Source organism: Rhizobium ruizarguesonis (assembly GCF_017357285.1).
Taxonomy (GTDB): Bacteria; Pseudomonadota; Alphaproteobacteria; order Rhizobiales; family Rhizobiaceae; genus Rhizobium; species Rhizobium ruizarguesonis.
Map to the genome: position 1 here is coordinate 225399 of NZ_CP071680.1, position 57671 is coordinate 283069.

Annotated in this window: 51 protein-coding genes and 5 pseudogenes (1 of these 56 only partly in view); 32 read left to right on the top strand and 24 right to left on the bottom strand. The window is 60.3% G+C overall.

Annotated features, from left to right (window positions below):
- Positions 1-111 precede the first annotated feature (111 nt).
- A complete protein-coding gene (locus J3P73_RS29100; protein ID WP_018482970.1) occupies positions 112-990 on the top strand; it encodes an MBL fold metallo-hydrolase in 879 nt (292 codons plus the stop codon).
- Between the two features lie 50 nt (positions 991-1040).
- Here the strand turns inward: J3P73_RS29100 and J3P73_RS29105 are convergent.
- Positions 1041-1399: pseudogene (locus J3P73_RS29105) on the bottom strand (winged helix-turn-helix transcriptional regulator).
- 154 nt (positions 1400-1553) lie between these two features.
- Here J3P73_RS29105 and J3P73_RS29110 point away from each other — a divergent pair.
- From J3P73_RS29110 to J3P73_RS37780, 4 genes and pseudogenes are all read left to right on the top strand, one after another.
- Positions 1554-2660, top strand: coding sequence for an alkene reductase (locus J3P73_RS29110; RefSeq protein ID WP_130687890.1), 1107 nt, complete (start codon positions 1554-1556; stop codon positions 2658-2660).
- 370 nt (positions 2661-3030) lie between these two features.
- Positions 3031-3278 (top strand): annotated as a pseudogene (locus tag J3P73_RS29115) (UTRA domain-containing protein); the annotation flags it as partial.
- A 943-nt stretch (positions 3279-4221) separates the two neighbouring features.
- On the top strand, positions 4222-4890 hold the full coding sequence (locus tag J3P73_RS29120; RefSeq protein WP_130687886.1) for an NAD(P)-dependent oxidoreductase: 669 nt from the start codon (positions 4222-4224) through the stop codon (positions 4888-4890).
- A gap of 344 nt (positions 4891-5234) precedes the next feature.
- A pseudogene (locus tag J3P73_RS37780) lies at positions 5235-5333 on the top strand (Crp/Fnr family transcriptional regulator); the annotation flags it as partial.
- Between the two features lie 851 nt (positions 5334-6184).
- On the opposite strand, the gene J3P73_RS29125 reads toward J3P73_RS37780, so the two are convergent.
- Together J3P73_RS29125 and J3P73_RS29130 are read right to left on the bottom strand one after the other, a co-directional pair.
- Positions 6185-6511, bottom strand: coding sequence for a hypothetical protein (locus J3P73_RS29125; protein WP_018069850.1), 327 nt, complete (start codon positions 6509-6511; stop codon positions 6185-6187).
- A 254-nt stretch (positions 6512-6765) separates the two neighbouring features.
- A complete protein-coding gene (locus J3P73_RS29130; RefSeq protein WP_018069852.1) occupies positions 6766-7080 on the bottom strand; it encodes a hypothetical protein in 315 nt (104 codons plus the stop codon).
- Positions 7081-7551: 471 nt separating this feature from the next.
- Here J3P73_RS29130 and J3P73_RS38445 point away from each other — a divergent pair.
- A pseudogene (locus J3P73_RS38445) lies at positions 7552-7676 on the top strand (ATP dependent DNA ligase); the annotation flags it as partial.
- A 165-nt stretch (positions 7677-7841) separates the two neighbouring features.
- On the opposite strand, the gene hutC reads toward J3P73_RS38445, so the two are convergent.
- Positions 7842-8597 (bottom strand): histidine utilization transcriptional repressor HutC, encoded by a 756-nt coding sequence (hutC, locus tag J3P73_RS29135; protein ID WP_018069853.1) that lies wholly within the window; start codon positions 8595-8597, stop codon positions 7842-7844.
- A gap of 193 nt (positions 8598-8790) precedes the next feature.
- On the opposite strand from hutC, the gene J3P73_RS29140 reads away from it, so the two are divergent.
- The 5 genes from J3P73_RS29140 to J3P73_RS29160 all read left to right on the top strand — a co-directional run bounded on the left by J3P73_RS29140 (position 8791) and on the right by J3P73_RS29160 (position 13468).
- Complete coding sequence (locus J3P73_RS29140) at positions 8791-9630, top strand: transporter substrate-binding domain-containing protein (RefSeq protein WP_018069854.1); 840 nt, start codon at positions 8791-8793, stop codon at positions 9628-9630.
- Between the two features lie 103 nt (positions 9631-9733).
- The gene (locus J3P73_RS29145) at positions 9734-10459 is read left to right on the top strand and encodes an ABC transporter permease (RefSeq protein WP_130774335.1); all 726 of its coding nucleotides are present in this window, start codon (positions 9734-9736) and stop codon (positions 10457-10459) included.
- Between the two features lie 10 nt (positions 10460-10469).
- Entirely contained in the window at positions 10470-11174 is a 705-nt protein-coding gene (locus J3P73_RS29150) for an ABC transporter permease (RefSeq protein WP_018069856.1), read from the top strand.
- Positions 11175-11201: 27 nt separating this feature from the next.
- Complete coding sequence (locus tag J3P73_RS29155) at positions 11202-11978, top strand: ABC transporter ATP-binding protein (RefSeq protein WP_018482978.1); 777 nt, start codon at positions 11202-11204, stop codon at positions 11976-11978.
- Complete coding sequence (locus tag J3P73_RS29160; protein WP_130774334.1) at positions 11975-13468, top strand: HAL/PAL/TAL family ammonia-lyase; 1494 nt, start codon at positions 11975-11977, stop codon at positions 13466-13468. Before J3P73_RS29155 ends, J3P73_RS29160 begins: the two co-directional genes overlap by 4 nt.
- A 14-nt stretch (positions 13469-13482) precedes the next feature.
- Here the strand turns inward: J3P73_RS29160 and J3P73_RS29165 are convergent, their stop codons facing one another.
- The 6 genes from J3P73_RS29165 to J3P73_RS29190 form a co-directional block, all read right to left on the bottom strand.
- Entirely contained in the window at positions 13483-14028 is a 546-nt protein-coding gene (locus J3P73_RS29165) for a hypothetical protein (protein ID WP_024319891.1), read from the bottom strand.
- A gap of 222 nt (positions 14029-14250) precedes the next feature.
- Complete coding sequence (locus tag J3P73_RS29170; protein WP_130774362.1) at positions 14251-15066, bottom strand: transporter; 816 nt, start codon at positions 15064-15066, stop codon at positions 14251-14253.
- A 220-nt stretch (positions 15067-15286) separates the two neighbouring features.
- Positions 15287-16075: a DUF481 domain-containing protein gene (locus J3P73_RS29175; protein ID WP_128403737.1), complete on the bottom strand. Its 789-nt coding sequence runs from the start codon at positions 16073-16075 to the stop codon at positions 15287-15289.
- Positions 16076-16163: 88 nt separating this feature from the next.
- A complete protein-coding gene (locus tag J3P73_RS29180; protein WP_130774333.1) occupies positions 16164-18440 on the bottom strand; it encodes a tetratricopeptide repeat protein in 2277 nt (758 codons plus the stop codon).
- Between the two features lie 72 nt (positions 18441-18512).
- Entirely contained in the window at positions 18513-19523 is a 1011-nt protein-coding gene (locus tag J3P73_RS29185; RefSeq protein WP_130737185.1) for an HAD family hydrolase, read from the bottom strand.
- 88 nt (positions 19524-19611) lie between these two features.
- Entirely contained in the window at positions 19612-21282 is a 1671-nt protein-coding gene (locus J3P73_RS29190) for an arylsulfatase (RefSeq protein WP_130773114.1), read from the bottom strand.
- 298 nt (positions 21283-21580) lie between these two features.
- Here J3P73_RS29190 and J3P73_RS29195 point away from each other — a divergent pair, with 298 nt between their 5' ends.
- The 3 genes from J3P73_RS29195 (at position 21581) to J3P73_RS29205 (ending at position 24567) form a co-directional block, all read left to right on the top strand.
- Entirely contained in the window at positions 21581-23467 is a 1887-nt protein-coding gene (locus J3P73_RS29195; protein ID WP_130774332.1) for a sensor histidine kinase, read from the top strand.
- Positions 23464-24096 carry a response regulator transcription factor gene (locus J3P73_RS29200; RefSeq protein WP_027689949.1) on the top strand — a complete coding sequence of 211 codons (633 nt, stop codon included), beginning with the start codon at positions 23464-23466 and terminating at the stop codon, positions 24094-24096. Before J3P73_RS29195 ends, J3P73_RS29200 begins: the two co-directional genes overlap by 4 nt.
- 99 nt (positions 24097-24195) lie before the next feature.
- On the top strand, positions 24196-24567 hold the full coding sequence (locus J3P73_RS29205) for a response regulator transcription factor (RefSeq protein WP_130774331.1): 372 nt from the start codon (positions 24196-24198) through the stop codon (positions 24565-24567).
- A 156-nt stretch (positions 24568-24723) separates the two neighbouring features.
- Here the strand turns inward: J3P73_RS29205 and J3P73_RS29210 are convergent, their stop codons facing one another.
- On the bottom strand, positions 24724-26346 hold the full coding sequence (locus J3P73_RS29210) for a Fic family protein (protein WP_130774330.1): 1623 nt from the start codon (positions 26344-26346) through the stop codon (positions 24724-24726).
- A gap of 82 nt (positions 26347-26428) precedes the next feature.
- On the opposite strand from J3P73_RS29210, the gene J3P73_RS29215 reads away from it, so the two are divergent.
- From J3P73_RS29215 to J3P73_RS29230, 4 genes are all read left to right on the top strand, one after another.
- Complete coding sequence (locus tag J3P73_RS29215) at positions 26429-26665, top strand: hypothetical protein (RefSeq protein WP_164070807.1); 237 nt, start codon at positions 26429-26431, stop codon at positions 26663-26665.
- Between the two features lie 350 nt (positions 26666-27015).
- A complete protein-coding gene (locus tag J3P73_RS29220) occupies positions 27016-27744 on the top strand; it encodes a phosphatase PAP2 family protein (RefSeq protein ID WP_130690524.1) in 729 nt (242 codons plus the stop codon).
- Positions 27745-27799: 55 nt separating this feature from the next.
- Complete coding sequence (locus J3P73_RS29225) at positions 27800-28552, top strand: COG4280 domain-containing protein (RefSeq protein ID WP_130690525.1); 753 nt, start codon at positions 27800-27802, stop codon at positions 28550-28552.
- Entirely contained in the window at positions 28549-28773 is a 225-nt protein-coding gene (locus tag J3P73_RS29230) for a hypothetical protein (protein WP_027689945.1), read from the top strand. The genes J3P73_RS29225 and J3P73_RS29230 overlap by 4 nt, the downstream gene beginning before the upstream one ends.
- Positions 28774-28783: 10 nt before the next feature.
- Here the strand turns inward: J3P73_RS29230 and J3P73_RS29235 are convergent, their stop codons facing one another.
- From J3P73_RS29235 to J3P73_RS29275, 9 genes are all read right to left on the bottom strand, one after another.
- Positions 28784-30304 (bottom strand): cyclic nucleotide-binding domain-containing protein, encoded by a 1521-nt coding sequence (locus J3P73_RS29235; RefSeq protein ID WP_130774329.1) that lies wholly within the window; start codon positions 30302-30304, stop codon positions 28784-28786.
- A gap of 77 nt (positions 30305-30381) precedes the next feature.
- Positions 30382-31518, bottom strand: coding sequence for an ABC transporter permease (locus J3P73_RS29240; RefSeq protein ID WP_130705520.1), 1137 nt, complete (start codon positions 31516-31518; stop codon positions 30382-30384).
- Complete coding sequence (locus tag J3P73_RS29245) at positions 31515-32723, bottom strand: ABC transporter permease (RefSeq protein WP_075225197.1); 1209 nt, start codon at positions 32721-32723, stop codon at positions 31515-31517. The genes J3P73_RS29240 and J3P73_RS29245 overlap by 4 nt, the downstream gene beginning before the upstream one ends.
- Before the next feature lies 1 nt (position 32724).
- Complete coding sequence (locus J3P73_RS29250; protein ID WP_130774328.1) at positions 32725-33705, bottom strand: HlyD family secretion protein; 981 nt, start codon at positions 33703-33705, stop codon at positions 32725-32727.
- Between the two features lie 470 nt (positions 33706-34175).
- Positions 34176-36737: a GcvT family protein gene (locus tag J3P73_RS29255; RefSeq protein WP_130774327.1), complete on the bottom strand. Its 2562-nt coding sequence runs from the start codon at positions 36735-36737 to the stop codon at positions 34176-34178.
- A gap of 102 nt (positions 36738-36839) precedes the next feature.
- Positions 36840-37007: a hypothetical protein gene (locus J3P73_RS37785; protein ID WP_392397920.1), complete on the bottom strand. Its 168-nt coding sequence runs from the start codon at positions 37005-37007 to the stop codon at positions 36840-36842.
- An 87-nt stretch (positions 37008-37094) separates the two neighbouring features.
- A complete protein-coding gene (locus tag J3P73_RS29265; protein ID WP_024319906.1) occupies positions 37095-37334 on the bottom strand; it encodes a hypothetical protein in 240 nt (79 codons plus the stop codon).
- Positions 37335-37344: 10 nt separating this feature from the next.
- Positions 37345-37605, bottom strand: coding sequence for a hypothetical protein (locus J3P73_RS29270; RefSeq protein WP_032982801.1), 261 nt, complete (start codon positions 37603-37605; stop codon positions 37345-37347).
- 3 nt (positions 37606-37608) lie between these two features.
- Positions 37609-37929, bottom strand: coding sequence for a helix-turn-helix domain-containing protein (locus J3P73_RS29275; protein ID WP_130717947.1), 321 nt, complete (start codon positions 37927-37929; stop codon positions 37609-37611).
- A 282-nt stretch (positions 37930-38211) separates the two neighbouring features.
- Here J3P73_RS29275 and J3P73_RS29280 point away from each other — a divergent pair, with 282 nt between their 5' ends.
- The gene (locus J3P73_RS29280) at positions 38212-39273 is read left to right on the top strand and encodes a class I SAM-dependent methyltransferase (RefSeq protein WP_018069878.1); all 1062 of its coding nucleotides are present in this window, start codon (positions 38212-38214) and stop codon (positions 39271-39273) included.
- Positions 39274-39767: 494 nt separating this feature from the next.
- On the opposite strand, the gene J3P73_RS29285 is transcribed toward J3P73_RS29280, so the two are convergent.
- The gene (locus J3P73_RS29285; RefSeq protein WP_130688788.1) at positions 39768-40106 is read right to left on the bottom strand and encodes a DUF2147 domain-containing protein; all 339 of its coding nucleotides are present in this window, start codon (positions 40104-40106) and stop codon (positions 39768-39770) included.
- A gap of 157 nt (positions 40107-40263) precedes the next feature.
- Here J3P73_RS29285 and J3P73_RS29290 point away from each other — a divergent pair.
- A pseudogene (locus J3P73_RS29290) lies at positions 40264-40551 on the top strand (integrase core domain-containing protein); the annotation flags it as partial.
- A 16-nt stretch (positions 40552-40567) separates the two neighbouring features.
- Here J3P73_RS29290 and J3P73_RS29295 read toward each other — a convergent pair.
- Both J3P73_RS29295 and J3P73_RS29300 read right to left on the bottom strand, forming a co-directional pair.
- Positions 40568-41803: an alpha/beta hydrolase gene (locus J3P73_RS29295; protein ID WP_018069882.1), complete on the bottom strand. Its 1236-nt coding sequence runs from the start codon at positions 41801-41803 to the stop codon at positions 40568-40570.
- Positions 41804-42110: 307 nt separating this feature from the next.
- The gene (locus J3P73_RS29300) at positions 42111-43919 is read right to left on the bottom strand and encodes an adenylate cyclase (RefSeq protein ID WP_130774326.1); all 1809 of its coding nucleotides are present in this window, start codon (positions 43917-43919) and stop codon (positions 42111-42113) included.
- A 358-nt stretch (positions 43920-44277) separates the two neighbouring features.
- Between J3P73_RS29300 and J3P73_RS29305 the strand changes: the two genes are divergently transcribed.
- The 6 genes from J3P73_RS29305 (at position 44278) to J3P73_RS29330 (ending at position 48681) form a co-directional block, all read left to right on the top strand.
- A complete protein-coding gene (locus J3P73_RS29305) occupies positions 44278-45711 on the top strand; it encodes a DUF1254 domain-containing protein (protein ID WP_130774325.1) in 1434 nt (477 codons plus the stop codon).
- A gap of 263 nt (positions 45712-45974) precedes the next feature.
- Positions 45975-46244: a hypothetical protein gene (locus J3P73_RS29310; protein ID WP_130717390.1), complete on the top strand. Its 270-nt coding sequence runs from the start codon at positions 45975-45977 to the stop codon at positions 46242-46244.
- A 51-nt stretch (positions 46245-46295) separates the two neighbouring features.
- Positions 46296-46724: a cysteine rich repeat-containing protein gene (locus J3P73_RS29315; RefSeq protein WP_130774324.1), complete on the top strand. Its 429-nt coding sequence runs from the start codon at positions 46296-46298 to the stop codon at positions 46722-46724.
- Between the two features lie 27 nt (positions 46725-46751).
- Complete coding sequence (locus J3P73_RS29320; RefSeq protein WP_130774361.1) at positions 46752-47321, top strand: OmpA family protein; 570 nt, start codon at positions 46752-46754, stop codon at positions 47319-47321.
- A gap of 31 nt (positions 47322-47352) precedes the next feature.
- Positions 47353-48045: a hypothetical protein gene (locus tag J3P73_RS29325; RefSeq protein ID WP_018483011.1), complete on the top strand. Its 693-nt coding sequence runs from the start codon at positions 47353-47355 to the stop codon at positions 48043-48045.
- Positions 48046-48138: 93 nt separating this feature from the next.
- Positions 48139-48681: a two pore domain potassium channel family protein gene (locus tag J3P73_RS29330; protein WP_075225207.1), complete on the top strand. Its 543-nt coding sequence runs from the start codon at positions 48139-48141 to the stop codon at positions 48679-48681.
- 77 nt (positions 48682-48758) lie between these two features.
- Here J3P73_RS29330 and J3P73_RS29335 read toward each other — a convergent pair whose 3' ends face one another.
- Positions 48759-49784 carry an AraC family transcriptional regulator gene (locus J3P73_RS29335; protein ID WP_197726875.1) on the bottom strand — a complete coding sequence of 342 codons (1026 nt, stop codon included), beginning with the start codon at positions 49782-49784 and terminating at the stop codon, positions 48759-48761.
- Between the two features lie 59 nt (positions 49785-49843).
- Between J3P73_RS29335 and melA (J3P73_RS29340) the strand changes: the two genes are divergently transcribed.
- The 6 genes from melA (J3P73_RS29340) to melA (J3P73_RS29365) all read left to right on the top strand — a co-directional run.
- Complete coding sequence (melA, locus tag J3P73_RS29340) at positions 49844-51310, top strand: alpha-glucosidase/alpha-galactosidase (protein ID WP_018483013.1); 1467 nt, start codon at positions 49844-49846, stop codon at positions 51308-51310.
- A 122-nt stretch (positions 51311-51432) separates the two neighbouring features.
- Positions 51433-53520, top strand: a complete 2088-nt coding sequence (locus J3P73_RS29345) for an ABC transporter substrate-binding protein (RefSeq protein WP_130683091.1) — start codon at positions 51433-51435, stop codon at positions 53518-53520.
- Positions 53521-53637: 117 nt separating this feature from the next.
- Positions 53638-54645 carry an ABC transporter permease gene (locus J3P73_RS29350; protein WP_024319918.1) on the top strand — a complete coding sequence of 336 codons (1008 nt, stop codon included), beginning with the start codon at positions 53638-53640 and terminating at the stop codon, positions 54643-54645.
- 1 nt (position 54646) lies between these two features.
- A complete protein-coding gene (locus J3P73_RS29355; RefSeq protein WP_017968293.1) occupies positions 54647-55783 on the top strand; it encodes an ABC transporter permease in 1137 nt (378 codons plus the stop codon).
- A gap of 10 nt (positions 55784-55793) precedes the next feature.
- Positions 55794-57461 (top strand): ABC transporter ATP-binding protein, encoded by a 1668-nt coding sequence (locus J3P73_RS29360; protein WP_130774323.1) that lies wholly within the window; start codon positions 55794-55796, stop codon positions 57459-57461.
- Between the two features lie 22 nt (positions 57462-57483).
- Positions 57484-57671, top strand: partial view of an alpha-glucosidase/alpha-galactosidase gene (gene melA, locus J3P73_RS29365; protein ID WP_130774322.1) — the beginning only. 1183 nt of this gene lie beyond the right edge of the window; 188 of the gene's 1371 nt are visible here — the first part of the coding sequence; the start codon lies at positions 57484-57486; its stop codon lies off the right edge, out of view.

A 57671-nucleotide genomic window follows, 5' to 3' on the forward strand; every position in this document is an offset into this window, starting at 1 on the left:
ATATTGAAGTGCACCTTCCGGACGATTGCTCTCACAACATCTCACGGGAAAACACTCGCCTTTCTTCCTTTCAGGCGGCACATTCCAACCCATTGATCGAAGGAGATCGAGATGTCTTCCGAAAAGCCGATACTTCCGCCCGGCGTGCTAGCAGGCGGGTTTCATAAGTTGACGCATGATCGCTTCGAGATCACCGTTCTCAGCGACGGCTACATCACCCTGACCTCGGATATTCTGATGCCCGACGGCGGTCCGGAAGATATACGAAGCGTTCTCGGTCGGCTCGGCGGCGACGCCGACAGCGCACCGCTGCAGACGAACATCCCGCTCATCCGCCACGGAAGCGATCTCATTCTCGTCGATACCGGGGCAGGGGCGAATTTTCAGCCGAGCGACGGCCGCCTCGCCGAGAACCTGGCGTCCATCGGAGTCGATCCCGCGTCCATCACAAAGGTCGTCTTCACGCACGTCCATCCCGATCATTCCGGCGGGACGACAAAGGCGGACGGATCGCTCCTGTTTCCGAACGCCCACTACTACGTCAACGAAGCCGAGTGGTCGTTCTGGACGGACCCAGACTACGAGGCGAAGATGCCGGAGTCCTTGCACGCCTTCGCGCGCGGCGCCCAGCGCGATCTCTTCGCCGTCAAGGACTGGCTGACGATGGTGAAGCCTGGAGACGAGATCGTGTCGGGCATGAACGTGGTCAGCACACGCGGACATACGCCAGGACACATCTCTCTGGAACTGGCAGGCGACGGAAACCTACTTATTGCCGGAGACGTCATCCCCAACGATATCGTTTCGTTCGAAAATCCGAAGTGGCATTTCGGGTTCGACACGGAGCCGGAGATCGCCCTTACGAACAGGGGCGCGTTGCTCGACAAGGCTGCGAACGAGAATCTTCGAGTGCTCGGATACCATTGGACATATCCGGGGGTAGGGTATGTCGAGCGAAATGGGACAGCTTACCGTTTCCTGCGAGGTTGAGGAGTCGCACTGCTGCGCAGCCCTGGATCCGCACTGGCGAAATGGGCGCGCTATGCCGCCTGCGATGCTCGGTTTCGATTTTGGACGATGATGGCGACCTCGGAAGAGTGACGCGTTCCCCATTCGCACAACGGGGCCAGAACATTGGCCAAGCTATGGCCGAAGTCGGTCAGTTCGTATTCGACGTGAGGCGGGACTGTCTGAAAGTCGATACGACGAAAACGCCGTCATCAACCATTTCCTTGAGATGCTGGATCAACATCTTCTCGCTCACATTGGTCACGAGCCTGCGAAGTTGACTGGTGCGCTTGGCCCCGCTGGCCAGGTGAAAGAGGATCAGCGGCTTCCATTTGCCCCCGAGGATCTCAAGAGCAGCTTCCAGACCGCATCTGTAATTCGTCTCGGTCATTGTGATCTCCAAATTCGGACACTTACGAAATAGTCAGTACTGGTTTGCAGGTATGCTTGGTCTTACTTGAACCGAGCGACAGTGTCGACGGGCATCGTCCTTATCCATTCAGGCGCAAACCCGCGGATAGCGCTGCCAACGTAGGTGAATAGACATGAGCAGTCCAAACCATCCCTTGCTAGCTCCAATCCGGCTGGGCGACATCGATCTACCCAACCGCATCGTCATGGCATCCATGACCCGCGCCAGAACGGACAATCCCGGCTTCGTTCCCAATGAGCTCCAGGCACGATATTACGCACAGCGCGCATCGGCCGGCCTTATCCTCACCGAAGGCACATGGCCGAGCCGCGAAGGCGTTGGCTTCATAAATGTGCCGGGCCTTTACACTCAGGAGCAGGCCGATGGCTGGCGCAGGGTCACCGATGCCGTCCACCAGGCTGGAGGGCGTATCTTCGTCCAACTCGGCCACATCGGATCATCATCGCATCCGGACCTACTCGATGGCGCCTTGCCGCTAGCCCCGTCGTCCGTGAATCCAGGATTGAAAGCGTATACACCGTCCGGGTTTCAAGACACCGTGACGCCCCAGGCGATGGATCTGAGCGATATCGCCCGGACTGTGGAGGACTATGCCAAAGCCTCCCGCCTGGCGCATGCTGCTGGTTTCGATGGAGTCGAGCTACATGGCATCAGCACCTACCTGATCCCCACCTTCCTTTATGACGGCCTCAACCAGAGAACGGATGACTATGGCGGCATGCCCGAAAATCGCGCCCGGTTTCCCCTTGAGATACTCGACGCAATTGTCGACTCCTGGGCTCCAGGACGCGTTGGGATCAAGCTCAGTCCCGCTTTGACTGGCGTCGGCAATTTCATCGCTGGCGCCGAGACGTTGGAGACCTTCGAATATCTGGTCGGTCAATTGTCGAAGCGTCATCTTGCTTATCTGCATCTGATGAACCCCATAAGCGATCTGACTGGGACACAAGTGGAAATTCTCGGCCCCGGCGTCGCCAAGCATTTCAGGCCGCTTTATTCTGGCAGCCTGATTGCCAATGGCGGTTATACCTTTGAGACTGGCAATGCTCTGGTGCGCGATGGCTTCGCCGATGCTGTTGCATTTGGAGCGCCGTTTATCTCGAATCCGGACTTGGTCGAGCGCTTCTCCAATGGTCTCAAACTCAGCCCGAGCAATCCTGACACGTACTACAGCGGCGGAGCCGCAGGCTATGTCGACTATCCGACCGCGGCAGAGTAAGTCGGCGCGAGATAGGCCGTAAACTACTTTTTCTTCATCGGGGAGCGGTGAGTTTTCGAGCCCGCCGCTGCCCGATGGGACTGGCTTAAAGTGTTGGGGTGGGGCGAGGCACCCGGGTCGGTTTCGACAGCTCCGTCGGGACGCTGCAACTCTGGCCTTCGGTCAAGATAACGGGATAGGCCCGATGCGAGGTCTTTCGAATGCCGTACCTGCCATCTGTAGTCTCTCGGCGACGTGACGACTTTCCAGATCGTCGCGACGACGGCCGGCACAAGTCCTTCATCGAAAGCGTGGAGTCCCCACGCCTGTACCATCTAGCATTCGATCCGACGGAGTGCACCGTACCCACTCTGCGGGAGGCAATTATTGCGATTTCCTGACGATGGCGCCGGGTCCCTGGCTGCTCAACCAGGTGCCGTGGAGCACGGCCGAACACCGCATCCATGCCGTCTCGGCCAGTGCCGAGGTGGCCGCCATCCTCGACTTAGCGCGCAATACCGCTTGCCTCGTGGTCGAACGCCGGACCTGGAGCGGCGCCAGCCCGGTAACGCATGTGCGCTTCACTTATCCGGGCATCGCCACGCGCTGGTGGCGCGTTTCACGCCGGCGTCGCAATAACGACCCCAATTCAACCGGCTGGTGCCCGGTGACGAACCTGCTGGATCTGTCAAACTCCGCCCATGGCTGGCGGTCAGGAACTGTTGGGCATGATGGCGGCCGACAGCATCACCGTCCGCCATGTGATCAGCAAGACCCCTAAAAATCAGTGGTCTGCACATGCGAGGAAGCAACGGCCGCCGCCCGCCAAACGCCTGAGCGATCTTGGCAGAAGGTTCGTCGTTTGCGCGTCTCTGGGCCGCCGCCTTGCGCTGTTCGGGATCCAGTTTGGGTTTGCGGGCAAATTTGACGCCTCGACGGCGCGCCATTTCCACCGTGCGGATCGTTTATGCCTACCAAGCCGCCGGCGATGCGCCGGCTTTGTCCTTTGCATTAGCGGATCTTCTCGGTGCCGCTGGGCGTCGTAACCATGGTCGGACCACTTGTGGCCATACCAGCCGCCAGCAGAGACGCGCAGATCGGGAGTCGATCGCCTCATCGTCGGCGTCGTCATCGCTCTCGTCGCCTGGGCGATGGGGGTCGGGAGGAACAGCTTGCCTGCGAGCCGATGCTGCTGGCGGCCGCGGATCGGTCCTCTCTAGCGGCTGATGACTGTTTCGTGTGTGAGACGGACTGTCCAAATTGTTGCTCTATTGGATCAACAATGAACCAGTCATATTCGAGGTCAGGCTAACAAACCCGGAGACATCCCATGACTATTCTCATTGCCGGCGCCACAGGCGATGTAGGCCGCCACCTCTCAACCCCGGGGCCGCTGCTGTCTGCAGTGGAAGAGCAGGCGGAGTAGACGCAGCTCGAGAGCGACGAGGGCTACAAAGCGGCCCTGCTGTCGACGCTGAAGCGAGCCGTGAGCCATTCCGAGGGCGGGCTCCGACTATCCCCAAACAAACCCAACAGGGCGGCCTCCTGAACAGGCGCCCTGCCTGTCAAGAGGACCGTAACAATGACCACGTCTGTTACTGAAACACATCGCGCCGCTGCACCGAAGATTCTGGTCCTCGGTGCGACTGGGCCGACCGGCCGCCACATCGTCAGCCAGGCTGTAAACCGCGGTTATGATGTCACCGTACTGGTGCGCTCGCCGGAAAAAGCCACCGATCTCAAAGGAGCAAAGCTTGTCGTAGGCGATGCCCGTGATGAGAAAGCCTTGCGTCAGGCGATCAAGGGCCGCGATGCCGTGATCACTGCGCTCGGCACTCCCGCAAGTCCGTTTCGTGAGGTCACCCTACTTTCGACCGCCACTCGGGCGCTTGCGAACGCAATGAAGGCGGAGCAGGTCTCGCGCCTGATCGCTATCACCGGGATGGGCGCGGGCAATAGCGCTGGACACGGCGGCTTCCTTTTCGACAAGCTAATTTTCCCACTGCTTCTGCGCAAAGTCTACGCCGACAAGAACCGCCAGGAGGACGTCATCAACCGCAGCGATCTCGATTGGACCATCGTCCGTCCTTCGATCCTCAACAATAAGCCCGGGGGCAACGCGATTCGGACGCTCACAGACCTAAATTCCTTCCATGGTGGTTCGATCTCGCGGGCAGATGTTGCGACGTTCATACTCGATCAGGTCACTAGTGACGCTTGGTTCGGCGGGTCGCCGTTGATTACCTCGTGATGTCGACAGCCACGCAACCGTGTTCCCGCTAACGATTTCCTCAAGGCCGTCCAACGCTTCTTCGCCCGCCGCATGCGGTACACTTCGGCACAAAAGAAGCCCCGCGTTTGCGGGGCTTAGAGTTACTGGAAAGGGGATGACGACACGCAAAAGCTTATCACATCCGCGCTCGAAACCCATTGGGACGAGAAAAGTTCCGAAGAGGGCGAGAAAAAACCCCCATAACAAAGCGGGTCAATAAAAGGGGTATTTTCTACAAGCCCGCATGGGGTGGGCTAGCGACGCAGTGGTGGTTTTCTTTTGAAATGTCAAAACCGCGCAGAAGACCGGCGCCTGTCAGCCTGCTGGCGCGATGGCTGTTGATGTGCCACGACCGACTGCGTGACAATAATTTGCCTCTTACCCATGAGTTCCTTTCGCTCATGCTTGGCGTACGACGTGCGACGGATCGCACAGGAAGGAAGGGATGGCGGACGGCCCCTGGGGCCACCTGTACGATCCTCATGGCCAAACAACGGTTCGTCCAAAAGGTTCCTGTGCGCTTCCGCACCAATGCGAAGCACTAATCTGTACTTGTGCAATGTTCGCTTAATAGCGTTCGCGCAAGTCTAGAGAAGAAAAACCCCGCTGGAGCGGGATCAGGAAGGGGGGTGTTTTTTACGGCTAGTGACTTAGCCGCGTTGCAAATTCACTTTGATGATAAATCAGACATTTGCAATAAAATAGTACTTTTTGAAATGCTATTTCCACAGATATTTGCTTCAAAACTAGGCAATGATCGTACGATTTCACTCTGATGTACAAAGTGACTTCAAGTCGATAATAGTCTTTAGTATTGTTCAATTGGCCGCTCGGCGATATTGCCTAACCCACGCAACCAACTCTCCTGTGCGCCGGGCGGTCAACGCGCTATTCAATTACTGTCCGTCAATTTCTCCGAAAGCTGATGCAGCAAGGTGTCACGGTTCGGTGAGCTCTGGACCGCATCGACAGCCGCAGCGAGGGCAGATTGTCCGCGACAGCTCTGAATGTCGCAATGATGCTGAGAACACCATTCCGTCAGGGCATCAACCACAGCTTCAATATCATGGTCGGAAAGGGAGGTCAGCGCTGGAAACATCTGGGTCGTCCGATCTGTGGCCGAGGCTGTTAGACTAGTCTCGGCGATCCAACCTGAACGTCAGATGAAGGGGCAATATGCTCAATCACACCAGTCGTTGCGCCGCTTCGGGATCGTTACGCGAGAAGCCAGGCGGCACGTAAGGCCGCCTGGTGACGAAAACCGAAACAGGCACTATTCCACCGTAAACGTTCCGGCCCCCTTGGAGTATTTCTTACCTCCAAGCGAATTGATCGTTGCACATTTTTCCTTACCGAACTTCTCGCACATCTTATTATCTTTGATGCTCCATGTCCCCTTGTAGGTGGCCTTGTCCCCGTCGACAGTCGCTTCAATCGTTCCGTCTGGTTTATAAGTTGTGACGCCCGATTGCGTCTTGGACTTCCAGTGAATTGGGTGGCCCACCAACTCGCTTTTCAACTGCTCCGCCGTCATGGTTGCGGCATATGCACCAGATGCGAAGGCTAGCATAATGAGGCCAGAAACCGTGATCGCTTTCATCGTTCACTCCCTTCTCCTTAAGCGAAGATTGTAACCGCGTTAGAGCACGGCGAACATCTATCCAAAGTGCTTATCTCGACATTCAAACCTGCTGGCGTCCGCCCGTTCCACGAGCGCAGGGGTGGCTCCGGGTCACCGCGAGACATAGCCGAACACGATGTTGGCGCCGCGGTGACCGCAAGCTCCGTCACGCGTCCTACAAGGGACTGCGCGAGGTGCATGACAATGCGGCGGTTGATTAGATCGACGAGCGTTCAGCGGGCAAAGAATGCCAGAAGGCGGGGTATGATGCTGAGCTTTACTGGGATGCCGATTGTTTTTTTGCCGAGCTTTGTAAGCCGCCAACCGGTCACGTAACTCCACCCGCCACCGGGACTACGAATGGTGACGAGGCCAAGATCGCAGGCGCGATTTACAATGGTCTTGTCGTAATCTTCCCATTCCCCGTCAGTCATGAGACAGCAGAAATCCTCTTCCTTCGCTGTCATATATAGAAGTTGAATAACTTCTTCGTCAGGTGACGCTATGGCAGCCGCAGAGGACATGCCTGCGCTATTTATTATGTTCATGAATTTCCCCCACCCCAAGTAATTAGCTACAGCCCATGCGAGAAATCTGCGCAAGCACTATTTCTGGACTTTTGTGACAATGGTTACCAAGTGCGCGGTTGTTCAGCAGGTGTTTGAATTTCCGAGATGAGGCGCATCCGCGACGCTGTCTTCGGAACCGGCATCTTGGTGAGCTTAGCATTCACCTGAGGTGTGGCAGGGTGTGGCAACCGCCATTGATTTCCAATGAAAATATTTCAGTGTGACTACTCTTCGCATTCCAGGTCGGCTATTTCATCGGTCAAGGTGACCGCATGGCCGCTTAGAACCTCAGCAACATTGTCGAGCAGCATCGCCAATTAAGGGTCGCTGCCGAAAAGTTGCGCCTGCTTAGCTTTCAACTTCCCGATATAGAAATTGTGGATGTGCAGTGACCCTGTCATCTGCGCTAGGCTTGGCATGCGGATGCTCCATCCCAAGAGCGTCATCTGGCTGCAACCAAAGCTGGTCGTCGAGATCGAGTACAGGCGTGGACGGGCGACCGTAAGTTGCGGTACGCCTCATGCAAGGGGCTGCGGGAAGTGCAGGATAACGCTACAGTCTACCAGCTGGATTAATTTCCCAACCCCTACCGTCCGCAATCGGCTCAAGGTTTGATAATTCCGATCAGATCTACGAAGTCCCGCTTGATGAAGAACAAGGGCAAGGCCGCTGCTTATCATAGCTTCACTCACGGCGATGGCGCAGCCTGCACAGTACCATATACAACATCGCAGGTGTTTTCATTCGTCGAACATCTTGCCGCTGCGCGCTTCCAGCCGGTAACGGTGGCCGGGATAGACGAGACGGGCGGTCGAGACCACCTGTTTTGCCGACCATGTGCGCCGGCGGATCGTCAGGCACGGTTCGGTCTTCATGATGGTCAGCAGCTTGCATTCCCAGGCCTGCGGCATCGCCGCCTCGACAACGTGCTCGGAGCCGCTGAGCGGGGCCGCAGCCGTCAGATAAGCGTTCGGCGTCAGCGTCGAAAAATCCTGGTCGAGATATTCAGGCGCGGCCTCCGGATGGACGAAGCGGTCCTCGATCTGCACCGGAACACCGTTTTCGCTGTGGACGATCAGCGAGTGGAAAACCGCAGCACCGATCGGCAGTTCGAGCGCGTCGGCAACCTCGGGAGAGGCGGTTTCCCGGGCGAGAACGACGACGGAGGCCTCGTGGACATGGCCGCGTTCGGCAATTTCTTCGGCGATGTTGCGGACCTCGAACAGCGCCGAATAGCCCTTGCGCTCGGCAACGAAGGAGCCGACGCCCTGGATGCGGACAAGTTCGCCCTCGTTGGCAAGTTCGCGCAGCGCCCGGTTGGCAGTCATCTTGCTGACGCCCAACTCGACGACCAGCTCGTTTTCCGAGGGTACCCGGTATTTCGGCGGCCATTCGCCGCTCTGGATGCGGTCGAGGATCACCTGCTTGACGCCGGCATAGAGCGGGGTGCTATCATTCTGCGCCAGTTCGCGCTTCATCTCGCCGGGACGCTTCATTGCCTATTCCTTTTGCACGAATGGAATTCGCTACATAATTCGACTTTCCTCTTGCATATCACAAAATATCTCATATGGTACCATATACAACCTCCCAATCGGTCCTAAACAGAAATAGGACAGGAAAGGGCAAGCCGGCGAAGATCGGCCCTGGTGCCGCAAGGTCTGTTCAACTCCAGAGGAGAATTCACACATGAAATTCAGCGCAATCCTGCTTTGTGGCGTGGCGGCTTTTTCCGCCTTCGCCGCGCCTGCCTTTTCCAAAGACTGGACGAAGGCGACCATTACACTCGAAGGCGCCTATGCGCCCTGGAACCTCACCAATGCCGACGGCACGCTCGGCGGCTTCGAACCGGAACTCGCCAAGGTGCTGTGCGAGCGCGCCAAGATCGAATGCACGCTGGTCGCCTCCGATTGGGACGGCATGATCCCGGCGCTCAACGCCGGCAAGTTCGACGTCATCATGGATGCGCTGTCGATCACCGAAGAGCGCAAGCAGGTCATCGACTTCACCATTCCCTATGCCGCCACCCCCGCAGCCTTCGCCACCGCCAAGGACAGCCCGCTGGCAAAGGCCGCCGGCACCGGCGCCACGATCAAGATGACGCCCGGCCAGACCGGCGTGAAGGAAATCGACGCGCTGAAGGCGGCCTTCAAGGGCAAGACGATCGGCATCCAGGCGGCGACCGTCTATGCCAAGTTCGTCTATGACAATTTCGGCGATATTGCCGAGATCCGCGAATACAAGACCGGTGCCGACCGCGACCTCGACCTGCAGAACGGCCGCATCGACCTCGGCTTCGACGACGCCGTCTATTTCGCCAATGCCTTCGCCTCCGCCAACGGCGCGCTCGACTTCACCGGCCCCGAGATCATCGGTCCGATCTGGGGCGAGGGCGAAGGCCTGGGTGTCCGCAAGGCCGATACGGACCTGCGTGACAAGTTCAGCGAGGCGATCAAGTCCGCACTTGCCGACGGCACCGTCAAGAACCTCTCGATGAAGTGGTTCAAGGTCGACGTCAGCCCGCAATAAGCGTTTCGGCCTTTCGGCCGCAAACACCGGTCTTCGGCTTTATCGCCGGAGACCGCATGCTATTGTCAATCCGCAAAACACTGCCGGACGGGGAACGGACGATATGGCAAGCTTGGAACTTCTCGGCTTTGGCTCGACGGGATGGGGCGCGCTGCTCATTGCCGCCGCCTTGATGACGCTGGCTGTCACGGCGACGGCGCTGGCGATCGGCGCGGTGCTGGGCGCGATCGTCGCAGCCGCGAAACTCTCCGGCAACCTTGTCCTAGTCACGCTCGGCAATGTCTACACGACCGTGTTTCGCGGCGTACCCGAACTGCTGATCATCTATCTCATCTATTTCGGCGGCTCGTCGGCCGTCACCTCGATCGGCCAGGCCATGGGTTACGAAGGTTTCCTCGGCTTGCCCTCCTTTGTCGCAGGCGCGCTTGCCGTTGGCATCATCTCCGGCGCCTACCAGGCGGAGGTGTTCCGCGGCTCTTTTCTCGCCATCTCCAAGGGCGAGCTTGAGGCGGCCTCGGCGATCGGCATGCATCGCAGCATGCGCCTTCGCCGGATCATCATGCCGCAGGTGTTTCGCCTCGCCATTCCCGGGCTCGGCAATGTCTGGCAGCTCAGTCTCAAGGATTCGGCGCTGATCTCCGTCACCGGTCTTGCCGAGCTGATGCGCACCAGCCAGGTGGCGGCGGGCTCGACCCGGCAATATTTCCTGTTCTTCATCGCCGGCGGCTGCCTCTATCTGTTCCTGACCAGCCTTTCGGACCGCATCTTCAACGGGGCGGAGCGCCGCGCCAATCGCAGCATGCCGGCATCCGCCATGGGCCAGGCGTAAGGAGGCGACAATGGATTTCACCTTCATCGCCTCGACCATGGTCACCCTGCTCAAGGCCGTACCGACGACGCTCATCCTGTTTTCCCTGTCGATCGTCTCCGGCGGCCTGCTGGCGCTTGTCATCGTCTGGATGCGGACCAGCGGCAACAAGGTGCTTTCGAGCTTCGCCAAAGGCTATATCTTCGTCTTCCGCGGCTCGCCGCTTTTGATCCAGATGTTCCTGGTATTCTACGGGCTCGGCCAGTTCGGCGTCATCCGCTATTCCTTCCTCTGGCCGTTCCTGCGTGAGCCCATGGTCTGCGCCGTGCTGTCGCTGGCGCTCTGCACCGCCGGCTACACGGCGGAGATCTTCCGTGGCGGCATTCGCGCCGTCTCGCCGAAGGAGATCGAAGCGGCGCGCTCGATCGGCATGTCCGGTTTCCTGCTGGTGCGCCGTATCCTGGCGCCGATTGCCTTTCGCCACGCGCTGCCGGCCTATTCCACCGAGATCGTGCTGATGATGAAGTCGACGGCGCTCGCAAGCCTCGTCACCGTTTGGGAGGTCACCGGCGTCGCCCAGCGGCTGATCTCGCAGACCTACCGCACGATGGAAGTCTTTCTCTGTGCGGCGATCATCTATCTCGTCCTCAACTTCATCATCCTGCAGGGCATGGCTCTGCTCGAATATTCGCTGTCCCGACATCGCCGCGCCATTCCGCAGGCGCTGAAGGCATAGTCGATCTTTGACCCGATTGGAGCACCCATGCCAGGCGTAACCCGACTATCGGTCCGCAATATCCGCAAGAGCTTCGGTACACACGAAGTGCTGCGCGGCATTTCCCTCGATGCGGAAGACGGCGATGTGATCTCGCTGCTCGGCGCCTCCGGCTCCGGCAAGTCGACCTTTCTGCGCTGTATCAACCTGCTCGAAACCGCAAGCGACGGCGAGATCTTTGTCGACGGCGAACAGATCCGCATGGTGCACAAGGGCGGCACGAGCAAGCCGGCCAGCCAGAAACAGGTGGACCATATCCGCTCCGAACTCGGCATGGTGTTCCAGTCCTTCAATCTCTGGTCCCATATGACGATCCTGCAGAACGTCATCGAAGGGCCGATCCATGTGCTCAAGCGCCCGCGCGCCGACTGCATCGCCGAGGCCGAAGCGCTGCTCGAAAAGGTCGGCATCGCCGATAAGCGCCATGCCTATCCCGCCCATCTCTCCGGTGGCCAGCAGCAGCGTGCCGCAATCGCCCGTGCGCTGGCGATGAAGCCGAAGGTGATGCTCTTCGACGAACCGACCTCGGCGCTTGATCCGGAGCTTGTCGGCGAAGTGCTGCGCGTCATGCGCGCGCTGGCCGAGGAGGGCATGACCATGCTCGTCGTCACCCATGAGATGAGCTTTGCCCGCAACGTCTCGAACCGCGTCGTCTTCATGCGCGAAGGGCTGATCGAAAGCAGCGGCAAGCCCGACGAAATGTTTACCGGCGGCGCGACACCCGCCTTTCGCCAGTTCATCGGCCATTTCGGAAGCGGTCAATGACAATCACCATCGAGTCCGTGCTGACCTGGCGCGATGTCGCGCGCGTCGGGGCAGGGGAAGCGCTTGTGCTGTCGCCGGCCGCCTCAGCGCGCGTCGAGCAGGCAAGCCGCATCGTTGCGCGCATCGTCGAGACAGGCGTGCGCGCCTATGGCGTCAACACCGGCGTCGGGGCACTGGCCGATACGGTGGTCGATCGTGCCTCGCAGAGCCTGTTGTCACGCAGCATCGTGCTCAGCCATGCCTGCGGCGTCGGGCCATTGCTGGCCGCCCGCGAGGTGCGCGCCATCATCGCCGCACAGATTGCCAATTTCGCCCATGGTCATTCCGGCGTGCGGCGCGAGATCGTCCAGCATCTTGCGGCCATGCTGGAACATGATTGCATTCCCGACGTGCCCTCCAAGGGCTCTGCCGGCTACCTCGTCCACAACGCCCATATTGGGCTTGTTCTGATCGGCGAAGGCAGCGCTCTCCTTTCCGGCCGGCGTATGAGCGGTCGCGAGGCGCTTGCCGCGATCGGCCTCGAACCACTGGTGCTCGGCGCCAAGGAGGGCTTGAGCCTTGTCAACGGCACGGCCTGCGCCACCGGCCTGACCGCTGTGGCGCTTTTGCGCGCCGAGCGGCTGCTCGACTGGGCCGATGCGATCGCAGCACTGACGCTGGAAGCGGCAGGCTGCCAGATCGCCGCCTTCGATGCGGCGGTGCTGGCGCTGCGCCCATCGGCGGGAATAGAGAAAGTCGGAGCGAGCCTGCGCGCCAGGCTTCAGGGCAGCGGTCTTGTCGCCGCCGCCTTCGGCCGGCGCACGCAGGATGCGCTCAGCCTTCGTTCGGTGCCGCACGCGCATGGTGCTGCCCGCGATGTCTTCGACAATTCCGCCCGCATCGCCGATCAGGAGCTTGCCTCGGTGACGGACAATCCGGCTGTCTCGGGCACGCCGGAACATCCGATCGTCTCTTCCGAGGCGCATGCGGTTGCCCCGGCGCTCGGGCAGGCGGCCGATAGCCTGGCGATTGCGCTCGCACAGATCGGCGCGATCAGCGAACGGCGCATGGACCGGCTCGTCAATCCGCTGGTGAGCGGTCTGCCGCCGTTTTTGGCGAGCGATGCCGGCAGCCATTCCGGCTTCATGATTGCTCAGTATACCGCTGCCGCGCTCAGCAACGAGAACCGCCGCCTTGCCGCACCCGCGGCCATGGACGGCGGGCTGACCTCGGGCCTGCAGGAAGATTTCCTCGCACACCCGACGGCTGCCGCCGGCAAGCTGCTCGCCGTCATCGACAACGCCGAATATATCCTGGCGATCGAGCTGATGGCTGTTGCCCAGGCGCATGATTTCCTGGCGGCGACGGCGCCGCGGGCGGCAGGCACGGATCTGGTCTATAGGGCAGTGCGGGAACATGTTTCCCATTATGGCGACGAGCGGCCGCTCAACGGCGATATCGAAGCCGTGTGCAGCCTGATCCGTGATACTGCGCCGCCGCCGATTGCTTGAGTTGGAGACGGCTGTCAGAACGGCTTGCTGGTTTCGGAATTCTGCTTTGGCTTTTCGCCGGCCTCAAGACGTTTGAGGCACTGGAGATAAGTCGGGTAGAGCTGATCCACCCGCGAGAGCGGCAGTGTCCAGTCGCCTTCATCGCCGGCAAAGGTAAGCTGCACGTCAGGCATTCCGGCAAAGGAATTCTTGATGATCTTCTTCAGTCCGCCGCTCCCCTTGCTGGCCGGACCCCAGAGGCGAAGCGTGTTCTTGTCGAAAAATTCGGCAGCGACTACTTTCGTCGTCGTACGGTTGGTCAGTGTCACCTCGGTCTTGGTGTCGGCCGGAATGTCCCATGTGTTCTTTGAAACCAGCCAGAAGGTCTCGGTCGCGCTCTGGCGGAATTCCATGGTCTTGCCGATCTCGCTGTCCCACAGCAGGCGGCAATAGGGATGCGGGCCCTCATTCGCAAAGCCGACCGACCATTGTCTCGCGCCGCCCATCCATTCGGTCTCGCCGAAGGCGGAGGCCGGCTGCAGGACGGCTGCCATCAGAAGCATCACTGTCGGAATTTTCATCGCCGAACCATCTCCAACGCAATCGGCTTCAGCAATAGCAAAAGAAGGTTGAGCTTTTGCTACCACAGCGCTGCGCGTCCTTTCAGACCTGCAAAGGACGCTGTAGCAGTTTGAACTGCTGGAGCAAGTTTCGCGATGGCTGCCAGGCAAGCCCATATTCTACGAAGATTGGGAGATCCGAGCCCCGAAGACGTTTTGGCGGAGCGTGCAGTCGGCTGCAGTTCACTTTGGAAAGAGGAACGTGACCGCGACGCGGAAGCCCAGTCCTTCCGGGCCATTGTCTGGAGCCGCCGCCCAATATCGTATGCCCGCCGTCAGGCTGATTGGCTGCTTGTCGATGGTGATCAGCTTGGCGACTGCGAAGTTGATCGGCACCGACCAGTCGTTCGTTTCCCAGTTATAGGTCGACTCCGTATTCAGCGAGAACGTCCAGGCGTCCTTGGTCGTGTAGGAGAGGAACGGCTGGAGGAACGTCGAACTCACATCCTCCCGGTCGCTTTGACCAGCGAACGACCAGATGTGGTTCCCGAGAAAGCCGTAAGTCCAGGGGCCGTCCTGCTTAAGAACGACCGCTGTCGGACCCGCACCCCACTTGCCGCTTCCGAGGAGATCGTCCGTTGCCGTCGGCAGCAGGAAAACGGGGCCAACGCCCCAGACGATGCCGCTCTCGGTCGGCTTCGACGGCGAGAAGAAGAAGCTTTGCGTGGTGTCGCCCAGACCGAACTGCGTTCCCGACGGTCCGGCAATGTCGTTTTGCCATGTGACGGGCAGGATGGTGCGCGAGATGACGTTCCAGTCCTCGTTTATCTTGAAGGGAATGACCGGCTGAATGTTCAGCGTCGCCTTGTCGCCGTCGTCTGGACCATAGCCGTGATCGTAGTTGAACTGGAACGGCACGCTGATGAGCGAGGCGATCGGATTTGAGAGCTTCTTCGCCAAGTCTTCATTCGACTGGGCGGCTGCCGTCCCTGTCCAGACACCGAGCGGCGCGACAACCAGTACTAGCCAAGTAGCGACTTTCTTCATCAATGCCTCCATGATCCGATTGAACCCAGCCCGCAAGGCAGGCTTCCTCCGAAATGAAACGATATCCCCCCGGATCGATGCTGTTGGATACCGAACTGTGACCCGCTGTCACGGCGGCTCTCTGCTTCCTGGGAGAGGTCGTTGTCCCGGCTCCTCGAGGACACCAGGTGTTCAAAAGGCGAGCATACTGGAAGGATAATCGCTAACAGTACGAAGTTCGCCAGTCCGCCCGTTAGAACCGGATGGCGACCCCGAAGATCGGCCCCTGCTGGACGACGTCAAAGACGAACCCGTCATTATCGTAATTGACGCCGAGTGCACGATATCCGGCGACCGCTGAGATGGTGTCGTTGAACTTGTAGCCGAGGCCCAACGCCACATCCCAGTCGATATCGGCGCCGCCGGCGCCCACTAGGCCCCACCCCGTGACATAGATTTCCGGCGTGAAGAAGTAGTTTCCTCGGACGCCCGCAACGGCATCGACCCATGTCGCGCTGTCTTCGACATCCACTCCGGCCAGAATGCCGCCATTGAAGGAAATCTCGGTTTTGGCCGACCAGACCCTCATGCCACCGACCACGTCGAGGTGGCCATTTTGATCTTCGAGCACGGCGTAACCGACGCCAAGAAGTCCCGCGAAGGTCTTCGATGTCACATCGACGCTATCAGCAAGGATGCCGGCAGGTGTGTCGGCGTCGGCACCGAGCTTGGTGTAGATCACGTCACCAACGATGCTGAAGCGATCGTATCTTGCTTCGCCTGCCGCCATGAAAGCGAAGTCGAGGTTGTTGAGGATATCGCCGAAATCCGCGTCGACATGAACTTCCGGCAGCCCAAACTGCCCAATATCGCCGGATAGGCCGGCAGCCCAGAAATATGGCGCGAAGGTGAATTGCCAGCCGCTCTGGCTCTCGACTGTTTTTGCTTCCGGCGTGAGCGGCGTGATATCGGCGGCGTTGCCGGCCGACGCCGCGCAAATGCCCGCCCCCAACAGAATGGCACGCAAGTATATGGCTTTCATGAGAATCCCCCGACCTCGTTTCGCCTCGGCACTGCTGTCCCGAGTCGGCACTGTGCAGCGAGAAGTAGATTTCGACAAGCTCAAATACCTATTTTTCGTTGATCGCCTGCTTCAACTGCCTGATGAGGCCTGATATCTGCGGGTCCTGAGGCCTCAGTCGCGCCAGATCTTCCGCGTATTTCAGAGCTTCCGGAACGCGTCGAAGCTTGAGACTGTATTGAAGTGCCAGGCCAAGGATGTCGGCGTCTGCGCCTGCTGCCCAACCATCGAGCTTGTCCAGCGCTTCTTCCGTCCGGCCAGCTGAATCGAGAGCGACGGCAAAGGTCGTCTTGTAGCGGGAGTTTTGCGGATCCAGCCGCACCGCTTCTTGGAGTTCCGTGATAGCCTCGGTCAATGCCTGCTTGCGCACCAGGGACAGCGCATGTCCGTATCGCAGATCCGCGCGTTCAGGCGCCATCCCAATCGCTTCGGCATAAGTCTCTTCCGATTCGTCGTTCCGGCCGGTGGCGCGGTAGAATTCCGCGAGATTGATGCGCATTGCCTCCAGTGTCGGGTCGAGAAAAATCGCCCGCCGGAAGGCGGCTTCGGCCTCCGCCGTACGCTGTCGAGCAAACAGGAAGACGCCATAATTGCTTTGTGTTTCCGCGACGTCGGCATTCGTTTCGACATAGGCGCGCAGGTCCGCGACAGCCGTTTCGAAATTGCCTCGCTGATTGCCGAAGAGGTTGGGAGGGATGCTTGCGAGTGCATTGGCGGCAGCAACGCGCACCGCACGCGTTGGATCGCCCAGCAGGTTGCCGATCGCCTCCCGCCTCTGCTCCGGCGGAATATTGCCTGCTGCTTCCGCAGCGCCGAGCCTTGCGAGCGGATCTGCATCGGTTGCGGCCGTTCGAATGTCGGTGGCGACATCCACGCCGCTAATTCCACTCAGTGCGGCGATGGCGCTGCCCCTGACAATTCCCGCCTGGTCCTGGTCACTGACAAGCGTGCGCAGAGCCTCCACTGCGGCCTGATCGCCGTTCGCAGCTCCGGCGAAGGCATGGGCGATCGATGGGCGTTTGCGCCATTGCGTTCCGTACCATCCGTCCATTGTCTCAGTTGCCCAATCATCGGTTCTGCCGACATGGCAGGTCGTGCACGCATTCGGCGTTCCAAGGGTTGCCGACAGGTCAGGCCTGGGGATGACGAAGGAGTGGTCGCGGCGCGGATCGACCTTCATATAGGTGCGTTCCGGCATGTGGCAGTTGGCGCATTGCGCCCCGGTCGAACCGGTCTGATGGCGGGTGTGCGCGGGAGTGTCGAACAGCCCGCTCGGATCCTGGTTGACGAAGCGCTCCGGCTTCGTCTCGGCGTGGCATTGCGTGCACAGCGCGTTGCCCTCGGCCTTCAGGCCGGCATCGTGCGGCCGATGGCAGTCGAGACAGGTCACACCGGCCCTTGCCATCTTGCTTTGCTGAAACGAGCCATATTCGAAGACCTCGTCGAGGATCTGTCCGTCCGGGAAATAAAGATCCTGCCGAAGCAGGTCGGGGGAAAAATAATCGAGAAAGGGCTTTCCCGGTTGATAGCCGTCCAGCAGCTTGGTGCGCCTGGCATGGCAGGCGAAACAGATGCCAGCATCGACTTTCGGCAGACCTGTATCCGGCTTGACGGAGGATGAGGCGTTGCCCGATTGCGCTGAAGCGACGTGCTTGGCGCTCGGACCATGACAGGACTGACAGCCGATGCTGGTGGCGACGTAGGTCGACTTGTATTCGTTCGTCTGCGGTTGAAACTTCGCCTGGGGATCGGTCGAATGACAATCGATGCAGGTGCGGTTCCAGCGGTAGAAAGGACCTGTCCAATGATAGGTGGAGCCCGGTTTGGCCGGCGTCCCGTTGCCGAGCCAGAACCACTGCCGTCTGACCGTATCCCAGGCGATGTCGAGAGCCTGCAGCCGTCCTCCCCCGATGTCGATGAGGTATTGCTGCAGGGGCTCGTAGGCGAAGGTATATTTGACTTCGAACTCGGCCTGGTTGCCGTCCGCCCCCTCGGTGTTGATGAAGAAACGGCCATCGCGGCGGGTGAAGGTCGTGACGACGCCGTCATGGTCGAACGTGGCATTGTCGAAATCGCCGCGCACCGTTTCGTCATTGGCCAATGCCATGGCCTTTGCATGGTGGGACTTCGAAAAAGCCGCAGCCTGATCGGCGTGGCAGGATGCGCACGTCCTTTCGTCCACGAAACCCTCATGGATCGATATCTGCGGGTCGGCGCCGGATGTCGGGATGTCATCAGTGGCAAGGCTGCGCCCGGCAGGCGCGAGCAACAGGAAAAGCAGGACGGCTATTCGTCCCACTGCTGCTGACCGAACAGATGCTGCCACTCAATCGCTCCCTGTAGACGTGTTAGAAAGTCGGGGTCGCCGTGGTTCAAACCTCTGGCGCGAGGCGCAATCCTAATCCTTGAACACTTGCTTCCAGTCGGCCTTCATATCGACGACGGTCCAGCCGGTGATCGCGGCCGCATCGAGCGCCTTGTCGAGGCGGCCGAACTCTGTATCGCGGTCGTAGGCATATTCACGCTCCGCATCGGTGTGATGGATCAGCACGCCGAGCCTGGCAGGTGCGCCTGCCATGGTCGTCCATTGCAGCATTTGGAGATCTCCGTCGGAATTGCCGAAGGCGGCAATCGGCCGCCGGCCGATCTGCTGGTTGATCCCGACGGGCTTGCCGGCCTTGTCGTCGATGAAGTTGACTTCGGGGAGGCGGTAGAGGGTTGGCGTGTCGTCCTGCATCCTGAACTCGGTCTTGATCGAGGAGCCGATAACCTGCTCCGGCGGGACGCCATAGACTTTTTCCGCCCATGGCCGCATGAACTCGATTCCTCCGCCTGAAACGATGAAGGTCTTGAAGCCGTTGGCGCGGAGATAGGCGAGAAGCTCGACCATCGGCTGATAGACGAGTTCTGTGTAAGGCCGCTTGAATTTTGGGTCACGTGCCGACGCCAGCCAATCGGTCACGATCTTCTGGAAATCGTTGCTGGTCATTCCGGCATGCGTAGTCATGATGAGCTCGACGAGGCCCTTTTCTCCCGACGCCGCGAGCGCCGTCATGTCGCCTTCGAGCACGGCCTTGAACGGCTGCGTTTCCTTCCATTCCGGATGCTGCGGAGCAAGCAACTTCACTCGGTCGAGAGCAAATGCGAGCTGCGTATAGATCGGATGTTCGACCCACAGGGTTCCATCATTGTCGAAAACGGCGATGCGTTCCGGTTCCGGAACGAATTCGGGCGATCCTTGCCCAGTTACCTTATCGACGAAAGAAACGATGGCTGCCTTCGAGGCCGTGTCGTTCCATGAGGGCAGCGGATCGCTTTGAGCGTACGCGGAAGCAACAAAGAGAAGAGCCGCAGTAACAGCCAACGTTCCGCCGCGGGCCGACTTGATGAAATCTTGAAACGCGAACATCGGATGGCCTCCAAATTGCTGGTGCGAAAGTCAGATAGACAAGCTTGGAAGACGGCGGCTCTGGCAGATCCAGGCCGCCGTGCGAAAATCAGTTGCCGGTCGGCATAGGAATGCTCACGCCTTCCTTTGCCAAGGATTCTCGGATCCATTGAAAACGGCTGTAATCCGATAGCGTGATGGGACCGTTGTAGGTCAGGCTCTGGGGCTTGCGAGGTGGGTACTCCACGTAGGTGGCCATGATCTTCTTCAACTCTTCGCCCATGACGACGCCCATCCAGGTCCGCTCCGTGAAGTTGTTCATGAAAATGTCGTAGCGTTCCTGCGGGTCCTGCCACAGATCGAATACCTGGGGCACCGTGGCGACATACTTCTCCTCACCCTTCCAGCCGAGGTTGGTGTCGACCGCCAGCCCGCCCGTCGTGGCTCCGTTATCCCCGCGGATATTAAACGCGAACTTGTAGTTGTTGACGCGTATCGCACCGGGGGAGAGCTCGTTTTCGGTAAAGTAGAACCATGACTTGCGTTCCGATTTACCGGTTCCGAGCAGGATCGGCGACATGTCGTAGCTATCGAAGATGATCGGCTTGTCTTCGCGATCCTTGTCGGGAAGCGGAACCGCGCCGACTGCGGCGAATGTCGCCATCAGATCGAGACCACCGACGATGTCGTGATTTTTGGTGCGGGGTTTGATCTTTCCCGGCCAGACCGCAATCGCAGGAACACGGTTGCCGCCCTCTCGCAGGGTGCCTTTGGTTCCGCGGAACGGGGTGTATCCGGCGTCCGGATAGACGTCCTGCCACGCCCCATTATCGGTGGTGTAGAAAACCAGCGTGTTGCGGTCCATTCCGGTTTCCCGCAATTTGTCCATGATTCGGCCAATGCGAGTGTCGAGTTCCACAATCGAGTCCGCATACTTCGACTTCGACAGCGACTTGTGCTCGAACTCCGGGGCCGGCATGTTCGGTTGGTGGACCTTCATGAAGTTCACGTTGATGAAGAAGGGCTCGTTCGGCGCTTTGGCAGCCTCGTCAAGAAAGCCCAGTGCCGCTTTCTCTACGTAGCTGTCGAAGAACGGAATGCCGACAACGCCTTCCTTACCGTCGATCACGGGTGTGTCGACATATTGCCCGTTGACCTTGAATTCTTCGGTCACTGGTCCTCCTGCCTTGCCGGACAAAGCCCCCTTGGTCACCTTCTGGAACATCTCCCGCAGCTTCGGATCCATGTCCGGAAACCAGGTGGGATCGGCATAGGTATAGGCATTCAAGTGGTAAAGGCCGGTGTACCGCATCTCATCATAGCCTTGCGCAGTCGGCATGGCGTAATCCGCTTCGCCGAGATGCCACTTGCCGGTGAAGTAGGTGTGATAGCCACCACGTTTCAGCACGGATGCTAGCGTCCATTCGGCCGCGGGCAAGCCACCGCCCTGGCCCTGAAAGGCAACTGTCGTCATGCCGCTGCGGTTGGGTATTCGCCCCGTCTGCATGGCCGCACGGCCGGGCGTGCAGCTCGGCTGGGCGTAGAAGGAGAAGAAGGTCATGCCGTCTTCAGCCAGTTTGTCGATGTTCGGGGTCGGCATCCCACGACCTTCACCCCCGCCATAGGGGCCGAGATCTCCGTAGCCGGTATCATCCGAAACGATGAACAGGATGTTGGGTTTTCGTTGGGAGTCCTGCGCTTGCAGGGGCGAGGCCGCACACCAGAGAATGGTGGAAGAAGCCAGTGCTCCGATGCAGCGGATAAGGATTCTGCCGTTCATTTCAAATCCCTCCGTTGACGTTCTTGAACGACGGAGCCGCTCGCGGCAAAGGCTGCGATTGCATGCGTCGATTCAACTAGACTGCTTTGAAAATGAAGAACCTGCTGGAGCTGCCTCCGGCAGGGTTGCGAAGCCGGCAGCATCTCTGCCCCGGCCCGCTGAACTTTAGCAAATGCTGCCTTCGCCCGATATTGTACTTTAGGGAATCTCTTCATGCGGTCGCAATCGACAGTAGTGATGCGCAGGTGACGCCGCAGCGGGAAGCTGTTATTGTCGCCCGGCTTTGGGGGGAAAGCAGATGGGCTTGGGCGAATGGTCAGGTCGATTGTGCTGCACTGCCTTTTTGTTGGCGGTTGTCGCCATAAGTGTGTCGAATCGCCATGCCGCAGCCGCCGACACCTCGATTGCCAACCGGGTTCCCCGGGTCCTCGTTCTTTATCCTTATGATGAGAGGATCGCGGCGACGACTGCTGCCGGAGAGGCGCTGCGGAGCCGTTTGCTGGAGGCGACAAACGGCAAGATCGACCTGTTTTCAGAGTTCCTGGATCTCTCGCGGTTTCCGGAAGGTGACCATGTCGTGCGCATGGCACGATATCTCGGCGAGAAATACGCGCCGCGCCGCCCGGACGTGGTCGTGGCCCTCGGCAAGGAATCGGCGAGGTTCGTAACCGCGAACCGCGGCACGATCGCGCCTGGCGCAAAGATCGTCGCCGCCGGTTTCGGCACAGCCACCGCCGAGAAGATCGACTTGCCGGATGACGTGATCGGAGCCTTCACGACATTCGACATTCTGAAGACGGCCGAAATGGCCCGCAGCCTGCAGCCCGATGCCCGTCACCTCTACATTGTCGGCGGTTCGTCCGACTTCGACCGCGGATGGTTGACGACGGCCCGCGCGGCTCTCGAGCAGTTCTCGAAGTCCTACGAGACGACCTATCTGGAAGATCTGACGATCGACGAGTTCGTCGAGCGGGCATCCCGTGTGCCGCCTGACAGCATCATCCTGGCATTGACGGTCTTCAAGGATCGGGAAGGGCGCAACTTCATTCCGCGCGACGCGATCGGGCAGATCGCAGCGACCGCCAGCGCGCCCGTCTACGGACCCTACCAGACCTACATCGATCACGGTGTCGTCGGCGGCAACACCGTCACATTCGAAGCGCTGGGTCGGACCGTCGGCGACCTCGTTATCGATGCGATTGCCGGTAAGCCGGTGTCGGATCTCGAAGCGCCGCAGACCTATGTCGTCGATGCCCGGCAACTCCAGCGCTGGGGGCTCGCCGAAAAGGATCTGCCGCCGGGCACGACCCAGATGCACAAGGAAAGGAGCCTCTGGGAGGAACACTGGGTTGTGCTGTTGGCGGGGGGAGGCCTCGTGCTGGCGCAGGCCAGCATCATCTCGGTGCTCCTGCTGGAGCGGCGGCGCCGTCGCCGCGCCGAGCGCAGCTCGCGTCTGCACCTGCTTGAAGCCGTCCATCTCAACCAGTCAGCGACAGCCGGAGCATTGTCCTCGTCGATTGCCCACGAATTGAACCAGCCCCTCTCGGCCATTCGAAACAATGCCGAGGCAGCGTCGGTACTTCTTCGAAGCGAGAAGCCGGACCACGAACTGATCCAGCAGATTCTTCTCGACATCCAGGAGGACGATCAGCGTGCAGGCGATATCATCAGCCGCATGAGAGGATTGCTCAAGAAGAGAAGCGAGATCGATTGGCAGGAGTTCGACCTGAACGATGTCACGTCGAGCGCAATCCATATCATTCACGGCGAGGCGGAACGGCACGGAATCAAGCTGACATCAAGCCAGCTGCCCGGCGCGCTGCCGGTGCGTGCCGACAAAGTTCATGTGCAGCAGGTTATCCTCAATCTGGCGACCAACGCTATGGATTCCATGCTGGACGCCGTCTCGGCCGGGAGAACGCTCACCTTTGCAACGGGACTGGCGAACGGAAAGGTGGAGCTGCGGGTGTCCGACACGGGAGACGGCATCCCCGAGGAGAGGCTGAACAGCATCTTCGAGCCATTCTACACCACCAAACAAGCGGGTACGGGGCTCGGTCTCTCGATAGCCCGCGCCATTGTCGAGACCTATGGCGGCACCATCCGTGCCGACAATCGACCGGAAGGCGGCGCGGTCTTTCGGGTGGCCTTGCCGCTCGCCCGCAGGCCGGAGCGGTCGAGATGAAACCGGTCATCCATATCGTCGATGACGACAAATCCTACCGGACGGCGACCGCAAGGCTGCTTGCCGCACATGGTCTCAAGGTCGAAGCCTATGAATCCGGAGACCAGTTTCTCGCCGGCCTTTCCGCTTGCGAGCCGGGCTGTGTTCTCCTCGACCTCCAGATGCCCGGCCAGTCCGGCCTGGAGATCCAACGCCGGCTGTGCGAGCTGGCGCCGCTACTGCCGGTCGTGTTCCTCACGGGGGAAGGAGACATAAAGGCAAGCGTCGAGGCGATGAAGGCGGGCGCCAAGGATTTTCTGGAGAAGAGTTCGACTACGGCGGTATTGATCGAGGCGATCGATCGGGCGCTCATTCAATACGAACGACAGCTGGCCGAACACGGCCGCCTTCAAGCTCAGCGCACGCTGGTGGCGGGGCTCAGTCCGCGCGAGGCCGAAGTGTTCCGATTGCTCATTCGCGGCCGTCTCAACAAGCAGATCGCTTATGCGCTCTGCATCTCGGAGCGGACGGTGAAGGTCCATCGCCATCAGGTCATGGAAAAGCTTGCCGTACGCTCGCTGGCCGAGGCTGTGTCGATTGCCGCAAATATCGGCCTCATCGACCAGGATACGGCATCACCGGTGGGGTGATCGGCTCCTTCCCCTAAGGACAATATCAATCGACCTCCAAGCGGCCTAATTTGATCGGCAACCGTTAATCTCTCAAATGTTCGAAAGAGGGGGCATGAGGTGGAGAACCTTCGCCGCACGGTCGCTGTCGTCGATGATGACGCAAGCCTACGGCGCAGCCTCGGGCGGTTGCTCAACGCCTACGGTTTTCTAGCCGAGGAGTATGCATCCGCCGAGGCCTTTCTCGCTCGCGATCCCAAAACGGCGATAGACTGCCTTGTCCTTGATATCGACCTCGGTGGCATGTCCGGCATCGATCTGCAACGCAGGCTGAAGGCCGAGGGGACAACCCTTCCGGTGATTTTCATCACGGCACTGGAAACCGCCTCCGTGAAGGCGGAGGCGGAAAAGGTGGGATGCGTTGCTTATCTGCAGAAGCAGTTTTCCGGAGCCGCGCTGATTGCGGCCCTCAACAAGGCATTTGGATTGTGACTTGATAGGGCCGGAGACCATGCGCTCCCAAGCGCGGCGGTCGGCGTCGCATCGACGGCAGTCCTTTGCCGGACCGCGACTGTCTTATTGCGATCGCCATCTCTCCTTCTGCCAAGAACAAGCGCTGAACTTGAGCTGGCGGCACGGCCAGCAATCTTAGCGTTTTGGCTTTCGGTCCATGATGCGTTTGTTGTATTTCGCCGCTAGCACGGGTGCGGCGGCAAAGACGCGCTTTTCAATCTCATCCTTCTGTTCCTGCGACACCGCGCCAGGGCTGAACTCGCAAAGCGCTTCGATGACCTCCGCGCGGGACTGCCCGTGCTCTCCAATGCTCTCAGCGATCACGCGGTCCTCGACAGATTGCCAATCCACCGTCGTAGGTTCGGTCGTTGCGAGTTCTTGAGCCGCTATTTTGCCCAAGGTACTTCTCGCGCCAAGGGACTTCTGCAGGGCAGTGATACCGCTGACGCGCTTTTGAAATTCCTCATATTCATTGAAGGGTGGCTTGAGGTAGGACCGACTGGCAATCTCCTTCGTGCGCATCTGAGTGATGAAAGACGGAACAGACGGCTTTGGCGCATCCATCTCTCCATCTGTGAAAAGATTGGGGAATAGCCGCTCGCGGTAATCAACCGGGAAAGCTATCCGCACGGGTGTTTTTGGTGAGACGGACTTCAGAAAGCCATGATCGAGCAGGGCCTTCAATGTGTTTCGCGCTGTACGCTCGGGCGACTTCGTGATGAAGCCGATATCGCCGCGATCTATCGAGCCATGTTTCAGGACCGCCGAGATGATGTCCGGGGCACGCTTATCGTCGATAACATCTTCGATCAATTTGCGATACCGGCCCTCAAGCTTGTCGAAAGAGAAGACAGCGTTGGAAAACTGAATCTGGTCAAGGACCACCGACAAGAACCATTCGCAATAGTCTTGAAGTGCCTTTGCAGAAAGATTGCCTCGACCATCTCTATCATTCATCCGCGGCTGGTCGGCATGATCCATCATGCCTTTGTATTCTGTTTTGTCTTTGAGGCCACGGGCCAATCCACGCGATATGGACCACAGTCCTTTCCCGCCCACACCTGCTTCCTGAGCCATGGCGTGCGACATCAGTCGGCTCACCCGGCCGTTCCCGTCCATGAAGGGGTGGATGAAGTTAAGACGGTGATGTGCCGCCGCGATGGCGATGATCTTGTTGGTAGCTCCGGCCTGCGCGGCTGCGTAGCGCTTGGAAAAATAATCCATGAACGCTTTGACATACTGAGAGGATGGCGGCTGGTGTCGACCGACGGAGACATCGTCGTCGCTTTTTGATCTGAACGCGCCGGGAACGATCTCGACCTTAGGTCCATCACGGCCTTCGAGAAAGCGGAATTCTTCCGGCATCTCCTCATAAAAGCGGCGATGTACCCAAGCGATGAACTCGGAGGATGTTGGTGATGGCAAGGCACCATTCCGGCTCAAGCGGTCAATTTCACGTTGAACGATAACATGCGCCTTGGCCTCCAGGGCCAAGGGGCGCGTAGCCTCCTCGATTTCAGCGCCCGCGAGCGCTCGCTCGATGTCCTTGGGACGTGTGTTGTGCCCTTCGATCAGGTTCGAGTAATAGCAGTTCATTACCCTCACGAGGTCAGACAGCTCGAAGGCGGCGTCGTGGTGCAGGCCGTGGCCCAGCTTAGGAGCTGACGCCTGTATCTCCACGACGAGATCGGAGATCGAGGATGGGATGCTTTCCTCGAAGAATGCGGGCTCAATTCGGGTCGCGACTTCCTCTGCCATTTTTTGCCGATCTTTGGATCTCGAAAACATGATTATATCTAGGAGGTTAACGTGCTTAGATCAAGAAAATTGCCGATGTTGATTGCCGATCTTTGAAATTTGCAACGGTTTGATGGTTTTGCCGATGTTTGCCAGGATAATTGTTTTGAAAAACCCGAAGCTTACGCGCGTCGGAGCGGCAAACCTGCCGATGTTGGTTGCCGATCTTTCGCTGCCCAACAGCTTTTATCCGGGCGGCGATCCCGAGATCACGAACCGTCGCCCTCGACTGGGACGAACACTGGGATATGACGCCGGAAGAAGCGGTCGCGTCGTTTGACCTTCTCACGCCATGCGCTCGGCTGCCATTTCGGTACCCTTTAATCTGACAGACGAGCCGGTCGAGGAGCCTTCGCAACGGCTAGATCAGGAACTTCACCGCCTGGGCATCGATCGTGCGAGATTTCATACACTCAAGCCGGGGGAGGGGTGGACCATTCCAGTGGCCGCGCGACCGGTTCAGGGCGATCGCCATCTGGTTAATCGCGCTGATGAACCATAATCGTTGGCCTCGCCAACCGAAAAACTCCTCTCGGCGGCGTCCTTGATTGCAGCAAGGCCTTGAATCCTGGCTTTGCATTGCCAATCTGGCGAGGATCGACATGATGTAAGGGGAGCTCTACGGCAGGCATGAGTGAGGTTCAACGACGAGGATTCCTGGCGAGGCTCAATGCATATGAGCCGCTGACATTGATCGTGGTGGCATCGATCGCCGGTGGACTGTTCCTGCTCCAGCGACTGACGAGCGAAGTCCTGGAGGGCGAGACATTCCGCTTCGATGAGGCGATCCTGCTGGCGTTGCGACGGCCGGGCGAACTTGCCGTGCCGATCGGGCCAGGCTGGCTGACCCATGCCGTCGGCGATATCACCAGCCTCGGCGGTATCACCGTTCTCTCGCTGATGACGGTTCTCGTCACCGTCTACCTTTTGCTCGACCGGCGCTGGCCGATCGCGATCTTTGTCTTTTCCTCGGTGCTGACCGGCTGGCTGGCGAGCACGGTCTTGAAGGTCCTCGTCGCCCGGCCGCGCCCCGATATCGTGCCGCACCTCGTCGAAGTCAGCGATCTCAGCTTTCCCTCTGGACATGCGATGGTCTCGGCGGTGACCTATCTGACGCTGGGCGCGTTGCTGGCGCGAACGCAGCGTTACCAGTCGACGCGAATTTTCGTTATGGGCGCCGGCGTCTTTCTCGCCGTCATCATTGGTTTGAGCCGGATCTACCTCGGCGTCCACTATCCCACTGACGTCCTGGCTGGATGGTGCGCCGGCGCGCTCTGGGCGCTCGGCTGCTGGCTGATTTCAAAGCGATTCGTTCCGAGCCGCGCGCCAGATGATGTTGCCGAGGCCGGAAAACCGTAAGAAGAGATAGCAGTTCAGGCTGATACGTGATTTCCGCCATAAACGGACAAGAACCATGACAACTTTGACAACGATCACCTCGACGGTCACGGCCGCATTTCTCGGCTCCTTCGTCGAGGTCGTTGAAGCCTTCACCATCATCCTCGCCGTCGGCGTCACGCAGGGCTGGCGTCCGGCCTTCATCGGCACCGGTCTTGCACTCGCCCTTCTCGCTCTTCTCGTACTGGCCCTCGGTCCGCTGCTCGCCCTTATTCCGATCGAGCTGATGCAGTTCGTGATCGGAACGCTGCTCGTCCTGTTCGGCCTGCGCTGGCTGCGCAAGGCGATCCTGCGGGCCTCCGGCTTCATCGCGCTGCACGACGAGGAAAAGGCCTTCGCGACCGAGACCGACAGCCTGCGGCGTCAATCTGCCGAGCGTCGCGCCAATTTCCTGGCAGGGACCGCGGCTTTCAAGGCGGTGCTGCTCGAGGGGATCGAAGTGGTGTTCATCGTCATCGCCACCGGCGCCGGACACGGCATGATCGGTTATGCCAGCCTTGGGGCCGCCGCGGCCTGCCTGCTGGTGCTGATCATCGGCATCTTCGTGCACAAACCGCTCTCGGCGGTTCCGGAGAACAGCCTGAAATTCGTCGTCGGGCTGCTGCTCAGCGCCTTCGGCATATTCTGGGTTGGCGAGGGCGTCGGCGCCGACTGGCCGGGCGCCGATCTTTCGCTTCTGGCGATCCTTGCCGTGCTCGCCGTCTTTTCCTTCGCGGCAGTACGGATGCTGCGCCACTATTCCAATGCCCATGCCGAGGTGGCCGCATGATGAATATTCTTAAGGTCGCGTTGAAGGAATTCTTCGGCATGTTCATCGATGACGGCGCGCTGGCGCTGGCGGCGCTGCTGCTGATTGCCGCCGTCGGCGTTCTGGTGAAGTTCGCGCAGGTCGACGCGCTGCTCGGCGCTGCTCTGCTTCTCGTCGGCTGTCTGCTGATCCTCGCCGAGAGCGTGGCGCGCGCGGCACGGCAGAAGTTTCAGCGGAAATAGCCTCAGACCGCTATTGCGGCACCTGGAACAGGTGGCGGATGCGCGTCACCAGCGAACTCATCGAACGGCCGTTCAGCGTGGCGCCTTCAGTGGCGAAGGAATGCTGGCCGGTCTCGATGCGGCGTGACAGGGTGGCGGCAAGCTCTTCGGCGATGCCGGGCCGGTCGTGCAGCAGCGGCGTCAGGCTTGCCTGGGCAATCTCGTAGACGACGACGAAGGTCAACGCCCGCAGGCTGGCGGCCTCGCCGACGCCAATCAGCAGCCCGCTTTCGCCGAAATAATCGCCCGGCGCCAGCCGGCCGAGTTCGATTTCCTTATGGCCTTCCTGGCGGGTGGCGACGAGGGCGCCGCTACGCACGATCATCAGCGATGCGACCGTATCGCCCTGCTCGATGAGGATGGCATCCTTCTTGTAGGTCCGCCGCGTCATCGAGGCTGCGAGCGTTTCCTTCTCGTCTTCGGTCAGTGAGAAAAACAGCGGGATGGCGTCGAGAAGCTTGAGCGGCGTCGGCCGGTGCGGCTTCGCCATATCCTCCGACTGCAACTGGTCGGGCGGTGGCCCGGCGGCGTCGAGCGGTCGTGCCAAGGTGAGGCCTGCGGCCTTGATATGACGGTAGATCAGATCGAATATCTCGTTCTTCGCCGGCCCCGCCTGGCCGATATCCCTGACGCGGAAGGAGAGTTCCACCTCCATTGCATCTGATGTCAGCGATTTGATCTGCACCCCGGGTTTCGGTTCGGTCAGGATCGAGTCGCTGCTCAAAAGCACGGCGCGCATGACCTCGATGATCGACGCCGGCCCGATCGTCGGCACGACCCGGACCGTCAGTGAGGCGCCGTGACTGCGGTCGGGGCTGCTGAGATTGGTCAGCCCGACCTTGGCCAGAAAGCTGTTGGGCAGCACCACCAGGTCGTTAGAACCGTTCAGCAGATGGGTGGAGCGCCAGTTGGTTTCGACGACGCGGCCCTCGATACCGTCATTCAGTACGATCCAGTCGCCGATCGTATAGGGCCGGCCGAGATTGAGCGCGATGCCGGAAAAGACGTCGCTCAAGGTGCTTTGCATCGCAAGGCCGAGGATGATGGCAAAGACGCCTGACGTGGCGATCAGCGTGCCGACGGGAAAGCTGAAGACATAGGCGACCACAGAAAGGATCGCGCCGAGATAGATCAGGCCGATGACCAGATCCTGAACGAGGCGTCCTTCTCTCGGCTGGCGCTCGAAGATCAGGAAGACGCGGACGAAGGCGATCAGCGCCCAAGCGGCATTGATCCACCAGACCACCTTGGCAAGGGCGATGAAGACACGTTCGAAGGTCGAAGCCGGCACCGGCCCGACTTCGTAGGGCACGATGTCGTGATAGAGCAGCAGGACGGTCAGCGCCGCGAAGAAGAACACCTGGCCGGCAAGCTTCCAGCTCGGGAAGGGCCGAAGCGCTATGCGCGTGACGATCGCACCGACCACGGCCAACGTCCCGGCCTGGACGACAGGATCGGCAAGCACTCCGGACCATGTGACATTATCAAGCATCGACTGTCCATTCGCTGGAGCATGATGCCGAAAAGGGTGAGCGGTTTCCGGACAACATCATGCTTCACTCTTGAGTTCTAATGGTGGCTTCGCCGTATCCTGACTTCCAATCCGACCGCGAGGCAACCGTAAAACAGCGCCAGCGCCCAGAGCGTCAGAAACGGCGTGCGGACGTCGCTCAGCGGCGCCCCGAGCTGCGATACCGATACGATTCCGTTGATGGCGGAACTGCTGGGAACCAGGAGCGCCAGATATTGCAGCGCCTTCGGCATCGCCTCAGTCGGCCAGGAAAAGCCAGCGAGAAACAGGAAGGGAATGCCGATCGCCGCAAACACCAGCTGGACGGTGAGAGGGCTGCGGAACAATGCCGCGACCACCATGCCGAGCGCGCTGACGGAAAGCACGAAGGGCAGCGAGACGGCGAAGATGATGAGCGGTCCCCCGAGCCTTGGAATGTCGTAGAGATAAGGCAGCACGATCAGATAGAAGGGCAGCACCACCGCCTCCAGGACGAGGTAGGCGAGCAGCTTGCCGAGCACGGTTGCGAGAGCGCCGGCCGGTGAGCGGGCGAGCCCGTCGTTTGGCAGCGTTCCGAGCAGGCCGACGCCGATCAGGAGCATCTGCTGCAGAAGGAGAACGAAGGCGGCGGGCAGGAGATAGGTGGCATAGCCCCCCTGAGGGTTGAAGAGCGGCACCGCCGTCAGCGGCATCGGGTCGGAAGCCGCAGCGGCGACGGCAGGATCGACATGCATGGCGACCAGCCTTGCAGTCTCGACCTCGGCGCCGAAAGTCTTGGCGACGGCAGAGACGCCGCCGGAGATGCGCGAATAGATCAGGAAGTAGCTGGCATCGGCATAGAGCGCCACGGGCGAGGGTCGTCCGTGCAGCAGGTCGCGCTCGAAATATTTCGGGATGACGAGGATGCCGTAGAGCTGGCGGCCGAAGACCTCGCGCTCGGCGCTTGGCTCGTCGGGCAGTTCGGCGCCGATGGACACATCGGCCGAGGCATCGACGCGGCGGGCGAACTGGCGGCTGCTGTCGGTGCCGTCGAGATCGACGAGGGCGATCGGCACGTCGCGCAGGGCCTCGCCCCGGTAGGGCTGGGGATAGAGGGCGGCATAGATGCAGGCCGCCAGAATGAGCACGGAGAATGCCGGCCGCAGCGACAGGATGCGCTGCAATTCGATGCGACAGGTCGCCAGCACGCCGTTCATCGGGTGGCCTCCCGCAGTGCCGATGCCTCGCGCCTGTTCCTCGATCTCATCGTCTCCAGTCGCACCACGGTGACGGATGCAAGCAGGACGACGAGGAAGAGCAGCACGAGGATCGGTTTCCACGACAGATCGAGCGGCGTGCCGCGGATCGTCTGGTCGATCCTTGCGATCAGGTACCATGTGCCGGGGATCATCTGGCCGTAATAATAGGCGAAGTCGTTCATGCCGATCCTCGGGAAACCGATGCCCATGAAGCCGAAGGCGGGCGCGGCGAGCAGCGAGCCGATGCTGATGGCGCTCGCCATAGGCCGCAGCAACAGCGCCAGCAGCACGCCGATGAACTGGCTTGCGAGGATAAACAGGGTGCCGGCCATCAGCAGCAGCCAGCGATTGCCGCGCAGCGGCATGTCGAGAAGATCGAAGAGGACCAGATCGGCGATGCCGAGCACGGCGAGAAAGATCAGCGTATAGGGCAGGATCTTGCCCGCCAGCGCCGGCCCCAACCCGCCGCCCAACCGTCGGAGGATACGCAGACGGTGGCGGCTCTCGACGTCGAGGCCGAGCGAATAGGCCATCGTCGTGATGATCACCACCTGCAGCACGCTGGGCATCAGGGCGGCAAGAAGGAAATGGGCATAGTTGAGGGTGGGGTTGAAGAGCGGGTTCACCTGTACCGGAACGGGAGCGAGAGCGGCCTGTGCGGCGTCGACCGGCTCTCCCTGGGCGGTGCGCAACGACAATCTGATGCCCGCAGCCACCGTCGGCACGGCGGCGTTGACGCCACGCAGCACCAGATTGCCGGTCGTCATCGTCTGGCTGTTGTAGAAGAACACCACTTCCGGCCGGCGGCCGGACAACACGTCGCGCTCGAGATTGCGCGGCAGCATCAGCAGGCCGTGAACCTCGCCGGAGAGGATGAGCTGCCGGCCTTCGGCGAGGTCGCTGACGGCAAGCGCGACCGACGTATCCTGGCTGGCATCGACCATGCGGATGATCTGGCGCGACAGATCGGTGCCATCCTGATCGAGCACGGCGATCGGCAGGCGGGTTGCCAGACCTGCGCTGAAAACCGCGGCCAGAAGGCCCATCAGCAGCAGCGGCAGGACCGTCGTCAGGAACAAGAGGAACGGCCGGCGGCGAAACCAGTGGAACTCCCGCGCGAAGACGAGAATAAATCCCGGGTGCACGCGCCCGCGCGGCGTCATTTCAACGCTCCGACCAGGCGGCGATGACGCTCATGCCGGGCCGCAGGCCGTCCACCGCTTTTACCGGAACGGCGCGCACCTCGAACGTCCTGAGATCGAAATCGCCGGTCGCCCGCGTCGCCCGCCAGGTCGCGTACTGTCCCTGTGCATTGATCATGGTCACCTTGACCGCGATCTTGTCGGGGCCGATTGCCGGCACGGCGACATCGAAATTGTCCCCGACCTTCAGGCCCTTCAGCAGATCCTCGCGCAGGTTGAACGTGAACCAGGGGTTCTGGAGATCGATAATCGAAAAGAGTGGCGCGCCGGCGATGAAATTCTCGCCGAGTTCGGCAACTCGCGTCGTGACCTGCCCGGAGATCGGCGCATGGATCGTCAACTCGGAAACATTGACCTGCTGCTGATCGAGCGAGGCGCGCGTCTGCTCCACCTGCGCGGCGGCAAGCGCCTTCTCCTCCTTGCTGGAGCCGGCGACCGCCAGCCGCACATTGGCCTCGGCGGACTCGCGCTTGCGGATCGCTGCCTCTAGATTGCGGGCCGCCTGGTCCGCCTGAGCCTGGGTCGAGGCGCCGGTAGTGATCAGCCTGGCCTGACGCGTAGACTCTTCCTGGTAGAGGGTCACATCCGCCACCGCCGCAGCAAGTTCGGCGTTCGCCGCATCGATCGTCTCGGGACGCGTGCTGTTGACGCGGGCAAGATCGGCTTGCGAAACGGAAAGGGCGGCTTGCGACATATGAAGTGCCGCCGTCAGTTCGGGACTTTCAAGCGCGGCGATGACACTGCCGGCCTCGACATTGTCGCCGACATCGACATTGAGCTGGGCGATGCGGCCGGAGACACGCGGGCTGATATCGACCCGATTGGCGGAGACCTCGCCTTGGACGATCAGCGGCGGCGGGCGTGTTGCAAACCAGAGCAGGATGCCGAGTGCTGCCAGAACCGCCAAGGCGATCACCGGCCGAAGAATTCTGGAAGCTGTCATGACCCACTTTCCCTTGGCGAATGACGTCGCCCGGATGCATTTGGAAGACTGGTAGGTCAGCATTGCCGGTCGGTACAGAGATGTCAAATGACTGTTTCTATGTAACAACCGGTCTGTTCGGCGAGGGTCTTGCAACCTTTACCCGAGGGAGGGTGTGGGCCTCGCCCGCGCGCCCTTGTCCTGTTCGAAATCTCGGGCGGCGTACAGGTTCCGCACACAATGGAGTGGCACTAACGCCGAGATTTCTCGTTGTTTTGGCCAAGCGGCTCAACCTCATCTTGGCGGCGCCCCATCCTTGCGGCGCCACAAGCGCTTGAGCGCTTACAGCGCCGCGCGTCTTTTAGACGCACGGCGCTGTAACACTTTCAATCCTCGCATCGTACGTTCCGAAAATCGATTTCGATTTTCGAGTCTTTGTTTTTACGCATGTCGTTGTCGCAAAACCGCTGCACACTTTTGCGCGACATGCATTAGGTGCGCGGCTTCAGATTTTCTGGGTCATAGATCGGCTTGTATCCGACGCCGACAACCTCCACCGGATAGCTTTCGGCAAAATACTCGACACTCAGCCTGCGTCCGACCTGGCAATGCGACCAGGGCAGATATGCCAAGGCGATGTTCTTTCCGACCGTCGGGCCGTAGGCGACCGAGGTCGTGTAGGACCGGCGGCCAAGCTCGTCGACCAGAACCTCTCCCGTGGCGGGATCGACAACCGGCATGCTGCCAACGGGATAACGCTTCACGCCCGATTTGTCGGTATGCTCAGTCATCACAAGCGTGCAGAGCATCGCCGGCTGGTGCTCGCGTGCCTTGTATTCCAGATGTTTTGCCTTGCCGCGGAAATCGGCTTCCTTGACCTTCGGACGGGCGAGATCGGCTTCGATCAGATTGTACTGGGTCAGCAGGTCGGCGTTTTGCAGGCGCAGGCTCTTTTCCATGCGGCGCGAGTTTGCATAGGTTTCGACGCCGAAGGCCATCACACCGGTCGAGCGCAGCGCATCCCAGACGGCGAGGCCGTCTTCGTACTTCATGTGCAGTTCCCAGCCCTGCTCGCCGACATAGGAGATGCGGAAGGCGGTGACGGGCTTGCCTGCGATTTCGATCGGCTTGATCGCCGCAAAGGCGAAGTTTTCCTGATCGAGCCCGGCCGGATCGGCCACAGCCTTCTTCAGCGTGTCGCGCGCGTTCGGACCCCAGATGCCGATCGTCACGAATTTTTCCGAGACGTCTGAGATGATCACGTCAAGGCCGCGGTCTTCGGCGACGCGCTTCATATAGTGTAGGTCGCGCGGGCCGGCATCGGCGCCGTTGACGAGACGGCACCGGTCGGCCATGCGGAAGACGGTGAAGTCGGCGCGCACCATGCCTTCGTCGTCGAGGAAGTGGGTGTAAACGCCCTTGCCGATGTTTGCATCGCCGCCGATCTTTGCGGCGCACAGCCATTCCATCAGTTCGACATGGTCAGGTCCCTCGATATCGACCATGTGGAAGTGGCTGAGATTGACGATGCCGCAATCCTCGCTCATCGCCAGATGCTCGGCATTCGACACGCGCCAGAAATGGCGGCTGTCCCATTCGTTCTCGCGAACCGGGACGCGGTCGGCGTATTTCTCCAGAAGGTGCTCGTTGGCGGCGTAGCCGTGCGCACGCTCCCAGCCGCCAAGTTCCATGAAGTAGCCGCCAAGCTCCTTTTCGCGCTCGTAGAACGGCGAGCGCTTGGCGTTGCGGCCGGATGCATAGGGTTCGCGGGTGTGAACGGCCGGGAAATAGATCTTCTGGGCGGCTTCGTAGCAGCGGCCCTCGATGAACTCTTCCGTCAACTGATGCGGATAGAAGCGGGCGTAGTCGATGCTGTTGTGATCGATTTCAGTACGGCCATCGGTCATCCAGTCGGCGATCAGCTTGCCGTAGCCCGGGCCGTCCTTGACCCAGATGGCAACGCAATACCAGAGACCGCGCACCTTCTGGCTCTCGCCGCAGGAGGCGCCGCCGCCGGCCGATACTTGCAGCAGGCCGTTGAAGGAGTGACCTTCGTTATAGCCGAGTACGCCGAGGATCGGCGTCAGTTCCATGGCGCGCTCGAGCGGCTCGATGATCTGTTCCATCTCGAGATCACGCTGCGAGGGCGAAAGGCGCGCTTCGTGTTTTTCGAGAATATCGCGCGGATGGCACATGCGCGGATTGGTGGCTTCGTAGTAGCCCCACTCGATCTGACCGCCCTCCGTCGTCGCCGGGTCGCCGGTATCGCGCATATAGGCGGAGTTGCCCTGGTCGCGCAGCAGCGGGAAGCCAATTTCCTTGCCGGTGCCTTCAAACTCGTTATACGGACCGAAGAAGGTGAGCGGGTGGTCGACCGGCATGACCGGCAGGTCTTCGCCGACCATCTCCGCGATCAGGCGCCCCCAGAGGCCGGCACAGACGATGACGTGGTCTGCCATGATCGTGCCGCGATGGGTGACGACGCCCTTGATGCGACCGCCTTCGACGATCAGCGACTTCGCCGGTGTGTTGCCGAACACCTGCAGCTTGCCAGCCTTTTCGGCGGCATCGACCAGCTTGCCGGCAACGGTCTGCGAGCGCGGAATGACGAGGCCGGCATCCGGATCGTAAAGGCCGCCCATCACCTGATCTTCCTCGATCAGCGGGAACTTCTCCTTGATCTCGGAAGGGCTGACATAATGAGCGCGGGTGCCGAAAGCGCGGGCCGAGGATAGCTTGCGCTTGATTTCCTCCATCCAGGCATCGTCGCCGGTGCGCGCCACTTCGAGGCCGCCGATGCGGGCGTAATGGCCCATCTTCTCGTAGAAATCGATCGAATATTGGGTGGTCCAGACCGACAGATAGTCGTGGCTCGTGGTGTAACAGAAGTCCGAGGCATGGGCTGTCGAGCCGATATCGGTCGGTATGCCCGACTTATCGATGCCGACAATATCGTCCCACCCCCGCTCGACGAGATGATGCGCGATGGAGGCGCCGACGATACCGCCGAGCCCGATGATGACGACCTTTGCCTTTTCCGGAAATGCTGCCACGTGCTGTTCCTTCTACTTATCGCACGAATTAAAATACCCTAGCCGCGCTTGACGTACGCTTCGCGCGTGAGATGCAGGTGCCAGCCAGCCTCGTAAGGAGTGTCACATTTGCCGAAGCTGCGGAACCCCCAGACCGCTCCGCATGGCAGCTGCGATGAGGGTATTATGCATAAGGCTGATAATCGTCATTGGTCCTACGCCGCCTAGTACGGGCGTAATTGCGCCAGTCCGGATCGAGGCGGCGAGGCAACCGCAAAACAGCGCCGGCACGGCTGCGATCCGTCCCGCATCGAACGGTCTGGCAATGACTGGCGACGACCGGATATGGCGAGCCCTTGCGGCTAGCTTGCCCCGGGATCACGGCGCTGAAATCGCCGCAAGCCGGTCGATGTCCGCGAGCACGATGTCTTCCGAAACAGGCTCGCGATTGTGCAAGCGGAACCATTCGGCCGCTTCCCGCACGCGGTCTCCATGCGGCGATGGATAGGCGCCGAGTCCGAGAACCCATTCCCGTACGGTCTCGCGCTCCATCCGCCCGGCCCGGTATCGGTCGCAGACGGTTTTCGCTGATGCGACGAGATCATTGATGCTTTTCACGAGATATTCCTCAATGCACGGACGGCTCGTCATCTTCGAGAAACGATCGAATGCCGTCGCGGGCGACGACGGCCAGGAATTCGTCGAAGGCATCCCGGTCAGTCGCAAATGGCTCGTCCCAGCGGATCAGATCTTCCGCTTGCGTGACCACTTCCATCGTCCAGTCTTCATTGCTGCCCGATGTGCGGAAGATATCGACGAGCACGGTGATCCCGTCGTCGGTGAATTCTCCCGCCAGTTCGGAGTGTTCAAGCTTTTCTTTTTTCGCCATCATTCAGCCACCTGCACCGGGCGGTGCGTCGTTTTTGAGATATTCTTCATATTGAACCGTCTCGGTTTCATTCGTGTCGATCGAGGCATCTGCGCGCTTTGCCAGGCGAACGCCAGCACCGCCACCATTTTCCGGGATGAAAACAACGCCTGCGCCTTCCAAGGCGTGCTTCATATCCTGAAGGGTCCGTTCATAGGGAGAGCGTTTTCCAGCCTCGAAATTAGCAATCGTCGCTTTGGCGACTTTCGAGGCCGATGAGAGATCGTCCTGAGACCATGCCAAAAGGGCGCGAGCAGCGCGGCATTGAGCGGAAGATAGACTCAAAACAAATAACCTTGCATCAAAAGTGTGATTCTGCCTCCGGTAGATTATATAAAAAATGTAATCTCCAGACAAGACACGACGAGAAATGCGCATGACGGAATTGGGCATTTTAAGCCGTTTGACATTTGCCAATCCGAGAGTTGCGATCTCCCTGGAGTGGTCTGCCTATTCCATTCTTTAGACCATAATACTCCACGCTCATCTGGCGAAAGGGAAGATTGATTGACTGTATATTATTAACATCTAATTTAGATCATACTTATCACGTGCGGGGAGGCAATAATGCGTGAACCAGATATGCAAAAACTCGATGCGCTTGTCGGTCGTCTCGTCGGAGACGTCGGCGCCGCCATGTCAGGTGCCTTGGTCGTGCTTGGCGACAAGGTCGGAATCTTCAAGGCGATGGCCGACGGAACGCCGATGAGCGTCCAGGATCTTGCCAAGAAGACAGGGATCAAGGAGCGTTATCTCAGGGAATGGCTGAGCGCCCAGGCGGCCGCGGACTATGTCGCCTACGATGAAAAGACGGATCGTTTCAGCCTGACGCCGGAACAGGCGATGGTGTTTGCCGAGGAAAACAGCCCCGCCTTTTTCGTCGGCGCCTTCGAGGTCGTCCAATCCATGTGGATGGACGAGCCCAAGGTCGCCGACGCCTTCCGCACCGGCAAGGGTCTCGGCTGGCATGAGCACAGCACCTGCCTTTTCCGAGGCACCGAACGGTTCTTTCGCCCAGGCTACAACAGCCATCTCGTCGCCGAATGGATACCGGCTCTTGCCGGGGTCGAAGAAAAGCTCAAGGCCGGCGCCAGTGTCGCCGATGTCGGCTGCGGTCATGGGGCCTCGACCATCCTGATGGCGCAGGCCTATCCCGCTTCCCGCTTTACCGGCTTCGACTATCATGGCCCGTCGATCGAAAGAGCAAAGGCCGCCGCAAAAGATGCGGGCGTCGCCGACCGTGTGACGTTCGAGCAGGGTTCGGCGGCGGAATTTCCGGGGCGCGGCTACGACATGGTCGCCATGTTCGACTGCCTTCACGACATGGGCGATCCGGTCGGCGCCGGCCGGCATGTCAAGGAGACGCTTGGGCCGAACGGGACGTGGCTGATCGTCGAGCCTTTCGCTCATGACCATCTCAAGGACAATCTCAACCCGGTCGGCCGCGTCTATTACGGGGCGTCGACGATGATCTGCACGCCGGCATCGCTCTCCCAGGAGGTGGGGCTCGGGCTTGGCGCCCAGGCAGGAGAAATGAAGCTTCGAAAGGTCGCGCTCGACGCCGGATTCACGCATTTCCGTCGTGCGACGGAAACGCCGTTCAACATGGTGTTCGAGGTGCGGGCCTGACGCAGCTGGCCGGCTATCTCAGTTTTCCGATGACGGCAAACAGACCATCCCCCGGCATTTGACGATGATGAAAGACGGGCAGTTCTCCGGCCCCATCCGGACGAAGTTCTGCCAAAGGGTCGACCAGACCGATTCCATCTCCCGCATTGGCTTTCCAAGCCAGGTTTCGGAGCGATCATGAAGGAGGACAGGATCATGGTCATGGGGCCTTTGATCCTGAGACGCTACTCGTCCGACGTTTGAAGGCCCACGGAAACCGCACCTCGCGAAGCTCGCTCCCGCTCATGGTAGCCGTCCAAGGGGAGGGCGTCTTCATAGTGATCGGGTTGGGAGGCCTCCTGGAACTGTTGGCGGAACCGGGTCGACATTGAGGCAGGTGATGACGAAACGACGGAGAATTTCGCTCTGCTGGCCCGCGAGAAACACGTGCAAATCCACGGCTTCACCAACCGTCAGTTGAGGCTGGCTTCGTCGATATTATCCTGGTGCAGCCGTCAAAGGCGGGGCCAGGTCTGCGACTCACAGACTACCTTGAGGACGCAGCCCTTCATCTTCAGCGCATTGCCGGAGACCGTCAGGGAGCCGTCGTAGGTCTTTTTCGCATCTGGATCGGTGATCTTGCCCTCGTAGCTCCCGTCCTTGCCATTGAAGTTCCCGATCTGCTCGCCGGCATGTTTACCGGACTTCAACGTGATGCAGTAGCCACTGCCACAGGGAGCGATCGCGGCGGTATCGCCAAGTTCGGTCTTCCAGTTCCCGACGATCGGGTCTTGTGCATAGGCGATGGCGGCGGAGGCTGCGAGGGCGGCGGCAGCGAATATTACGCGGTTCATGATGTCCTCCTCGGTTGAATTGCCCGGAGACTACCTGCTTACGCCATCCGAGGCTCGTAGCTTCTGGTATGCTCTGTCCGGTTGGGACCTGCAATTTTGCGAAACTTCTGATCGTGGAAACGAACGCCCAAAGCCAATCCGGAGAAGCATTGCCGGTAACAGCATTGAGTATCGCCTGACGAAGGTGAAGCACCCCTGGACCAACGGACAGGTCGAGCGGATGAACCGGACCATCAAGGAAGCCACTGTCAAGCGCTTCCACTACGACGATCACGCACAACTGAAACAGCATCTTGCCGACTTCATCGACGCCTACAACTTCAAGCGAAGATTGAAGACGCTCAAAGGGCTCACGCCCTACGAGTTCATCTGCAAGCAGTGGACATCCCAGCCGAAACGATTCAGATTAAATCCAATCCATAAAATGCCGGGACTGAAAGGCTAGGCCAGAACCTCGAATATTAGCGTGTGCAGTTCGGCGTCGGTCGTCCTTCCGCGCAGTGCTTCACCGCTGCTGCGGCCGGCTGCGTCCCACTCGTGCCCGCCAGGGTTCCGACATGGGTGGCGTAGTTGTCGCGAGTGTCCTGATCGATTACGGCAACGGGTGCTGCGAGAACCAGGCCGGCAACGTTCCCAGCAGCCGTCGCCGCTCCGGTGGTCGCCACCAAAATCTGGTCGCCAATTCCGACGTGGCTGTCGGTCAGCGTCTGCCCCTCGGATATACGCTGGCCAATGAGCTGCACGATTTGTGGCGATTCCGCGAACTTGCCGTGGTTCATGCTGTCGCCGGATTTGATCTTGGTAAGGTCGATCACCATGATCTTGTTGTCCTCGAGCTCCTTCTTATACGGGGCCTGCTCCGGGTCGATGGCGCCGAGCCGGGAGACGTCGCCCCAGACCCGGCGCGAAAACGCAAGCGCCTTGTCGTCACGGGAGACAAACAGCGTGAACTGTGGGTGCTTCTTTCCCATATCGGCGATCTGCTGCCGGAACACGTCCACGTCGACGTCGGGAGCCGCCAGCATGACGTTCTTGAACTTCTCCGGCAGCCGGCCATTGCGGATAGCCATCTGGCGCAAGGATTCCAGAGCCAGCCAATTGCCCATCGAGTGCGCGAGGATCGAGACTTCCTTCACCTCGGGATCCTTTGCCAGATACTGGAAAAGCGTCTCCAGGGCGTTGCGGGTATAGTTGGTGCTCTCACGGTCATAGCCGTAGGCGAGCAGGCTGCCGCGCGACGGCCATGTCACCAGGATGGGCGCACTATGGACGCCGGAGTCGTGAACGATCTGCGCGAAACGGTAGACCGCATCCTCGAACCGGTTGTTGAACCCGTGGATGAAGACAAGGACACTACCGTCGGGCGTCTTCCTGACGCTCGCGCTCAGCCACTTCTTGGCCTCGTCGACGTTGAGATCGTCGGCCTTCACGGTCGCGAAGTCCGTCGCCGGATTGGACGGTAATCTCTTCGGCCAGGCGACCTGTCCTTCCTTGCGAACCTTGCTGGGCGGAATCGAGATCGTCATGTCGGCGAAGGCCGGGGCCAGCGCACGTTCTCCGTTGAACATCTCCCCTGGAACGGTCGACCGAGTGCGGGTCGTCGCGATCAGCATGTCGACCTTCGGCGACTGCGGCGACGTGTCGGCCACGGGTGTCAGCACGTCCTTTGGATGGCCGCCACATCCCGCAAGTGCCATGGCCGCCGCACATACAAGAAGCCAACGAAACCAACTCGCAGGAGCCAACGCCCGCGCAACGCTACTATTTCTGCCCACGCATCGCCCTCATCCAACAATCTCTTGACAGGCCCTCGACTGCCTCGTCCTAACAGTAGTAGACCCCGACGGTGCAGCGCCAAACCTTCGTGATTGCCTGGCCAACGACACGTGCCCCTCTGGATCGATCGTTACAATGCGGCCAACGCTACAGTCGGACGACGGCAAAAGCCCGTAACATCTGGTAGCATCTGTGCCGTAGCGGCTTGGTTCACCTGCCCCCGCGGCGCTACCGCGGGACAAGCACAGCCGATCCTTGAGGCCGCCAGAGCATTGACGCCTCCACCTCGTCAGACGCGGCAAGGCCAGCCTTTCTGATGTCCGCGATCAGTCTTGCCCTGTCGGCGGGTCGGAGGTTTCTCGCCTTGAGTTCGGCCACCACGTTGGGAATGAAATCCGGCCGCATCGCGTTGAAACTGGAAGCCTCGCGGCGGGCGTCGTCCATCATCCCCGCATTCACGTAGATGACCGCGGCGACGGCATGGAAGAGCGGAAACTTCTGTAGATTTGCCTGCTTGATCTCGATGACCGCAGTCTCGTCGTCATGCAGCATGTAGGCGGCGAGCGCGCGGGTGCCGTGGTAGTAGCCGCCGCCACCTGGGTTGAGGGCAAGAGCGCGGTCGAGCAGCTCGGCACCACGTTGCCAATCCCCACTCATCGCGACACGCGTACCAAACTCTCCGAGCAGTTCGGTATCGTTTGGATTGGTCGCCAATGCCTGTTCGCCAACGTGGAGGGCTTCGGAAACCTCCTGATGGAAGAACAACGCCGTCATCAGCGCCTGATGGGCGCGTGTGTTGTCCGGATCCAGCTGCACGGCGCGACGGGCCGCCTGCAGGCTGCGATCAATCGGAGGCGACCCGTTGGTGTTCGGATTGAACCGGAACCGGTCCTCGTCGAGATAGATGATGGAGAGCATCGCCCATGCGGTGGCAAAGGATGGATAACGGGCGACGGCGCTTTCGAGGCACTGCCGCACCTCCAAGTGCCGCGTGGCGCTCAATTCCGCTCGGTATCCATAGAAGCTCAGCGTGCAGGCGTAGGCGCCAAGATCGTCAGGGGGCGGATTGGAGACGTCCGCCTGAGCCATGATGCCGTAGGGCTGGGCCACTGCGCTCGCCACCTTGTTTGCGACATCAGACTGAATGCCGAACAGATCGCCACTCTTGATGTCGTTGTCGTAGGTCTGCGACCACAGGATTTCGTCATTTTCAGTATCAAGCAGGCGGGCCGTTACGCGAATGCGGTCACCCGAAACACGAACGCCGCCCGCAAGGAGGAAGCGGGCGCCCAGCTCGCCACGCACCTGGGACGCCTCGACGCCGGAGGGCAAGGACGTCGATGTCTCGCGACCGAAAACCCTGATTTCCTTGAAGCGAGGAAGGGCGGTCAGAAGCTCCTCGGTCAGCCCCGCCGCATAAAGGGCAGCCTGCGGCCCGTCTCCGAGATTGGCGAACGGGGCGACGACGAGTGTCGGACCTTCCTCGATGGATTCCTGGGATGTAGAGCCCAACCCTATCGGTAGCAAGTAGGCAGAAGCGGCCAGCGCCACTATGACCACGCCGAGCATGATGCCAGCTCCAATACCGAATGGCGTCAATTTCTGAAATCGTTGGCGCAGTGTCGCAAGCCGATCGTCAGAAGGTGCCGGGGCCTCTTCATTCCAGAGGAAAGACGGCGCGTAACCGCCTTTGGGGATGTCAATTCTGATCGGATCATGTTGTCCTGCGATCAAATAGTAGCGCTCCAGCGTGCGCCGCAGCCGACCAGCCTCTATTCGGACTACGGGATCGTCCTGCCTGAACCCTTCGCCCCGCTTGAACACTTCGATGGCAATCGAGTAGCCCTTTATGCGGTTGGCGCGACCGGCAAGCGTCTCCTCCGTGACATAGGTCAGGAAGGCGACGCTTCGGCCCACCTTCGGAAATTCATGACTGCAAAGGATATGTTCGAGCTGCGCGCGAATCTCGTCCTGGTTCGGTGGAGCACGCGACAAACCCGGCGCTGCATCGCGCGCCGGTGGCGATTGGTTCTGCATGGCCTTCTCCTCACCCGCTCTTGAGGCCGCGTATGCACGAAGTAGCTTTGTTTCACCGACGGACCGTAACCTACACTAGAAATTGAATGTCGTCCACAAAGGTAAGATCTTCGGGTGTAATCGCTCTACGTCGAACCGACCTATCCAGGTAGATATTGTGTAGTACTGCCCTGATCACCCCCACGAGCTGTCCGCGGCGCCGGGCGCCATACTAGTAAGTTACAGTTACATACTTGCGCTTTTACAGAGCTTGGCCACCATCGCGGTCGCAAGCAACCCCGTGTCTCCCGGTTGGATGGGGCCGAAGGGCTGCCGCAGGGGATTCGATAACTCATCGAATAAGACAGGAGTACGGCAAATGTTGACGAAGCGAGATCTATTTCGCTCCGCCGCGGCGATCGCTGCCGGCGCCGCGATTGCAAGGCCAAGCCGGCTGATGGCGCAAAGCTATCCCGGCATCATCGAGGCCAAGGACATCGCCGAGGAAGGCTTCATCTACGGTCTGCCGCTCGTGATGAATTATGCAGTTATGCAAGAGTTTGCCGTCGACAAGAACTCGGGGCAGTTCAAGGCACCGTTCAACGAAATCAACAACCTGCACCACGTCGCCACCCCTGAGGATACGGCAGTCATTACTCCGAACAGCGACACCCCTTATTCGTTCATCTGGCTGGATTTGCGCGCTGAGCCGATGGTGATCTCGGTGCCGATGGTCGAAAAGGACCGCTACTACGCGGTCCAACTCATCGACGGCAACACCTACAACTATGGCTACATCGGCACCCGAACCACAGGGGCCGAGCCAGGCGACTATCTGGTGGTTGGCCCCGATTGGAAGGGAGAAATGCCCTCCGGGATCGAGAAGGTCTTCCGGTCGACGACGCCGTTCACGCTCGCTCTTATCCGCACCCAACTCTTCAACCCCGACGACATGCCGGACGTTGAGAAGATTCAGGCCGCCTACAAGGCGCAGCCGCTTTCTGCCTTCCTGAAACAACCCGCTCCACCTACCGCACCCAAGATCGAATTCCTTCCTGCCACCACGGCGGGGATCAAGGATAACTTCTTCCAATATCTCGACGCGGCCCTGCAATTCGTTCCTGAGACGCCACGGGACAAGGCGATCCGCGCGAAACTTGCGAAGATTGGCATCGGTCCCGGAAAGACGTTCGATTTCAAAGATCTATCGCTCGAGCATAAGGCCGAAATGCTGGTGGGCATGAAGCAGGGCGACGGCAAGGTCGACAAATGGCTGGCCGGCGGAAACAAAAACATCAACGGCTGGAACGTCGGCTCGTTCTTTGGCGACGAGGCCTTCTACGACGGCGATTGGGTGATGCGAGCCGGGGCTGCAAAGGGCGGTCTTTTGGGCAACGATGCCTTAGAAGCCATGTACCCCTATACCCGGACGGACACGACAGGCGCGCCTCTCGACGGCAGCAAACACAAGTATACCATCACGTTTCCGCAGGGCCAATTACCGCCCGTGAACGCGTTCTGGTCCATTACCATGTACGACGGAAAGAGCCAGCTCCTGATCAAGAACCCGATCAATCGCTACCTCATCAACTCTCCGATGTTGTCTTCGATGCAAAAGGACCCGGACGGTTCAGTGACGTTGCACATCCAAAAGGACAGCCCCGGCGCCGGCAAGGAAGCAAACTGGCTACCGGCGCCCAACGGCACGATCTACCTGGTAATGCGCCTGTACTGGCCGAAGACGGAAGCGCCTTCGATCCTGCCGGCCGGCGAAGGCACCTGGCAGCCGCCCGGCGTCCATGTAGCGAAATAATTGCCCGACGACAAATCATCCCGACCATCGTGATGCCTGGCTTTGGAGGTCGATAGGAGGGAGCAATGATACGTTCGACGAAACTGCTCTGCGCCGGGGGGCGGCGTTCGAAGCGAACGCCAACAGAGCAGGGACGGCGACAAGGAAAGAGCGGCAGGGCGAGCGGGCGCAATCATGGCCGGTCGCTCCGATAGGAGAGATTTGTACCATCATGTCCTGAGATCGCCTGCTGTCAGGCGATGCACGCGAATGGATGAAACCGGATGGCAAACGGTGTTGGTTTCGTAAAGAGCTGCCTCAAGGACCGTGCTGATGCGATCGAGGAGTTCGCATTGCGCAGCGAGGGGTTTCGCGACCTTTGCGACGACTTCGAGATCGCCAACAACGAAAAAGTGCGATGGCAACGGTCAACCGCTCCCGAGCGTGACGAGCGCCTCGCCGAATATAGGGAACTGATCGACAGCATGCGGGCCGAGATCGAGCAGACCCTGGACAGAGCCGCGGTCGTCCCTTTCAAACCGCCACGACGATAACACCAGGCATTCGACGCACACCAGATCAGATCAATCGCTCCAGGAGGGACAATGATGATAGACAGACTTGGCATCTTCGCAGGCGCGGCGCTCGCCGGCTTCCTCGCCCTAACCGCCGTCGGGCGCGCCGACACCATGAGCTACGCCGATGCGGTCACGACCCTCGCTAAAGAGTGCGGCTCCGACATCAAGAAGCTCTGCAATGGCGAGAACCTCGGGAACGGCCGCATCCAGGCTTGCCTCGAGAAGAATGCGTCTAAGGTCTCCCCGACCTGCACGTCGACCCTTGGCAGCGTCATGTCATCGATTGCCCAGCGCCAGGAGGCGCAGGCGTCGGTGTTCAAGGTCTGCCAGCATGACATCTCCCAATACTGCAACAGCGTGAAGGGCGACGGGAACATCCTCTCCTGCCTCGTCGAGACGAAGCGCGTGGACAACAAGGGTTGCAACCAGGCAATCACCGACGCTGGATGGCGGTGAACCATGACCGGAAAAAGGAAGAACAAGATGATCGTTCATGGCCATCGCATTTCGCTGGCACTCGGCCTGCTAATGGCTCCGTGCATCGGCTTTGCCCAGCAGCTCGACAACACGCAAATCATGACCACTCTCGGACAGGTCAAGGCGGCGGCTCCCGCCGTCGACGTCGCTCTGCTTGTGGAGGAAGCCAACGCCAATGTCGGGAAGGGCATCGCGACCCTGCCCAACTGGAACAAGTTGTCAGAGCTCTCGCAGTTAATCGTCGAGATCGACTTCGAAAACAACTCGACTGCCATCGAGCCAAAATCCTACCGCACCGTCGGGCTCATCGCCGACGCCCTGCACCATCCGGACCTGTTCCGGTACAAGTTCCTGATCGTCGGACACTCGAGCGCGACGGGAACCGCCAAGCGCAATCTCGAACTCAGCCAGAAGCGCGCCGACGCGATCAACGAAGCGCTCTCGACCACCTTTGCGGTTTCGCCGGATCGCCTTTTTTCAGTGGGAGCCGGCGAGGAATGGCCGATCGATCCAGGTCACCCGGAGTCGGCAGACAATCGACGGGTTCAACTGATCAATCTGGGACTGTTGAAATAACGCCACTCAGTGGAAAAACGGGAGGAAGCAGATGCTTAGAATCTCCGATATGTGCCTGATCGCAATCGCAGCAGGTCTTCTGTCGTCAACGCCGGTTCTCGCGCAGGACGCCATCTCGGCGCCCGCGCAGAAGACCATCGGCGCACCTAAGTCAAAAATGGTGCCGTCGCTGGCCGTCCTCAATTCCGGAGGGGCGAGGCTCGAGAACGGCAAACTGACGATGAGCGGCGTCTCGGCCGTGTCTATCGTGTTTGCCGATCGCCCGGTGCGCTCTGCAGGTCACGTACTGACCTCCGAGTTCATCAAGCAGTGGGGCGAGGGGGCAGATAGCTTTGCCAAGGATCCTCCCAATGCGACGATATCGGTCCTGAGCGGAAAGGGAGATTCGGTCGCCGATGCGGTGGTCGTCCTGAAGACGCCAAAGCTCGAGGGAGCAAACCTCACCTTCGACGTTGCCGTGCTCGAAGGTGATCTCGCCGGAGCCGACGGCCCCGCATCGCTGTTCATCGACTGGTTTGCGGCACGTGGTCCTTACGGGGGCGTCGCCGTCGGAGGCGCTGGTTTTCGCGCCCCCGTCTGGCGTGGCGGATGGTATGCCCATCCGGGCGCCTATTACGGAGCGGGCGTTGTTGCGGGGGCGGCAATCGGTGCCGCAGTCGCAGAGGATCGTCGCTATTATCCGCCTCCGGCTTGCGGATATTACCCCTATCCACCCTGCTACTAGCGCCAGGCTATAGCAACATGCCAGTGCTGGTTTCGGCGCGTTGGAAGGCTAACTGCCCTTCCAGCGGGCGTTGCAGGACCGAGGACATAGCGATTGGACCATCTATCGAATCCTGATCCAGTTCTGGAAATACTCGTCGGCACTGTGTTTCTCGTTGTGGTCATCTTCGTACACGGCGTTGGTATCCGGAGCATCAGCCTTCAGTTCAGCAAGTCATGGGCAGGCGTCACGAAGGCCACGCCGCACTGGCGTTTGAACTTGATGCTGGCCGCGACGATCGCCGCGCTGGCGATTCTGCATTTCGCAGAAACGCTGATCTGGGCGATGCCTCTCTATGTCAGGGCAATCATCCCCTCGATGCGTGACAGCTACTACTACGTGCTTGAGAGCTATACGACGCTGGGCGAGGGAACCGTCACTCTCCCGGATCGGTGGCGTCTGCTCGGCCCGATCATTGGCATGTCGGGCCTCTTCACCTTCGGTTGGACGGGTAGCGTCCTGGTCAGCGTCATGACCGACTTCGGCAAGTTCGACCGCCTGCGGGCGAGCCAGGAGCGTGTGATAGAGGCAAAAGCGGAGTATCAGGATGCTCGCCCCCTCGATCACGAAGTCGCGAGATTTCCAGAAGGCGGGTAAATCTACCGCGACGGAAACCCCGTTCAACATGGTGTTCGAGGTGCGGGCCTGAAGCAACTGGTTTAGCAGCTGGCCGGCTATCTCAGTTTTCCGATGCTGGCATACATGCCCGTCGTGCGGAATTCTGTGGGATTGGTGCCGTAGACGCGGCGGAAGACCTTGGAGAAATAGTTGGGGTCGTCGAAGCCGCACATGATGGCGACTTCCTTGACCGGCAGGAAGTCTGCCTTGGTCAGAAGCTTGACGGCGCGCTGCAGGCGCTGCTGCAGCACGAATTCGGCCGGCGGCATGCCCTCGCTCTCGGCGAAACTGCGCGAGAAATGCGCGCGGCTGAGGCCGACGATGCCGGCAAGCTCGCTGACCGGCAGCGGCTTTTCGAGATTGGCATTGATATGGTCGATCACCGGCTGCATGAGGCTGAGCTCGGCGGCAAATGCCGGCGAACCGAAGACGTCGTCGTAAAGCGCCATCGCCGCTTCGTAGGCAATCGCCGAGGCGGCTCCCGGCGACGTCGCGCCCTTGACGAGGCGCAGGCTGCAATCGGCGAGATGATCGATGGTCGAGGGCTGCAACTTCAGCACCGGGCCAGCGGTCGAAAGCACCATCTGGTGGATGCGCAGCGTTTCCTCGCCATTCATCGAGATCCAGAAATATTCCCAGCGGTCGCCCTTCTCCAGCCAGTAGCGATGATTGTGCGGCACCAGAACGAGCAGCGTGTCGCCGCCCTGAAGGCGATAGTTGCGGTTTTGATAGCGCAGCTTGCCGCTGCCGCTGATCGTGTGCTGCAGCACGGTGAAGGGCGTCTGGCCGCGCCGGCGGCCGTCCCAGTCATAGCTCTCGTTCTCGCGCACTTCATAGCCGGCGCTGGTCGGCATGGCGTGCAGCCGCTGGCGGCCGCGGGGCAGCGAAACCGTCCTCATCGACTGTCCGTTGGCGATCAAATCCTGCAGCACAAAATTACCCCTGAAAGCATAATCCTTCTCTGGTCGCCCTGCCGATTTCGGGCATAATCCCGCTCGACAAGAGGAAGAGACCACGGTCGACAGAGCGGCCGGGAGGAAAAAGGCAGATTTTACGGCGTTTTCAGCCACATGCGTCAGCATGCGGCCTGATCCTCCATAACTTCTTTTCCTTAGCATTCGAATGGGTCGAGGTGAAGATCATGAGTTTCAAAATCGCTATCATCGGTGCGGGCAGCGTCGGGTTCACCAAGAAGCTGTTCACCGACATATTGTGCGTTCCCGAGTTTCGCGACATCGAATTCGCGCTGACCGACCTCAGCGAACATAATCTCGAGATGATCAAGGCGATCCTCGATCGCGTCGTTAAGGCGAACGGGCTGCCGACGAAAGTGACGGCGACGACCAACCGGCGCCAGGCGCTGGAAGGCGCACGCTACATCATCAGCTGCGTCCGGGTCGGTGGGCTCGAGGCCTATGCCGACGATATCAGAATCCCGCTGAAATACGGCATTGATCAGTGCGTCGGCGATACGATCTGCGCTGGCGGCATCCTCTATGGCCAGCGCAACATCCCCGTCATTCTCGACTTCTGCAAGGATATCCGCGAAGTGGCGGCGCCCGGCGCGAAATTCCTGAACTATGCCAACCCGATGGCGATGAACACCTGGGCGGCGATCGAATACGGCAAGGTCGATACCGTCGGTCTCTGCCACGGCGTCCAGCACGGCGCCGAGCAGATCGCCGAGGTGCTCGGCGCGAAGTCGGTAAGCGAGCTCGACTATATCTGCTCCGGCATCAACCACCAGACCTGGTTCATCGACCTGCGCCTCAACGGCCGCAGGATCGGCAAGGATGAGCTGATCGCCGCCTTCGAGGCGCATCCGGTCTATTCGCAGCAGGAGAAACTGCGCATCGACGTGCTGAAGCGTTTCGGCGTCTATTCCACCGAAAGCAACGGCCATCTCTCGGAATACCTGCCCTGGTATCGCAAGCGGCCGGACGAGATCACCCGCTGGATCGACATGTCCGACTGGATCCACGGCGAGACCGGCGGCTACCTTCGTCATTCGACGGAAACGCGCAACTGGTTCGAGACGGAATATCCGCAATTCCTGGAATCCGCCTCGCAGCCAATCGATCCTGCCAAGCGCTCGAACGAGCACGCAAGCCATATCCTGGAGGCGCTGGAGACCAACCGGGTCTATCGCGGCCATTTCAACGTCAAGAACAATGGTGTCATCACCAACCTGCCTTCGGATGCGATCATCGAATCGCCGGGCTTCGTCGATCGCTTCGGCATCAACATGGTCTCCGGCGTCACCCTGCCGGAAGCCTGTGCGGCCACCTGCATTTCCTCGATCAACGTCCAGCGCATGTCGGTGCACGCGGCCATATCAGGCGATATCGACCTTCTGAAGCTTGCCGTGCTGCACGACCCGCTGGTCGGCGCCGTTTCGACGCCTGAGGAAGTCTGGCAGATGGTCGACGAGATGGTCGTTGCCCAGGCCGCCTGGCTGCCGCAATATGCCCATGCCGTGCCGGCCGCCAAGGAGCGGCTGTCGAAATCGAAAGTGCAGACCCGCGACTGGGCGGGCGCTGCACGCCGCAACGTTCGCTCGATCGAGGAGCTGCGCGCGGAAAAGGCGGCGCTGAAAAAGGCCGTCTGATTTTTGTGAAGGATGGGTCGTCATGGGTTTCCGGGAGGGAAATCCATGACATCAGACCCGCTTTCATGTCGTTCGAGGAAAAGGAGCCGCGTGATCGCGCTCCGGAACAAGAGGGAGAAACGATGATGAATTTCCGTAACGCAGGCATTCTGGCCGGACTGGCGCTCAGCGTCTCAGCCGCGGCGCTGAATGCCTATGCCTCCGAGGCAACCGTTCCGCCGGCGCCGGCGGATTTCCCCGCCGAAGGCAAAATCAACTATGTCGCGCGCGACTCCATTCTGGAGTTCAAGGCGCTGCCCGAATATCACGAGCCCGACTGGGTCACGAAGAATTTCGTCGCCACCGGCAAGCTGCCGCCGGTCAAGGACCGCCTGCCGAAGGAGCCTTTGGTCTTCAAGACCGGCAATATGCCCGACGGCATCGGCGTCTACGGCGATACCATGCGCCACGTCATCGGCGGCCGGCCGGAAGGCTGGAACTACGGCGCCGGCCAGACGCAGGGCTGGGGCGGCATCGATATCGGCCTTTCCGAATGCCTGACGCGCACCGCGCCGCTGTTCCAGGTGCAGGCCTCAGACACCGAGCCGCTACCGAACCTCGCCAAGAGCTGGGATTGGTCCGAAGACGGCCACAAGCTGACCATGCACCTGATCGAAGGCGCCAAATGGTCTGATGGCGCGCCGTTCAACGCCGACGACATCATGTTTTACTGGGACGATGAAGTCATCGACCCGAACGTCTCGCCGCTCGGCGGCGGCGCATCGCCGGAAGCCTTCGGCGCCGGGACGACGCTGAAGAAGGTCGACGACTACACCGTCGAATGGACCTTCAAGGAGGCCTTCCCGAAGCAATATCTCTACACCATGTCCTACCCGAATTTCTGCCCGGGTCCGTCGCACATCCTGAAGGCGAAGCATCCGAAATATTCGAAGAACACCTACGACCAGTTCAAGAACGCCTTCCCGCCCGAGTTCATGAACATGCCGGTCATGGGCGCCTGGGTACCGGTCGAATATCGCCCGGACGACATCATCGTCATGCGCCGCAACCCCTATTACTGGAAGGTCGACGAGAAGGGCGATCAGCTGCCTTATCTCAACGAGCTGCACTACAAGCTCTCGACCTGGGCCGACCGTGACGTTCAGGCCGTGGCAGGCTCCGCCGATTTCTCCAACCTCGAGCAGCCGGAAAACTTCGTCGCTTCGCTGAAGCGCGCCGCCGAGAAGACCGCGCCCGCCCGGCTTGCCTTCGGCCCGCGCCTGATCGGCTATAACTTGCGCATGAATTTCTCCGCCAATGGCTGGGGCAACCCGGACGAGCGCGGCGAGGCGATCCGCGAATTGAACCGCAACGAGGACTTCCGCAAGGCCGTCACCATGGCGCTCGACCGCAAGGCGATCGGCGACTCGCTGGTCAAGGGGCCGTTCACGGCGATCTATCCAGGCGGGCTTTCCTCCGGCACCAGCTTCTACGACCGCAACTCCACCGTCTACTATCCCTTTGATTTGAAGGGCGCCAAGGCGGAGCTCGCCAAGGCCGGTCTGAAGGACACGGATGGCGATGGCGTCGTCAACTTCCCGGCCGGCACGGCGGGTGGCAAGGATGTCGAAATCGTTATGCTGATCAACAATCAGTACACGACCGACAAGAGCCTTGCCGAAGGTGTCGTCGGCCAGATGGAGAAGCTCGGGCTGAAGATCGTCATCAATGCGCTCGACGGCGCCAAGCGTGACGACGCCCATTATGCCGGCCGCTTCGACTGGCTGATCCAGCGCAACACGACGGAGCTGTCGTCGGTGGTGCAGAACACCGAGCAGCTCGCCCCTGTCGGTCCGCGCACCAGTTGGCACCATCGCGCCGGCAAGGATGACCAGCTTGATCTGATGCCCTTCGAAAAGGAGCTTGTCGATGTCGTCAACAAGTTCAGGACGAGCCAGAACAACGACGAGCGCGTCGATCTGATGAAGCAGTATCAGAAGATCTCGACGGAGCACGTCAATACCGTCGGCCTGACGGAATATCCCGGCGCCCTGATCGTCAACAAGCGGTTCTCCAACGTGCCCCAGGGTACGCCGATCATGATGTTCAACTGGGCTGAAGATTCGGTGATCCGCGAACGCCTGTGGGTGGCTGCGGACAAGCAGGGCAAATACGAGCTGTTCTCCGAACAACTGCCCGGCAAGCCCGGCGAAAAGGGCCCGATAAACTAAGCTCCCTCCCAGCTGAAGTGAGCTCCAGGCCGCGCGTGCCGCGCGCGGCCTGACATGACCAACAAGCCGGCCGCGCTGACAAGGAGCGACTGGCGGCAAGGAGAAGCGAACCGTTCGATGTTACGATTCCTGCTCGTGCGCATAGCCTCCGCGATTCCCATTCTCTTCATCCTGAGCGTGGTGACCTTCGCAATCATCCAGGCACCACCCGGCGACTACGCCGATTACATAAGATCCCAGCTGATCAACCAGGGCGGCGCGTCCTATGCCCAGGCCGAAGCGCAGGCGCAGCTCTACCGGGTCGAGCACGGCCTCGATAAGCCGATGGTCGTCCAATACGTCAACTGGATCGGCGGGATAGTGACCCGCGGTGATTTCGGCTACAGCATGTTTTACAACAAGCCGGTCGCCGATGTCGTCGGTGAACGCCTGCCGCGGACATTGCTTCTGGCGCTCGTCTGCCATCTCTTTGCCTCGGTGCTCGGCATCGGCTTCGGCATCTGGGCGGCGACGCGACAATATAGCTGGATCGACAGCCTGCTTTCGGGAATTTCCTTCCTCGGCATGACGGTGCCGCGTTTCCTGATGGCGCTGATCATCGTCTATCTCCTGGTCTTCCAGCTTAACGTCTCCGAAATCGGCAGCTTCTTCTCGCCGCAATATGGCGGGGCGCCCTGGTCGTGGGCGAAGTTCGCCGATCTCGTCCACCATGTCTGGCCTGTCGTGGCGATCGCCACCTTCGGCGGGCTCGCCTACAATATGCGCGTCATGCGCGGCAATCTGCTCGATACGCTGAATGCCCAATATGTCGAAACGGCCAAGGCCAAAGGGCTTTCCGGCGCAGCCGTGGTGATGCGCCATGCGGTGCCGAACGCGCTGCACCCGCTGGTGATGTACCAGGGTGTCGTATTGCCCTACATGCTGACCGGCGAGATCGAAACCGCGATCATTTTCGCATTGCCGACCGTCGGCCCGGCGATCGTCGGCTCGATGGCGGTCGGCGACGTCTATGTCACCGCCACCTTCATGATGGTGCTGTCGGCGACGCTGATCGTCGGCAACATCATCGCCGACATGCTGCTCGCCCTGCTCGATCCCCGTGTCCGCCAATATGGAGGAGCCTGAGATGCTGGCTTTCGACTCCGCGCCACCTCCGCCGACGACAGAACTTTCCATCAACAAGCCATCGCGTGGGCATGAAAGCTATATCGCCCTTGTCTGGCGCCGGCTAAGGCGCTCCTGGACCGGCATGGCTGGGCTGGTGCTCGTCGTGCTCTTGATCGTCATGGCGATCTTTGCCGATTTCTTTGCGCCGATGGACCCGAAAGCGACCGATGTCGGCTTCGCGCCACCGCAGGTGATGAGTTTCCACGACAAGGACGGCAATTTCGTCTTCCAGCCGCGCGTCTATGCGCTGTCGGATTCCGAAGAGCTCGACCCCGTCACCTTCCAGCCGATCGTCGGCATCGACTACGACAACCCGCGGTTGCTCGGCTTCTTCGTCAAGGGCGCTGAATACCAACTCTTCGGGCTGATCCCGGCCAGCCGGCACTTCTTCGGCTCGACCGACGGCCAGCCGGTGCATTTCCTCGGCACCGACAAGTTCGGCCGCGACGTGCTGTCGCGCGCCATCATCGGCTCGCGCATTTCGCTGACCATTGCGCTGACGGTGGTCTTCATCGTCACCATCATCGGCACGACCGTCGGCATGGTGTCGGGCTATTTCGGCGGCACATTCGATATCTGGTTGCAGCGTTTCGTCGAACTGGTGCTCGCCTTCCCGCAGCTGCCGCTCTATCTGGCGCTGACCTCGCTGATCCCGGTGACGGCGCCGACCAACGTCTTCCTGGCCTTCGTCATTGCCGTGATGTCGGCGCTCGGCTGGGCGCAGATGTCGCGCGAGGTGCGCGGCAAGACCTTAGCACTTGCCCGCATCGATTATGTCAGGGCGGCAATGGCCGTCGGCGCCACCGACACGCGCATCATCATGCAGCACATCTTCCCGAACGTGATGAGCCACGTCATCGTCGCGGTGACGCTGCATATACCGAGCGTCGTGCTCTTGGAATCCTTCCTCGGTTTCCTCGGCTTTGCGGTCAAGCCGCCGCTGATCTCCTGGGGGCTGATGCTGCAGGATACGGCGACCTATTCGGTGATCGGCTCCTATCCCTGGATTCTCTCCCCCGTCGGCTTCGTGCTCGTCACCGTCTTCGCATTCAATGCGCTCGGCGACGGATTGCGCGACGCGGTCGATCCTTATTGAGGTGATGAAGATGGCTCTTGCACTGGTCAATTCCTTCGCCCCGCCCGTCCGCCACGACCATGATGGCCGTTCGGACACGCCAATCATCGACGCCCGCAATGTGGCGGTAAATTTCAAGGTCGAGGACGGCATGGTCGAAGCCGTCAAGGACGTCTCCTTTCAGCTCTATCGCGGCGAGACGATCGCGATCGTCGGCGAATCCGGTTCGGGCAAATCGGTAACGGCGCGAACGGTGATGGGACTGTTGTCGAAACGCGCCGTCGTCTCCGAGAAATCGACGGTCGCCTATGACGGCAGCAATATCCTGAAATTTTCCGAGCGGGCGCGCCGCAAGCTGCGCGGCGACCGCATCTCGATGATCTTCCAGGAGCCGATGAGCTCGCTCAACCCGATCTATACGATCGGCAGCCAGATCGTCGAAGCAATCCGCGTCCATCGCCGGATCAGCAGGAGGGATGCGCAAAAGCGCGCGCTCGAACTGCTCGAACATGTGCAGATCCCCGATCCTGCCGCGCGGCTCATGCAATATCCGCATCAGCTTTCCGGCGGCCAGCGCCAGCGCGTGATGATCGCCATGGCGCTTGCCAACGATCCGGACGTGCTGATCGCCGACGAGCCGACGACGGCGCTCGACGTCACCGTGCAGGCGCAGATCCTGAACCTGATCCGCAACCTGCAGAAGGAACTGGGGATGGCCGTCATCCTCATCACCCACGATCTGACCGTGGTGCGGCAGTTCTCCGATTACGTCTATGTGATGCAGCTTGGCGAAGTGCGCGAGCACAACACCACCGAAGCGCTGTTTGCCAATCCGCAGGACGCCTATACCAGGCATCTGCTTGCTTCCGAGCCGCGTGGCCAGGCCAATCCGCTGCCCGAAGGGTCGGATGTCATCCTCGATGCCAAGGGCGTGCGCGTCTCCTTCATGATGCGTCACGGCACCTTTCTCAAGCCGGCGATGCGTGAACTTGTCGCCGTCGACAGCCTCGACCTGACGCTGCGCCGTCACGAGACGCTGGGGCTGGTGGGCGAATCCGGTTCCGGCAAGACGACGTTCGGCCAGGCGATCCTGCGGCTGAACACGCCGGACAGCGGCGAGATCCATTTCGACCATCAGCCGATCCATGGCCTTTCCAGAGCCGAGATGCGGCCCTTGCGCGCCCGCATGCAGGTGGTGTTCCAGGATCCTTTCTCATCGCTCAACCCGCGCATGACGATCGGCCAGATCATCGAGGAGGGGCTCGTCGTCAACAGGCTGGGCGCGACCAAGGGCGAACGCCAGGACCGGGTGCGCGAGGCGCTTGTCGCCGCCGGCATGCCGGGAAATATCCTGTCGCGTTTCCCGCACGAATTTTCCGGCGGCCAGCGCCAGCGTATCGCGATTGCCCGCGCCATCGCGCTGGAGCCGGAATTTATCCTGCTCGACGAGCCGACATCGGCGCTCGACCTTTCCGTCCAGGCGCAGATCATCGAACTCCTGCGCAAGCTGCAGGACGAGCGCGGCTTAAGTTACCTATTCATCTCCCACGATCTCAAGGTCGTCAGGGCGCTCTGCCATCGCGTCATCGTCATGCAGCATGGCAAGATCGTCGAAGAGGGCCCTGTCAACGAAGTTCTCACCCATCCCAAGACCGCCTACACCGAACGGCTCGTCAAGGCCGCTTTCGAGGTAGCATGATTGCCGAATGCCGGAGGTTATAATGGCAAGAAATCCCAAAATCACTTTCATCGGAGCTGGCTCCACCGTGTTCATGAAGAACATCGTCGGCGACGTGTTGCAGCGTCCCGCGCTGTCAGGCGCGACGATCGCCTTGATGGATCTCAACCCGCAGCGGCTGGAAGAAAGCGCCATCGTCGTCAACAAACTGATCTCGACGCTCGGCGTGAA

What these genes read in the sequence shown, in the direction of transcription:
- J3P73_RS29360 (WP_130774323.1), top strand. Translation starts at nt 55,794, where the DNA reads ATGGCTCTTGCACTGGTCAATTCCTTCGCCCCGCCCGTCCGCCACGAC.
- J3P73_RS29245 (WP_075225197.1), bottom strand. Translation starts at nt 32,723, where the DNA reads ATGACGCCGCGCGGGCGCGTGCACCCGGGATTTATTCTCGTCTTCGCG.
- J3P73_RS29345 (WP_130683091.1), top strand. Translation starts at nt 51,433, where the DNA reads ATGATGAATTTCCGTAACGCAGGCATTCTGGCCGGACTGGCGCTCAGC.
- J3P73_RS29225 (WP_130690525.1), top strand. Translation starts at nt 27,800, where the DNA reads ATGACAACTTTGACAACGATCACCTCGACGGTCACGGCCGCATTTCTC.
- J3P73_RS29150 (WP_018069856.1), top strand. Translation starts at nt 10,470, where the DNA reads ATGGATTTCACCTTCATCGCCTCGACCATGGTCACCCTGCTCAAGGCC.
- J3P73_RS29350 (WP_024319918.1), top strand. Translation starts at nt 53,638, where the DNA reads ATGTTACGATTCCTGCTCGTGCGCATAGCCTCCGCGATTCCCATTCTC.
- J3P73_RS29270 (WP_032982801.1), bottom strand. Translation starts at nt 37,605, where the DNA reads ATGGCGAAAAAAGAAAAGCTTGAACACTCCGAACTGGCGGGAGAATTC.
- J3P73_RS29285 (WP_130688788.1), bottom strand. Translation starts at nt 40,106, where the DNA reads ATGAACCGCGTAATATTCGCTGCCGCCGCCCTCGCAGCCTCCGCCGCC.
- melA (WP_018483013.1), top strand. Translation starts at nt 49,844, where the DNA reads ATGAGTTTCAAAATCGCTATCATCGGTGCGGGCAGCGTCGGGTTCACC.
- J3P73_RS29190 (WP_130773114.1), bottom strand. Translation starts at nt 21,282, where the DNA reads ATGAACGGCAGAATCCTTATCCGCTGCATCGGAGCACTGGCTTCTTCC.
- J3P73_RS29240 (WP_130705520.1), bottom strand. Translation starts at nt 31,518, where the DNA reads ATGAACGGCGTGCTGGCGACCTGTCGCATCGAATTGCAGCGCATCCTG.
- J3P73_RS29100 (WP_018482970.1), top strand. Translation starts at nt 112, where the DNA reads ATGTCTTCCGAAAAGCCGATACTTCCGCCCGGCGTGCTAGCAGGCGGG.
- J3P73_RS29165 (WP_024319891.1), bottom strand. Translation starts at nt 14,028, where the DNA reads ATGAAAATTCCGACAGTGATGCTTCTGATGGCAGCCGTCCTGCAGCCG.
- J3P73_RS29315 (WP_130774324.1), top strand. Translation starts at nt 46,296, where the DNA reads ATGATGATAGACAGACTTGGCATCTTCGCAGGCGCGGCGCTCGCCGGC.
- J3P73_RS29355 (WP_017968293.1), top strand. Translation starts at nt 54,647, where the DNA reads ATGCTGGCTTTCGACTCCGCGCCACCTCCGCCGACGACAGAACTTTCC.
- J3P73_RS29230 (WP_027689945.1), top strand. Translation starts at nt 28,549, where the DNA reads ATGATGAATATTCTTAAGGTCGCGTTGAAGGAATTCTTCGGCATGTTC.
- J3P73_RS29210 (WP_130774330.1), bottom strand. Translation starts at nt 26,346, where the DNA reads ATGGCAGAGGAAGTCGCGACCCGAATTGAGCCCGCATTCTTCGAGGAA.
- J3P73_RS29155 (WP_018482978.1), top strand. Translation starts at nt 11,202, where the DNA reads ATGCCAGGCGTAACCCGACTATCGGTCCGCAATATCCGCAAGAGCTTC.
- J3P73_RS29305 (WP_130774325.1), top strand. Translation starts at nt 44,278, where the DNA reads ATGTTGACGAAGCGAGATCTATTTCGCTCCGCCGCGGCGATCGCTGCC.
- J3P73_RS29170 (WP_130774362.1), bottom strand. Translation starts at nt 15,066, where the DNA reads ATGGAGGCATTGATGAAGAAAGTCGCTACTTGGCTAGTACTGGTTGTC.
- J3P73_RS29300 (WP_130774326.1), bottom strand. Translation starts at nt 43,919, where the DNA reads ATGCAGAACCAATCGCCACCGGCGCGCGATGCAGCGCCGGGTTTGTCG.
- J3P73_RS29175 (WP_128403737.1), bottom strand. Translation starts at nt 16,075, where the DNA reads ATGAAAGCCATATACTTGCGTGCCATTCTGTTGGGGGCGGGCATTTGC.
- J3P73_RS29325 (WP_018483011.1), top strand. Translation starts at nt 47,353, where the DNA reads ATGCTTAGAATCTCCGATATGTGCCTGATCGCAATCGCAGCAGGTCTT.
- J3P73_RS29160 (WP_130774334.1), top strand. Translation starts at nt 11,975, where the DNA reads ATGACAATCACCATCGAGTCCGTGCTGACCTGGCGCGATGTCGCGCGC.
- J3P73_RS29335 (WP_197726875.1), bottom strand. Translation starts at nt 49,784, where the DNA reads ATGCTGACGCATGTGGCTGAAAACGCCGTAAAATCTGCCTTTTTCCTC.
- J3P73_RS29195 (WP_130774332.1), top strand. Translation starts at nt 21,581, where the DNA reads ATGGGCTTGGGCGAATGGTCAGGTCGATTGTGCTGCACTGCCTTTTTG.
- J3P73_RS29280 (WP_018069878.1), top strand. Translation starts at nt 38,212, where the DNA reads ATGCGTGAACCAGATATGCAAAAACTCGATGCGCTTGTCGGTCGTCTC.
- J3P73_RS29250 (WP_130774328.1), bottom strand. Translation starts at nt 33,705, where the DNA reads ATGACAGCTTCCAGAATTCTTCGGCCGGTGATCGCCTTGGCGGTTCTG.
- J3P73_RS29185 (WP_130737185.1), bottom strand. Translation starts at nt 19,523, where the DNA reads ATGTTCGCGTTTCAAGATTTCATCAAGTCGGCCCGCGGCGGAACGTTG.
- J3P73_RS29125 (WP_018069850.1), bottom strand. Translation starts at nt 6,511, where the DNA reads ATGAAAGCGATCACGGTTTCTGGCCTCATTATGCTAGCCTTCGCATCT.
- J3P73_RS29120 (WP_130687886.1), top strand. Translation starts at nt 4,222, where the DNA reads ATGACCACGTCTGTTACTGAAACACATCGCGCCGCTGCACCGAAGATT.
- J3P73_RS29130 (WP_018069852.1), bottom strand. Translation starts at nt 7,080, where the DNA reads ATGAACATAATAAATAGCGCAGGCATGTCCTCTGCGGCTGCCATAGCG.
- J3P73_RS29145 (WP_130774335.1), top strand. Translation starts at nt 9,734, where the DNA reads ATGGCAAGCTTGGAACTTCTCGGCTTTGGCTCGACGGGATGGGGCGCG.
- J3P73_RS29140 (WP_018069854.1), top strand. Translation starts at nt 8,791, where the DNA reads ATGAAATTCAGCGCAATCCTGCTTTGTGGCGTGGCGGCTTTTTCCGCC.
- J3P73_RS29320 (WP_130774361.1), top strand. Translation starts at nt 46,752, where the DNA reads ATGATCGTTCATGGCCATCGCATTTCGCTGGCACTCGGCCTGCTAATG.
- J3P73_RS29220 (WP_130690524.1), top strand. Translation starts at nt 27,016, where the DNA reads ATGAGTGAGGTTCAACGACGAGGATTCCTGGCGAGGCTCAATGCATAT.
- J3P73_RS29295 (WP_018069882.1), bottom strand. Translation starts at nt 41,803, where the DNA reads ATGGCACTTGCGGGATGTGGCGGCCATCCAAAGGACGTGCTGACACCC.
- J3P73_RS29200 (WP_027689949.1), top strand. Translation starts at nt 23,464, where the DNA reads ATGAAACCGGTCATCCATATCGTCGATGACGACAAATCCTACCGGACG.
- hutC (WP_018069853.1), bottom strand. Translation starts at nt 8,597, where the DNA reads ATGAAGCGTCCCGGCGAGATGAAGCGCGAACTGGCGCAGAATGATAGC.
- J3P73_RS29310 (WP_130717390.1), top strand. Translation starts at nt 45,975, where the DNA reads ATGGCAAACGGTGTTGGTTTCGTAAAGAGCTGCCTCAAGGACCGTGCT.
- J3P73_RS29110 (WP_130687890.1), top strand. Translation starts at nt 1,554, where the DNA reads ATGAGCAGTCCAAACCATCCCTTGCTAGCTCCAATCCGGCTGGGCGAC.
- J3P73_RS29235 (WP_130774329.1), bottom strand. Translation starts at nt 30,304, where the DNA reads ATGCTTGATAATGTCACATGGTCCGGAGTGCTTGCCGATCCTGTCGTC.